This window comes from Pseudarthrobacter cellobiosi (assembly GCF_023913755.1).
GTDB lineage: Bacteria > Actinomycetota > Actinomycetes > Actinomycetales > Micrococcaceae > Arthrobacter > Arthrobacter cellobiosi.
On the sequence record NZ_JAMXBJ010000041.1, the window covers coordinates 56,346 to 111,662 of the forward strand.

The following is a 55,317-nucleotide window of genomic DNA, read 5'->3' on the forward strand; positions in this document are numbered from 1 at the left end:
GCAAAGTGGTCCAGAACGCCCTGGCGGACGCCGGCTATCCGGCGAAGGTGCTGGTGGCCTGCAGCGGTGGCCCGGATTCGCTGGCCCTCGCGGCGGTGGCAGCCTATTTTGCCCGCCGCGGCCACGTTGACGGGCACCCCCTGACGGTCGGCGCCGTGGTGGTTGACCACCAGCTGCAGGAGGGCTCGGCCCAGGTGGCTGCCGCCACAGTCCAGGCACTGAGGGAACTGGGCCTTTCCCCGGTGGACCTACGGACCGTTACCGTCGCCAGTACCGGGATGGGCCCGGAGGCCGCCGCCCGGGATGCCCGCCACGCAGCGTTGGAGGCTGCAGCCCAGGAGCACGGAGCCGCGGCGATCCTGCTCGGCCACACCCTGGACGACCAGGCCGAACAGGTCCTGCTGGGCCTCGCCCGCGGCTCCGGCACGCGCTCGCTGGCCGGCATGCGGCCTTCCCGCGGCCTGTTGCTCCGGCCGTTTCTGGGCCTTCGCCGCGCGGATACCCTGGAGATCTGCGACGTTGAGGACCTCGAGCCCTGGCATGACCCCAGCAATTCCGACCCGTCGTTTGCCCGCTCCCGGACCCGGGTGGAAGTGCTGCCGCTGCTGGAGGAAAAACTCGGGCCCGGGGTGGCTGAATCGCTCGCCCGGACGGCCTCCATCCTGCAGCAGGACGCCGACTATCTGGAGGACGTGGCAGATCGCACATTTGCCGCCTTGGCCGAGCGGTCCGGACCGGAGATCAGCCTCCCAGAGGAGGCCTTGGGGGAACTTTCCCCGGCCATCAGGTTCCGCGTCATCGCCAAGGCAGCGGCCGACGTCGGGGGCCAACAGCCCAGCTACCAGCGCCTTCTGGCAGCGGAAGCGCTCCTGCGGCGGCAGGGTTCCGCCGGCCCCGTTGAGCTGCCTGGCGGGGTGAGCGTGTACCGGCTATCCCTCGCCGAGCTGGCCCAGCGGGACGCAGCGGAAACGCGGCCCGGGACCCCGGACGGGCCCGACGGCGGCGCCCCCGTTCCCCGCGAAGCGGCCCGCTGTGGGAAGCTAGTATTCCGGCCTCAAAAACCGCCCCAAGAATAGTCGCACCCCGCATCTACACAGGAGCCATTGGTGGATTCAAACGACGTCCAGGCAGACCTCAAGCACGTTCTCTACACCAAGGAACAGATCCAACAGCGGATCGCTGAGCTCGCTGCGCAGATCGACAAGGACTACGAAGGCCGCGAAATCCTTCTGGTCGGTGTACTCAAGGGCGCTGTGATGGTCATGGCCGACCTCGCCCGCGCGCTCCACAGCCACGTTTCGATGGACTGGATGGCAGTGTCCTCCTACGGCTCCGGCACCCAGTCCTCGGGTGTTGTCCGGATCCTCAAGGACCTGGACACGGACCTGATGGGCAAGGACGTCCTGATCGTCGAAGACATCATCGACTCCGGCCTGACCCTGTCCTGGCTCAAGACCAACCTGGAATCCCGCGGCACCGCTTCCGTGGAGATCTGCACCGCCTTCCGCAAGCCCACGGCCGCCAAGGTGGAGATCGACGTCAAGTACGTCGGCTACGACATCCCCAACGAGTTCGTGGTGGGCTACGGCCTGGACTACGCAGAGAAGTACCGCAACCTGGACTTCGTGGGCACGCTCGCCCCGCACGTTTACGAGTAGCCACACCCGCCGAGATGGCAGTTCACGGCAGTCGCACCAACGGACACTGCCGTGAAATGCCATCTCGCTGCATTTAAGCGAACGGGGGAGAGTGGATGAGCAACAAAAACATTGGCATCAAGGACGTCGCAGCCGCCGCCGGAGTGTCCGTTACCACCGTCTCGCACGTCCTGAATGATGTCTCGTACGCGCGGATCAGCAGCGAAACCCGGGCGAAGGTGAAGTCTGCAGCGGCGCAGCTCAGCTACGGCCCCAACCGCTTGGCCCAGGCGCTCCGTACCCGGCGCACGGGGTTGCTTGGACTGGTCAGTGAGGACATCGCCACCACGCCCCATGCAGGCCGGATCATTCTTGGCGCAGACGACGCGGCACGTGCCCGCGGCTACAACCTCATGATCGTCAACACTTCCATTTCGGCCAGCCCTGGGTCCCGGAACGCAGACGTTGAGGGGCTTCTGGAGCGCCAGGTGGACGGCATCCTGTACGCCACTATGTACCACCGTATTCTGGATGTTCCAGGGAACCTCGGCACAGTCCCTGCTGTCCTGGTGGGCGCGGTCAGCAGTGGGTCAACCATCGCCGCCGTTGTCCCCGATGAAGAAGGCGGGGCCAAAACGGCGGTCACAGCCCTGCTGGCCGCCGGGCACACACGCATCGGCTTCCTGAACAGCACGGATGACGTGCCTTCGAGCCACGGTCGCCTCCGCGGATTCACGGACACTTTATCGGCGGCAGGGCTCGACGGCGCTGCCGCCCCCGTTCAAACCGGACCATCCGAGGTGCAGGGCGGCTACGAGGCAGCACTCAGGATGCTGCAGCTCAGCAAACCTCCCACCGGCATCTTTTGCTATAACGACCGAATGGCCATGGGCGCCTACCGGGCCGCGGCCGAGCTGGGGCTTTCCGTCCCCGCTGACCTGTCCATTGTGGGCTTCGATGACCAGGAGCTCATCGCCGGCAACCTCCATCCGGGCCTCACCACGGTGGCCCTGCCGCACTACGAAATGGGTGCCTGGGCCACAGGCGCACTGATTGACGCCATCGAAGGCAAAGTCGATCTGGCCGGACTTGAGCTGCATCCCACGGTTCTGGACTGCCCCCTGCTGACCCGGGGATCTGTGGGACCGCCGCGGATCCCGCTACGCCCAGAGGGAACTTTTGCGCAGCACCGTGCGTGAATTACTCCGAACGGTGTATAGCTAGTAGCTGATGCAGCACCACACGCGCGTAGACTCACTCGCCGTGCAGCACTACCAGGAGGGACGGGGCCAGCCCCCGAACAGATGAAAGCTAAGAGTTTCTTCAAGGGCCCGGGCATCTGGATCGTTGTTGTGATCGCCATGCTTCTCGTGGCTTTTGCAACACTGGCTCCCGGTGGTGCGGCACGGATCGATACGGACAAGGGCCTTGAACTCCTTGCGGACAGTGGCAAGGTTGAGCAGGCAAAGATCTTCGACGGCGAAAACCGCGTTGACCTAACCCTTAAGGACAACCTGGATGTCAACGGCCAGGACAAGGGCAAGAGCGTCCAGTTCTTCTTTGTCGATGCCCGCGCCGCCGACGTCGTCAAGGCCGTCACTGCCGCCAAGCCCGCCAACGGCTACACGGACCAGCCGATCGAAAGCAACTGGTTCTCCGGCCTGCTTTCGCTGCTTATCCCTGTCATCCTGCTTGGTGCGCTGTTCTGGTTCCTGATGACCCGGATGCAGGGCGGCGGCTCGAAGATCATGCAGTTTGGCAAGTCCAAGGCCAAGATGGTCAACAAGGACATGCCGCAGGTGACCTTCGTTGACGTCGCCGGTGCGGATGAGGCCGTGGAGGAGCTCCAGGAAATCAAGGAGTTCCTGCAGGAACCGGCCAAGTTCCAGGCTGTGGGCGCCAAGATCCCCAAGGGCGTGCTGCTGTATGGTGCTCCGGGAACCGGCAAGACCCTCCTGGCCCGTGCCGTCGCCGGTGAGGCTGGCGTGCCGTTCTTCTCCATCTCCGGCTCGGACTTCGTGGAAATGTTTGTCGGCGTGGGCGCGTCTCGTGTCCGCGATCTTTTTGAGCAGGCCAAGGCCAACTCTCCGGCCATTATCTTTGTCGACGAGATCGACGCCGTCGGCCGGCACCGCGGTGCCGGCATCGGCGGCGGCAATGACGAACGCGAGCAGACCCTCAACCAGTTGCTGGTTGAAATGGACGGCTTCGACGTTAAAACCAACGTCATCCTTATCGCTGCCACCAACCGCCCCGACGTCCTGGACCCGGCACTGCTGCGTCCGGGCCGTTTTGACCGCCAGATCTCGGTGGACGCCCCGGACCTGATCGGCCGCGACCAGATCCTGCAGGTGCACGCCAAGGGCAAGCCGATGGCCCCGGGCGTTGACCTCAAGGCCGTGGCGAAGAAGACCCCGGGCTACACCGGTGCGGATCTCGCGAATGTCCTGAACGAGGCAGCCCTGCTGACCGCGCGCTCCAACGCCAACCTCATCGATGACCGCGCCCTGGACGAGGCGATCGACCGCGTTATGGCCGGCCCGCAGAAGCGCAGCCGCGTGATGAAGGAACATGAGCGCAAGATCACCGCGTACCACGAGGGCGGACACGCCCTGGTGGCAGCCGCGCTGCGGAACTCGGCGCCGGTCACCAAGATCACCATCCTGCCCCGCGGCCGGGCCCTGGGCTACACCATGGTGGTCCCGGAGAATGACAAGTACTCCATCACCCGCAACGAACTGCTGGACCAGATGGCGTACGCGATGGGCGGCCGCGTGGCGGAGGAGATCGTCTTCCACGATCCCTCCACGGGAGCCTCCAATGACATCGAAAAGGCCACCTCCACAGCCCGCAAGATGGTCACCGAGTTCGGTATGAGCGAGCGTGTCGGCGCAGTCCGCCTGGGCCAGGGCGGCGGCGAACCCTTCCTGGGCCGCGACGCCGGGCACGAGCGCAACTACTCGGACCAGATCGCCTACGTGGTGGATGAGGAAGTGCGCCGCCTGATCGACCAGGCGCATGATGAGGCCTACGCCATCCTCACCGAAAACCGGGATGTCCTGGACCAGTTGGCCCTGGAACTCCTGGAACGGGAGACTCTCAACCAGGCCGAGATCGCGCACATCTTCACGGACATCCGCAAGCGTGACTTCCGCGAGGTGTGGCTGTCCAAGGAGACCCGTCCGGTCCAGAAGGCCGGCCCTGTGGAATCCCGCCTGGAGAAGTCTGAGCGCGAAGCCCAGGAGGAAGCCAAGCACGCCCGCCTCGAGGAACCGCTGGACGCGCAGCCGCTGCATCCGCAGGGTGTCCCGGATGACGCCGCGTTCCAGGGTGGCATCCCCGACTCGGGGCCTGACGCCTCGCACGGCTAAGCTTTCTTCTGTGACTCACTTCGACGACGACGACGCTCCCGCCTCCGCCGGACACCCGGCGGAGGACGGATCCCACCACAAAAAGCACGAGAAGGTGGACCGGCCGCGGATCGAGGCGGCAGTCCGTGAAATCCTCCTGGCCATCGGCGAGGACCCGGACCGCGGTGGCCTCGTAGACACCCCCAGGCGGGTGGCCAAGGCCTACGCCGAGGTGTTCGCGGGACTGCACCACGATCCCGCGGACGTCCTTTCCACCACCTTCGACCTGGACCACGAAGAACTGGTCCTGGTCAAGGACATCCCGTTCTACTCAACGTGCGAGCACCACCTTGTGCCGTTCCACGGGGTTGCCCATGTCGGCTACATTCCCTCCCACGACGGGAAAGTGACCGGGCTCAGCAAGCTGGCACGCCTCGTGGATATCTACGCCCGGCGCCCCCAGGTGCAGGAGCGGCTCACCACCCAGATCGTCGAAGCAATGGTCAGCCACCTCAAACCGCGTGGCGCGATCGTCGTTGTTGAATGCGAACACATGTGCATGTCTATGCGCGGTGTCCGCAAGCCCGGAGCAAAGACCGTCACCAGCGCGGTCCGCGGGCAGCTTCATGACCCGGCCACCCGTGCCGAAGCCATGAGCCTCATCCTCGGAAGGTAAGTAACAGACCATGGACTCACTCGCTGCAGCCCCGGGAACCGGGCCCGCAACATCTCCGTTGCCCATCCTGCGCAAACCGCGCCCGGCCGCGAAATTCGCGGACCTGCCCACCGGCCGCACCCTGGTCATGGGCATTCTGAACGTCACCCCGGACTCCTTCAGCGACGGCGGAAAGCACCCGACGGCGGACACCGCCATCGCGGCGGGCCTGCGGATGTTCTACGCCGGAGCGGACATCATCGATGTCGGCGGCGAATCGACGCGCCCCGGCGCGGAGGACGTCAGCCCGGAGGAAGAACAGCGCCGGGTGATCCCCGTCATCGAAGCCCTGGTCAAGGCGGGCGCCCTGGTCAGCATCGACACTACGCACGCCGCCACGGCCGCTGCTGCCCTGAAGGCCGGCGCCGCCATCATCAACGACGTTTCCGGGCTGACCATCGAACCGGAGATGGCCGAGCTCGTAGCCGCGTCCAAAGTGCCGTATGTCCTCACGCACCGCCGCGGCGACGCCCGCACCATGGACTCCCTCGCCCAATACCAGGACGTCGCCGGCGAAGTGGTGGCTGAACTGGCCGGCGTCCGTGACAAGCTCTACGCAGCCGGTGTGAGCAAAGAGCAGATCATCGTGGACCCGGGCCTGGGCTTCGCCAAGAACGACGCCCAGAACTGGGAGCTCCTGCAGCACCTGGACCAGCTGGACAGCCTGGGGCACAAGGTCCTGGTGGCCGCCTCCCGCAAGCGCTTCCTGGGCACACTCCTCACGGTCGCCGGCAAGTCCGCCGTCCCGGAGGAACGCGACGACGCCACGGCCGCCATCACCGCGATCAGCGCGTCCCGGGGGGCCTGGGCCGTCCGTGTACACAACGTCGGTCCCAGCCTTGACGCCGTCAAGGTGGCCGCGCGGATGGCCGCCGCCCCTACCACCACCTAGGCCGGGCACTCATGGACAGGATCACGCTGAGCGGTGTCACCGCCGTCGGCCATCACGGAGTCTTCGATTTCGAGCGCCGTGAGGGCCAGCCGTTTGTGGTGGACGCCGTGCTGCATCTGGACTTCGCCAAAGCGGCAGAATCCGATGACGTCCGGGACACCGCCCACTACGGCGAGGTGGCTGAGCGGATCAAGGGCTGGATCACGGGGGAGCCGCTGAACCTGATCGAGGCCCTGGCCGTCCGGATCGCGGATGGCCTGCTCGCCGAATTCACCATCCAGGCCGTGGACATCACCGTGCACAAGCCCAAGGCACCCATCGAAGTGCCCTTCGGCGATGTGGCCGTCAGCGTGCACCGGGAGAGGCCATGAGCGGCGGGTACATCAAAGCCGTCCTCGCCCTCGGCAGCAACCTGGGCGAGCGGAACGACACCCTGTCCGAGGCCGTTGCTGACCTGGTGGACCCGCCGGAGGTTCGCCTGCAGGCCGTTTCCCCGGTGGTGCAGACCAAAGCTGTGGGCGGCCCGGCCGGCCAGCCCGACTTCCTGAACATGATCATCACCGTGGAAACCACGCTGTCCCCGACGGAGCTGCTGAAGCACTGCCAGGCCGTGGAAAACAAGCACCTCCGCGTTCGTGAAGTGCGCTGGGGACCCCGGACGCTCGACGTCGACATCATCACTTACGGCGACCTCACCAGTGACGACCCGGTCCTGACCCTGCCGCACCCGCGTGCCGCCGAACGCGCCTTTGTGCTGTATCCGTGGTCGCTGATCGAGCCGGCGGCCACCCTGGGCGGGGAACGCATCAGCGAGCTGGCTGCCCGGGCCCCCGACTTTGACGATCTCGCCCCGTTCGACGGTTTCGGCGATTACGACGGCGTCCCCACAGCCGGGGCGGTCGAGTAACCGGTGAAGCCCATCAACCCTGTCCGTCTGCTGCTGATCGGCCTGGTCCTGACCGTGGCCGGCTGGTCCGCCACCGTGGTGACCACACGCTACAGCATGTCAACGCCGGTTCTTCCGGCCACCGCGCTGGCCACCATGGGCGTGATTGTCGCCATCACCCTGGTGCTTGGCATCCGTGTGCTCCGGTGGCGCAACAGCACCAAACGCAAAAAGGCGTTGGACCCGATTCTTGCCGCCAGGACCCTGGTGCTGGCCCAGGCGTGTGCTTATGCAGGCACCGTCCTGCTGGGCTGGCATGTTGGAATCTTCCTGGACCAGCTGCGGATCTGGAACCTGCGCAGCGACCAGGCCATCACCTGGGTGGCGGTCGCGATCGCTGCTGGTGGACTGGTGATGATCGTTGTCGGCCTGCTGGTGGAGCGGTTCTGCAAGATCCCGCCCGAAGACAGCGACGCCGCGCCCGGTGACGGGAAACCCGGCCGCGCGGCCCGCGGCGAAGCCGCGGGGGAAGGCGAATATGCGTACCGGGGCGATTGATCCGCCGGGCATTACCTGGCAGCGGGTATCCCCGAAATACGTCACCGTGCGGCTGGTGCAGTGGGCCATCGGGAACCTGGTCACGGTGATTGTCCTGACCCTGCCCCTCATCTTTGTCCTGCTCGGCTGGTGGCGGTGGCCGCCGCTGTGGCTGGCCATCACCGTCCCGGCGGTGATTCTGGTTCTGGCCATCTGGCGGCTGGTGCTGATTCCGCGCCAGGTGCGTGCCATCGGTTACGCTGAGCGCGACGATGACCTGCTGATCCGGGGCGGCATTTTCTTCCAACGGACCATGACGGTTCCCTACGGCCGCATGCAGTACGTGGACATCGGCGTGGGCCCGGTGGAACGCGGCCTGGGACTCTGCACGCTCAAACTCCACACCGCCTCGCCCGGAACCAACGCCACCATCCCCGGCCTGCCCGCTGCGGAGGGGGCACGCCTGCGCGAGCAGCTCGCCGCCCGCGGTGAAGCGAGGCTGGCAGGGCTGTGACGGCAAACGTTCCGGAGGCCAGTGCACCGGGTGCGGTTCCGGTGGCTCCCGACGGCGAGTGGCTGCGGGTGCATCCGGCGTCCCCATTTGTGCGCGGTTGGGTGGCCCTGGCGGCCATTGGTTTCTTCTTCGGGCGGGACTTTTTCGAACGGTTGCTGCAGGGCCGTCCGCTGTTCGAGGAGGACTTCGCGGGCAGGGCACCCTGGCTGGTGGCCGGCGGCGGCATCGTCCTCGTGATGACCGTGCTGGGCTTCATCCTGACCTGGTACTTCACCAAGTACCAGGTCGCCGAAGGGTACGTCCGGGTCAACTCCGGCTTCCTCTTCCGCCAGCAGCGCCAGGCCCGGCTGGACCGCGTCCAGGCCATCGATATCGTCCAGCCCCTCCTGGCCAGGATCTTCGGCCTGGCCGAACTCAAGTTCGAGGTGGCCGACGCCGGTGAATCGGCCGTCAAACTGGCCTACCTGCGGATGGACGACGCCCGCCAGCTCCGGGCCACCATCCTGGCGCGGGCCGCGGGCGTGCTCCCGGACCCGGCCCGGCCGCAGGAGGCCGCGCCGGAGGCGCCCGAGTATCCGGTGCTGTCCGTGCCGCCGTCGCGCCTTATCGGTTCCCTGCTGCTCAGTGAGCAGAGCTTTTTTGTGGCGGTGGGCGGCATCGCCTCCGTGATCCTGTCCGCCGTGACGGACAACCGCGGCTTCTTCTTCTACCTGATCCCGGCGGTGCTGGGCCTTGCCGCCAGCTACTGGGGGTCCTTTAACAAGGGGTACAACTTCACCGCGGCCATTTCGCCGGACGGGATCCGGCTCCGCTACGGGCTCTTGGACACGCAGGCGCAGACGCTGCCCCCGGGGAGGGTCCAGGCGCTGAAAGTGGCCCAGTCGCCGCTGTGGCGGATCTTCGGCTGGTACCGGATCCAGGTGAACGTGGCCGGGTACGGCGCGGCCGGAAGCAACGGCGAGACGGCGTCCCGGACCACACTGCTGCCCGTGGGTAAGCTGCCCGACGTGATGTCCATGCTCGCACTCGTGCTGCCGGATCCCGGAACGCCGGAGCCCGGACGCATCTTCGCTGCCGGGCTCTCGGGGTTGGACTCCGACGGCGGTTTTGTCACCACGCCGCACCGCGGCAGGTTCCTCGCGCCGCTGGGCTGGCGCCGCAACGGCTTCGCTACCACTGACACTGCCCTGCTGCTCCGCTCCGGCCGGTGGTGGCGGGAACTGGTGGTGGTCCCGCACCAGCGCACCCAGTCAATGGCGCTGCACCAGGGTCCGCTGGCACGGCGGTTCGGTGTGGCGGACCTTGTCCTGCACACCACGGCCGGGCCGGTCTCGCCGCGGCTCACCCAGGCCGGGCTTGACGAGGCCCGGGCCCTTTTTGATGCTCAGTCCGCCCGCGCCCGGCTCGCCCGCAAGCGGCAGACCAGCGAACAATGGCTGGCAACGGTGGCGCCCGCTCCGGTCGTTGAGCCAGCTCCGGTGGTTGAGCCTGGGGCCACGACCGCAGGGTTCCCTGACCGAGCTCGCGAGGTTAGGGAGCGGTTGGGGAGCGAAACCCCGGTGGCTGAGCCTGTCGAAACCAGTCCCCAACAGGAAGGCCCGCAACGTGGCTAAGCCCGGGCGCCTTGGCGTCGGAATCATCGGTGCCGGGAAAGTGGGCGCCGTCCTTGGTGCGGCGTTGCGCTCAGCCGAGCACGCCGTCGTCGGGGTTTCCGCGGTGTCCGAGGCCAGCCGTGAGCGGGCGGAGACGCTGCTGCCCGGCGTGCCCATCCTGGAGATCCAGGAGATTGTGGAACGGTCTGAACTGGTGCTCCTGGCCGTGCCCGACGACGCCTTGGCCGGACTGGTGGACGGACTCGCCAAACTTGGGGCGTGGCAGCCCGGACAGATCGTGGCGCATACCTCAGGCAGGTTCGGCGTGGGGGTGCTTCGCCCGGTGCGCGCCGCCGGAGCCATCCCCCTTGCACTGCACCCCGCCATGACATTCACTGGCATGAGCCTGGACCTGACACGCCTCCTGGACTGCACCTTCGGCGTCACGGCCGATGCCGCGATGCTGCCCATCGCCCAGGCGCTGGTAGTGGAGATGGGTGCCGAACCCGTGGCCATCGCCGAAGGGGACCGGACCCTGTACCACACGGCCCTCGCCCATGGCTCGAACCATATGGTCACCCTGGTGGCCCAGGCTTCCCAACTGCTCCGCGACGTTGGCGTCGACGCGCCGGAGCGGATGCTGGGGCCTTTGCTGCGGGCCACGCTGGAGAACGCGCTCGCCTCCGGCGAATCGGCGCTGACCGGTCCGGTGGCCCGCGGTGACGTGGGGACAGTGGCGGCCCACGCCGAGGCGTTAAGGGAGTACGACGCCGGTGCGAACGGCGATGTGCTGGAGGCTTACCTCGCCATGGCCCGCGCCACCGCGCGGCGGGCAAGCAGCCGGGGGCTGCTCAAAGAGGATCAAGTGGGGGCCCTCCGCGCGGCCCTGGAAGAGGGAAACTGACATGGGCACGCAACTGGTGACAACTGCCGCAGAGCTCAGGGAGGCGAGTGCCCGGCTGCTCGCGCAGAAGGCGGGCAGGTCCCAGGGCCTGGTGCCCACCATGGGCGCGCTGCACGAAGGCCACGCCCGGCTGGCGCGCACCGCCGTCGAACAGAACGACGTTGTGGTGGCGTCCATCTTTGTAAACCCGCTGCAGTTCGGTGATGCGGTGGATCTGGACCGGTACCCGCGCACGCTCGACGCCGATCTTGCCCTGCTGGAAGAGCAGGGCGTGGACCTCGTGTTTGCGCCCCCGGTCGAAGAGGTCTATCCCGGCGGCGAGCCGCTGGTCCGCGTGACCGCCGGCTCCCTGGGCGAGAAGTGGGAAGGCGCCTCACGGCCCGGCCATTTCGACGGCGCCCTCACAGTGGTTGCCAAGCTGCTGCACTATGGCATCCCGGGCTCAGGGCTGCCCGCCACCGGGGCCTTCGTCTCAGGCGGCGGGGGACTGCCGGCTTACCGGGCTTACTTCGGGCAAAAGGACGCCCAGCAGCTGGCGCTGGTGCGCCGCATGGTGGCGGACCTGAACTTCCCCGTCGAAATTGTTGCCGTGCCCACCGTCCGGTCCGAGGACGGGCTTGCCCTGTCCAGCCGCAACCGGTTCCTGTCCGCAGAGGAGCGCGAGGCCGCCTTGGTGTTGTCACGGGCGCTGCGGCTCCTCGCAGAGCGGGCGAACGCCCACCAGCCGCTTGATCTGGAATCGGCCCGGGCCATGGTTGAATCCCAGCCCTTGGTGGGACTGGACTACTTCGACGTGGTGGATCCGCTCACCCTTGAGCCGCTGGCCGAGAACTGCCGGAAAGTCCCGTTCCGCGGCGAAGGAGTGGCCCTCATCGCGGCCAAGGTGGGGCCGGTTCGGCTGATCGATAACGTGCCGCTGAGCAGCTGAGATGCAGCGTCCGGCTCCGGGCGCGCAAGGCTTCGGATCCCTGTTCGTCCTTACTGCGCATGGGCTATGCTGAAATTGTTGCCCCAGACCCTGGCATCGCCTTATTCGGCGTACTCCAGGAGGACCAATTCCACGCAGGGCACCCAATACTTTCCCTGCCGTCCCCTCCAGGCTTTTGTGCTGTCCGGCTACTGTCTTCCGAAGCAGCCACATGCACGGCAAGCGGGACGCTGGCCTGCCTTCCCTATCCCCTGTGGCCGATCGGCCACGCAAAATCAGGAGCGAATTCAATGATCCGCACAATAGATGACGGGCTGTCCTATCTCGTCAAAGTGAATGACGCATCTGTCCTGGACGACTATTTGAATTCGGCCGTTGACCTGGCCCGCCAGTTTGCCTCCAGCACTGCCCTGTGCGGGATTCTGGTAACCCGCCACGCGCACGACACCTATACTGTGGCGGTCAGTGAGGCCGTACCGTTTGGAGAGACCCATGAGCGCCACGATCCCTAGCGGGAGGCCGTGATGTCGTACCGTATCGGTGCTGAGGAAATCACGCCACTAGGGTGGCAGGCCTACGAAATCATCACCTCCATCCTTGAGGACCCGTCGCCGGATCTGGCTGACGTCAAATGGCGCCTTCGCAGGTGTGTGGCCGCCCACCCCGGCGCCCCGGAACGGGCGTTACAGGCCCATCTGATGGCCACCTCAGAAGTGGTCAATGCCTAAGGCCAGGAAAGGCTGGCCTGAGGCCGGCCGGCGACGACGGGCGGGTTCGCCGCAATATGTATCCTTGAAGTGACAACTCCGCCGTTCCGGTTCAGCCTGCAGCCGGATCCTTCACCGCGGGATGATTCAGGGATCAGAGGCTCACCATGGACATTGCTCCCGACATGGCTGCGGGTCAAGAAGACGTGTGTGCCCCGTACCTGGCGAAGCTGCCCATAACGGGCGCTGCGGTGTCCCTCTTCGGCGGAGCCGCCGCGGAGACCCTGGTCTCTGCCAGCGACGAACTCGCCGCCCGCTTGGACGAACTGCAGTTCAACCTCGGCGAAGGCCCGCGGTGGCGGGCCCACAAGACCCGCCTGCCCGTGCTGATCCCCGACGCCCAGTCCACCGCCGACGACGAATGGCCCGTGTTCCAGCAGGCGATCGCCGGGACGGACGCAGCCGCGCTGTTCGTTTTTCCACTCACAGTAGGCGCGATGGACCTCGGTGTCGTTGAGCTGTATCACGTCGTTCGTGGAAACCTGAACCGGTCGGACCAGTCGATGGCGGCCGTACTTGCCGGGCAGACTTCCTGGTACCTCCTGCGAAAGATCCTGAGCCTCAGCTCACTGGATACGGATCCAGCCCTGGAGCCGTCGCTTATGTCGCGCCGCGAGATCCACCAGGCCACGGGGATGGTCTTGGCGCAGTCTGGTGCTACGGCAGCGGAATCCTTGCTTTTGTTGCGCCTACGCTTTTGCCAATGACCTCACGTTGGGGGAGACAGCCGCCGCTGTGCTCGAGCGAACGCTCAGCTTCGATTCCGACAAAGGTGGGGCCGGCGGACCTGCCCTGCAGTAAAATGGGGCCATGGTAACCAGTACCCGCGCCGAGCGCGCCAGTGCGGCGTTCGTGAAGCTCACTGACACGCTGGTGGCCGACTACGACGTCGTGGACCTCCTCCAAATTCTGGTGGAGGAGTCCGTGGGTCTCCTTGACGTCGCAGCCGCGGGTCTGTTGCTTGCCGATCCCAGCGGAGAACTGCAGGTTGTCGCATCCACCAGCGAGCAGAGCCAGCTCGTCGAGGTCCTCCAGCTTCAAGCCGGAGCCGGTCCCTGCGTTGAGTGCTACCTGACCGGGGCGGCAGTTGCAGTGGACGACATTGCCGGGCTTACCAAGTGGCTGGACTTCCGCGAAGCCGCGCTCTCACAGGGCTTCCGCTCCGTGCATGCGGTGCCCATGCGCGTTCACGGCAGGATTATCGGGGCCATGGGTCTGTTCGGCGCCCGGGAGGGTTTCCTGACGGCAGAGGATACCGCGATCGGCCAGGCGCTTGCTGACGTCGCCACCATCAGCCTTATGCAGGAACGCACCATCCGGGAAGCGGTACTGGTCAACGAGCAGCTGCAGCTCGCACTGAACACCCGGGTGCTGATTGAGCAGGCCAAGGGCGTCATTGCGCACACTGCCGGAGTGGATATGGAAGCAGCATTCAACCTGCTGCGGAACCATGCACGCGCCAACAGCCAGAGCTTGCATATGACCGCCGGGCGCATTGTGGACCGCAGCCTCACGTTGTAAGGCCGGCCGTTGTGAGCCTCACGTTGAATGGCGGGAGGGCATTCCGGGCGCAGGAACGTGTTGCTCTACTGCGTTGATTCACCCTGCGGGTCGCGGTTGATCATCAGTTGCTGCAGGAGTGCACGCTCGGGCCTGCCAGGGTTCTGGGCCACGCAGCGGCGCAACCGGGCCCGGGCAAGTTCCTCACCGGGAGCCGTTCCGCGGAGCACTTCATCAATGATTTCCTGTGCCTGCCACCGCAGGGATTCCCGGGCGAAGTGCCGGACCTCGGCGGACGCAGCGGTATTTTCTATCCACGGGTCCGTATCGTCACACGGGATAAAATCGTACGTTCGCTCTGCTGACATCGGGGCCTCCTTGCACCAAGCCGACGGGGCCTTTCGGGGGTCCCCTCGGCGTCATAGCACTGCGTCTGGGAAAGACATTACAGCGAGTAAGACCGGTCTGTCTGCACCTGGGAGTAAACTATTCCTACGATGATTTCCGATGCAGACCACACTGCAGAACCCGCGCTGTCTCCTGCGGATTTACCCGCCGAGGCGGCAGTTCTTCCTGCCGATTCCCGGGGCCGGATCCTGGCTGCGGCTTACGAACTGTTTTCCCGCCGTGGTGTGCGGGACGTAGGCGTTAATGAACTCATCGACCGCTCCGGCGTGGCCAAGGCAACGTTTTACCGGCATTTCCCGTCCAAGGATGCACTGGTCCTGGCGTTCCTGGAGCAGCGGGACCAGTTATGGACGGTCGATTCCATCGTGGGCCAGGCCAAACTGCGCGGCACCACCCCCACTGAACAACTCCTGGCCATCTTCGACGTCTTCGGCGACTGGTTCCTGCGCGACGACTTCGAGGCCTGCTCCTTCATCAACATCCTGCTGGAAATGGGCCCGGCCCATCCCCTGGGCCAGGCCAGCATCGACTACCTGGCCAGGATCAGGGGCCATGTGCAGGCCCTCGCTGAGCAGGCAGGGTTGGACCGCCCGGAGGATTTCGCCCGGTCGTGGCACATCCTTATGAAGGGGTCCATCGTCTCAGCCACGGAAGGCGACACCCAGGCGGCGAAGCGGGCCCAGCAGATGGCCGGCTGGCTGATCGAGCACCACCGCAGCTGACCTCCCGGCGCGAACGGTCACTTAAGCCCCCGGCGCGAACGGTCACTTAACCCCCTGCCCACGAATGCTCCGTACGCTTGATGCCCAGGGCCGGATTGCAAGGCGTCAGGAGGAGCTCGGTTAACCCGCCGGAAAGAGCGTCCCGACGACTGCCCGCGTCAGATCGTGGATCATTTCGGTGCGTTCGGCCTCGTCGGTGCTATCGGCACCTTCCGTGAAGATCACCAGCGCGTACGTTGTCCAGCCATGTTCCAAAAGGGCTGCGTCATGGAGGTTTCCTCCAAGCTGGCCGTATTTGTGATAGACGGTAATGCCTGGCCCCGAGGCGGCGGGGATTAGTTCCTCGTTGTTGGTTTCCTGCATGTACCCCAGCAACTGCGCGGTGTTGTTGGGGTTAAGCAGCTGTCCGGCGTAAAGCTTCGTCAGGACCTGGGCCACTTCCCCGGGAGTCAGCCGGTTGTCTTCGGGATCGTAGGCTATGTCAATCGAGGCTGCATACCGGATCAGCCGCTGGTAGCCGATCCTGTCCATCAACAGGAGCCAGGAATCATTGTTCTGCTGTTGATCATGGACTTGAGCTGGAAAGCGGCAGTGTAGTTCCCCAGCGTCTCATCGAGTCGCGCTTCACCGGCCTCCACAAGCTTGAGATAGGCCGCTGCGGTGATGAGCTTGGCAGTGCTGGCCGCAGCATAGGCCGCCGTGTCGCCAAAAGCGCGGACCGGTCCGCCCGCTGTATCCGCGACGGCCACGCCAACGCGGAAGCCGGGCGACCGCTCAGGAACAGCCTTTGCCGAAGAAAAATCCTGTGCGCCGGAATTACTCCGGACGGTAGAGTGTTGGAATCTGCAGCGACGATGCTCGCGCGACACTTCATTCTTACTCCCTGGGGGAACACCCATGTCTACAGAAGTCTCTTCGAACGCCTCCGGGCAGCCCGGGCCGGTAGCGGCGCCGAAGTCCGCCGCACCGGAGAAGATGTCCCGCGAATCGGTGACCATTATCGCCACCTTGCTCGTGGCGACTTTTGTGGTGATCCTGAACGAGACCATCATGAACGTTGCCCTGCAGCGGCTGATGGTTGACCTGCGCGTGGATGCGCCCACCGTCCAGTGGCTCTCCACCGGATTTATGCTCACCATGGCAGTGGTCATTCCCACCACCGGGTTCATCCTCCAAAGCCTGTCCACGCGGGCCGTCTTTATGCTGGCCATGGGACTGTTCGCCGGCGGCACCGCCCTGGCTGCGGTGGCTCCCGGTTTTGAGATCCTGCTCCTGGCCCGCATCGTCCAGGCCGGCGGTACGGCCATCATGCTTCCGCTGCTGATGACCACCATCCTCACCCTTGTGCCGCTGGCCAAGCGCGGCGCCGTCATGGGCAACGTCAGTATCGCCATCTCCGTGGCACCGGCCATGGGTCCCACCGTCTCCGGGCTGATCCTGGAGCACTTCACCTGGCGCTTTATGTTCGTCTTTGTCCTGCCGGTCGCGCTGGCTGCCCTGGCCATCGGCGCCAAATACCTGACGAACGTGGGCGAAACCGAGAAGACCAAGCTCGACTTCCTGTCCGTACTTCTGACGGTTCCTGCCTTCGGCGGCCTGGTGTACGGTCTCAGCCAGATCGGCGGTGGGCGCGGCGGCCAAAGCGGCCCGAGCACCGTGGCCATCGCGGCGCTGGTCATCGGCGTGGCCAGCCTGACGGTCTTTGTGCTCCGCCAGCTCCGGCTGCAGAAGGCCGAAGCCCCCCTGCTGGACCTCCGCGCCTTCAACTTCAGGATGTTCACGGTCTCCGTGCTGCTGATGGTGGTGGCCATGATGGCGCTCTTCGGCGGCGTGATCCTGCTGCCGCTCTACCTGCAGGAAATCCGCGGCCTGGGTTCGCTGGAGACCGGCCTCGCGCTGCTTCCGGGCGGGCTGGCGATGGGCCTGCTGGGCCCGTTCATCGGCCGGCTATTCGACAAAGTGGGGCCGCTGCCGCTCACCGTTACCGGTTCCGTGCTTATGGTGCTGGCCCTGTGGCAGTTCTCAATGCTCGACGCCGGCACTCCGGTCTGGTGGATCGTCACCCTCCACGTGGGGCTGAGTTTCGGCCTGGCGCTGCTTTTCACGCCGGCATTTACCACCGGCCTGAACCCGCTGCCGCCGCATCTCTACTCGCACGGCTCGGCGATCATGAGCACCGCCCAGCAGGTGGCCGGTGCAGCCGGCACTGCGCTGCTGGTGTCCATCTTCGCCGTGGTCTCGGCTGCGTCAGGGCTCGTTGCAGGCATGAGCGCAGCGTTCCTGACGGCGACCGTCATAGCCCTCGCCGCCGTCGTACTTTCCGCGATGATGCGCAAAACAGAAGGCGCCGCCCCGGGCCACGGCGCCGGCCACTAAGGGACACCTCCGCAGCCCATAAAGCGCGAACGGACACTTGAGGCCCTGTTTTCCAAGGAAACCAGGGCCTCAAGTGTCCGTTCGCGCGGGAGTTGCGGGGCTTATGTGTCCGTTCGCGCTGGGGAGGCGACGACGTCAGCCGGCGAAGAAGTCGCTGAGTTCGGTGATGAGCTTGTCCGGGGCGCGGAGGACGCCGTCGTGGCCGGCGCCGTGCAGGATGGTGTAGCTGGAGCCGGAGAGGACATCGTGGATCTGGCCGCACGCCACACCGAAGTATGCCGGGCTCTTCTCGCCCACCACAATCAGGGTTTCCAGGGGCAGTTCCAGGAACGGCTCGGCCGGCATGTCCGCGGCGATGATCGCTTTGATTTCCCGGACGCCGGTGCGCATCAGTTCGCGCATCTGCTTGCCCACGTGGGTGCCGGCGGTGAGCTTGTTGGCGATGGTGAGCATGGACAGCGGCATCCGGGAGAAGGCGCCGGTTTCCAGGCCTTTCGTGAGGACGGCCAGGGCGCGGTCGTCGTCACCGGCGGCCGTGGCGCGTTCGTATTCAGCGGTCCAGTCGGCCTTTACGCTGTGGTTCACGGAAACAGCGGGGTCATACACAGCCAGTCGCTCCACCGGAAGGGTCCGGGCCGCGTGCAGGGCCACCGCGCCGCCGAAGCTGTGGCCAAAGACGTCCGTGCTGGACGTGTGTTTCATAACGGCGTCCAAGTCCCGGATGTCCGCGTCCAGCGTGTAATCCTCGGCCTGCGGCGACGACGAACCCCGGCCCCTGCGGTTGAAGGTGTGGACCGGGCGGCCCAAGGCGGCGCTGAGCTTCTGGGCGAACTTTGTGTAGTCGGCGGCGGTCACCATGGAGGCCGGCACCACAACCACGCCGGAGCCGGCGGACGCCAGTTCAGCACCCGTGGAGAAGAGCTCCAGAGTGCCGCCGTCGGGGGTCTTGATGTTCTCGCTCGTCATGATCCGAGCCTAGCCGAGCAACCTGCGGAATGCCTTAGCCCTTGAAGTATTCGGCGATGTCCGTGACAAGTTCCTTCACCGCGGCGGGAATGGAGCCGTGGAAGCCCTTGGGTGAGAGCTCGAACGTGCTCCCCGGGACGGCCGCATGAAGGCGCTGGGCCGTGACCTTGTAGTAGCTCGGGCTCTTGCCGCCCACCATAAAGTGTGTGTTGGCGGGCAGGACGGCGAAGTTCCTGGCATGCTCGGCTTCGTCGTACGCGGCCCGCAGTTCGCCCACGCCGGTGGGCATCAGCTCCCGGAGCATCTTGTTCACCTTGGTGCGGGACACCACGGCCATCAGCCCCGCAAGGACCGGCTCGGGGATCTTTGAAAGCGCAGTGCCCGGCTGCATGCCTTTTTTCATCCGGGCCATGGCATGCCCCACCTTGCCGGCGTTGACCGCTGCTTCAAAGTCGTCCAGCCAGGACATATCGATGCTGCCGTCGATGTTGACCGCAGCGTCGTAGACCGCCAGCTTGTCCGGTTCGTAGGAGGTGCCCGCGAACTCCTGGACGGCGTTCAGCGCCACCGATCCGCCCAGGCTGTGGCCCAGGATGTTGCGGGCGCCCGTGGCATCCATGACCGTGCGGACATCGGCGATTTCCGTGGCCATGGAATAGTCGGCCGGCTGCTCGGTGGAGTTGCCCCTGCCGCGCCGGTCATAGACATCCACTGCCCATCCGTCGCCCAGCCCGTCGGCCAACGCCATCGAGAACGGCCGGTAGATCAGTGCGGTAAGGAAGGCCCCGCCGATGACCACCACCCGGCGCTCTCCCGGCGCATCCTCGGTTCCATAGCTGTACAAAGCCAGCCGGCCGCCGTCGTGCGTGGGGACTTCCTGTTCTTTCACGCTCCCCATCCTAGGCGCGTGGCAAGGCTCCCCACCGGCAAAGCGACCTACCGGCGCCGGCCCAGCTTCCGCGGGTGGCCGTCGCTGCCGTTGATGAACCGGGCAATCCGCACGGCCAGACCCTTCCCGGGACGGATGGGACCCTCGTGCAGCTGACCGGGGACCACCTGGAAGTTGATGGATGGCACGGCGGCGGCCAGTTGCCGCCCCGTCTCGGCAAAATACGCTGGACTCCAGCCGCCGCTGAGCATCAGGATGGGGGTGGTAAGGGCAGTGAAATGGTCCAGTTCGGCTTCGGCGTCGAGTACGGCACGCATTTCGGTGACTGCGGTGGGCAGCAGCTGGCGCATCTCCGCGCCCAGGTTGGTCCTGGCCGAGAGGATGCTCAGCATCCGCAGCGCGCCGAGAGGGAGGTAGGACAGCGGACCCGCCGTGGCCAGGCCCTGGACCAAGTGCGCCCAGGCGTGGTTGAGCTGGCCCGCAGTGACGGCATCCTCAAGCTCCGGCCGCCAGCGGTGGCTCAGGTTTCCGGACAGCGACACCGCGGCGTCATAGGTCACCAGCCGGCCCACGGGCAGGGTCAGGGCCGCCTGCAGGGCCACGAAGCCGCCGTAGCTGTGGGCCACCACATCCGCCGAGCCGGTCTTGCGCATGACCGCCGCAAGGTCGCTGACCTCCGTCTTCACCGAATAATCCTCCGGCTGCGGGGCTGACCCCGCCCTGCCGCGCCGGTTGTAGCAGTGCACCGGCCGGCCCAGCAGGACGCTGAGCTTCCGGGCGAAAGGCCGGTAGAGGGCGTCGGTGACCAAAGTTCCGTGGATGAGTACGACGCCGGGAGGTCCCGCCGTCGTCGGGTCCAGCCCCGCGGGGGTGCGGAAGGAGTGCACGTCGAGGCGCCCGCCGTCCTCCGCTTCAACTTTCCACGTCTCCACAGCCCGAGTCTATGCCTGGGCGTCCGCCGGGAGCCGGCGGCGCGAACTCCCGGTAAACTTGGGGATTGTGACTTCCCAAAACACCCCCACCCCAAAAAATGCCCCAGAGCCGCTCGACGCCAGCGAGCAGATGCGCATCCGCATGGACAAGCGTGCAAAGCTGATCGAGCGGGGCACCGAGGCATATCCGGTGGGTGTGGAACGCACGCATTCCCTCACGGAGATCCGCGAAAAGTACGCGCACCTTGAGGCTGACGACACCACGGGCGACGTCGTAGGCGTCACCGGCCGCGTGGTTTTTGTGCGCAATACCGGCAAGCTCTGCTTCGCCACGCTCCAGGAAGGCGGCGTTGACGGCAAGGGCGCCCGGCTCCAGGCGATGCTCAGCCTGGCCAACGTGGGCGAGGAAGCGCTCGCGGACTGGAAGGCGCTGGTGGACCTCGGCGACCACGTGTTCATCAAGGGCGAAGTGATTTCCTCCCGCCGCGGCGAGCTGTCCGTGATGGCCGAGTCCTGGTCCATGGCCTCCAAAGCACTCCGTCCGTTGCCGGTGCTGCACGCGGAACTGAACGAGGAAACCCGCGTCCGCCAGCGCTACGTGGACCTGATGGTGCGCGACGAAGCCCGGGAAATGGTCTACACCCGCGCCGCGATTACCCGTTCCATCCGCGAGAGCCTGCACCGCCACAGCTACGTCGAAGTGGAAACCCCCATCCTGCAGCTGGTCCACGGGGGCGCCTTGGCCCGCCCGTTCGAGACGCACATGAACGCGTTCGACCAGAAAATGACCCTCCGCATTGCCACCGAGCTTTACCTCAAGCGTGCTGTCGTGGGCGGGATCGACCGCGTCTACGACATGGGCCGCGTCTTCCGCAACGAGGGCGTGGACTCCACCCACAGCCCCGAATTCACCACCCTTGAGTGCTATGAAGCCTGGGCGGACCAGTTCGTCATGGCCGAGCGCATCAAGGAGATCATCCTAGACGCCGCTGACGCAGTTGGTGTGGGCCGCACCCTCCAGACCGAAGCCGGGGAAATCAACCTCGACGGCGACTGGGCCTGGGTTTCGGTCTACCCGGGACTGTCCGACGCCGTTGGCCAGGAAGTCACGCCTGACACGTCGCTTGAGGTGCTGCGCGAAATCGCCTTAAAGCACGAGGTCAAGGTGGACCCGAAGTGGGACGCCGAGAAGCTGGCCGTGGAACTGTTCGGTGAAATTGTGGAGCCCAGGCTCCTGAACCCCACGTTTGTGTACGACTACCCGCCGTCTGCCCAGCCGCTGGCCCGCCCGCACCGGGAGGACGGCCGGCTGATCGAAGCCTGGGACCTCATCATCGGCGGCATGGAACGCGGCACGGCCTTCTCCGAGCTGATCGACCCCGTCATCCAGCGCGAGCGGCTGACCGAACAGTCACGGCACGCTGCCGCGGGCGATGTCGAGGCCATGCAGCTGGACGAGGACTTCCTGCGGGCCCTCGAATACGGCGCACCGCCCATGGGCGGCATCGGCTTGGGTATTGACAGGCTGGTGATGTTGTTCACCGGCGCCGGTATCCGCGAAACCATCCTTTTCCCGCTTCTGAAGCCCGAAGGCCACTAATCATGGAATATGTAGCCGTACTCCTGCCCTCGCTGGTGGTTGGCCTGCTTTTTTGGTTTGCCATGAAATCCATCTTCAATGCCGACAAGTCCGAGCGTAAGGCCGAAGCGCGGGCCCAGGCCGAGGCGGAATCGCGTTCCGCAGCGCCATTGAAGGAACAGAACCCGGAAACGGACAAATAGCTCGAAAGAGCTTTCTGCAAGTTCCTGTGGATTTCCACAGGAACCATCCGACGCTTTGACGCGTTGCCATTAAGAGGTTCATACTTTTAATAGGAACATCCTCATTTTCTGACAACCGAACCTTTCCAAGAGGAAGACATATTTAATGGCACAGAAAGTAAACATCATCCTCGTCGATGATCTGGATGGCGGATCTGCAGACGAGAACGTCCGTTTTGGCCTCGATGGGGTCAGCTACGAAATCGATCTGTCCTCGGCCAACGCGGCCGAGTTCCGTTCTGCATTGGAGCGCTTTGTTGCCGCTGGGCGCAAGACCTCCGCCGGCAGAGCCACCCGCACCAAAGCGGTTGCAGGCCCCCGCGCCAACGACTCCGCGCAGATCCGCCAATGGGCGCGGGATAACGGCTACACGGTTAACAGCCGGGGCCGAATTCAGGCTGAAATCCAGGAAGCCTACCAAAAGGCAAATTCCTGACCTACCGCCTCTCCGGCTTGGTATTAGGCCCTGTCTTCACCTTCGGGTGGGGGCAGGGTTTTTTGATGCCAATTGTGAATTCTCAAGACGGGCTAGCGTAAGCCCAAATCCCTTGCTGACTAACAGCCCCGGGCGTACCGTCGGGCTAATCGTCGGGCAATTTCCTTGGGATGAGCCGGCGATTCGGTTTGAGCCTTCGGGCTGGGACGCCCGCTCGAATTCGCCCACTCGAATCTTTGCGTTTCGGGAGCCTGGAATGTCTGTAATTAGCGGGTCTCGGCGATTTACGGCAGTCCTGGCGGCACTGGTCCTGCTGCTGGCTGCGCCCCTCGGCGCTCCGGCCTACGCGGACCCGGGCGCGTGGCAGTCAGCGTCCTCCTGGACTCGCCGGAAATCATGGTCCTAATCAACGACAGTTCGGCCTCTGTCACGCCACCGGACATTGTGTATGAAGTGTTTGATGAGACCGGTGACGGCCAAGAGCCGGTGGATACCCAGACGGCTCCCTGGGGCTTCGGCGAAGACGTTTCGTTCGATCTTGATGACGGACACTACAAGATCAGGGCCACCGCTGGCGGTTACCAGGAGAGCTGGTACACCGCATCATCGGGCCGCTACTCAGATTCCTTCCGGGAATTGCTCGGCTATCAGGAGCGGTGCTGCACCCCTCGGAGTCATCGATCTCCGGTGCAGTGGGCAACGACGTTTCGGCTCAGCAAGGATCCTTATTGGCGGATTGATCCGGGACATGGCGCTGACAAATGTGTGGTCATCGGTGGCGCGCAGCCCCGGCATCATCGAGCAGGCGTAGGAGTAGTAGAGCCCTCCGATCCCGGCGAGGGCTACGGTCGCGGCGGTCATGAGCAGGGTGATAACTTCCATGACGTTACTCCTTGCTTGAGGTTCTTGCATTGATCCAAGCGGTGCAGGGTGACGGGAGGTTGAACACGTCATGTTTCCCCTGTGGCGAACACGCTCCCCAAGACTGGGTCTGCCACGTAGCATCAAAGTACGTCGTAGCTAGGAGTGTGGCGAAATGTTTGAGCGATTTACGGACCGTGCCCGTCGCGTAGTTGTGCTTGCCCAAGAAGAGGCACGCATGCTGAACCACAATTACATTGGTACCGAACACATCCTCTTGGGTCTGATCCATGAAGGTGAAGGCGTTGCCGCCAAAGCTCTTGAGTCCTTGAGCATTTCGCTCGACGGCGTGCGCGAGCAGGTACAGGAGATCATCGGCCAGGGCCAGCAAGCCCCGTCCGGCCACATCCCCTTCACCCCGCGCGCCAAGAAGGTGCTGGAACTCTCGCTGCGCGAAGCCCTGCAGCTGGGCCACAACTACATCGGCACGGAGCACATCCTGCTGGGCCTCATCCGCGAGGGTGAAGGTGTTGCCGCCCAGGTGCTGGTCAAGCTGGGGGCAGACCTCAACCGCGTCCGCCAGCAGGTCATCCAGCTCCTCTCCGGCTACCAGGGCAAGGAAACCACCGGCGCCGGCGTCGGTCCGGGCCAGCCCGAAGGCACTCCCGCCGGTTCCGTGGTCCTGGACCAGTTCGGCCGGAACCTCACCCAGGCTGCGCGCGAGAACAAGCTGGACCCGGTGATCGGACGCGAGTCCGAGATGGAACGCGTTATGCAGGTCCTCTCGCGCCGCACCAAGAATAACCCTGTCCTGATCGGTGAGCCCGGCGTCGGCAAGACCGCCGTCGTCGAAGGCCTCGCCCAGGCGATTGTCCGCGGCGACGTCCCGGAAACCATCAAGGACAAGCAGCTGTACACCCTGGACCTCGGTTCGCTGGTGGCCGGCTCCCGGTACCGCGGTGATTTCGAAGAGCGCCTGAAGAAGGTCCTCAAGGAAATCCGCACCCGCGGCGACATCATCCTCTTCATCGACGAAATCCACACGCTTGTGGGTGCCGGTGCTGCTGAAGGTGCTATCGATGCTGCGTCCATCCTGAAGCCCATGCTGGCCCGCGGTGAACTGCAGACCATCGGTGCCACCACCCTGGATGAGTACCGCAAGCACATCGAGAAGGATGCCGCACTCGAGCGCCGCTTCCAGCCGATCCAGGTCAAGGAGCCCTCCGTCGCGCACGCGATCGAGATCCTCAAGGGCCTGCGTGACCGCTACGAGGCGCACCACCGCGTCACCATCACCGACGGCGCTCTCGCGTCGGCCGCGAACCTCGCCGAGCGCTACATCTCGGACCGCTTTCTTCCGGACAAGGCGATCGACCTGATCGATGAGGCCGGTGCCCGGCTGCGCATCCGCCGGATGACCGCCCCGCCGGAACTGAAGGCCATGGATGAGCGGATCGCCAAGCTGAAGATGGAGAAGGAATCCGCCATCGACGCGCAGGACTTCGAAGGCGCCGCTTCGCTCCGGGACAAGGAACAGAAGCTCATCACTGAGCGCTCCGAGAAGGAACGCCACTGGAAGTCCGGCGGCATGGATGACATTTCCGAGGTGGATGAGGATCTCATCGCCGAGGTATTGGCCAACTCCACCGGCATCCCGGTATTCAAGCTGACCGAGGAAGAGTCCACGCGCCTGCTGAAGATGGAAGACGAACTGCACAAGCGTGTGGTGGGCCAGAACGAGGCCATCAGGTCACTGTCCCAGGCAATCCGCCGTACCCGTGCAGGCCTGAAGGACCCCAAGCGTCCGGGCGGCTCGTTCATCTTTGCCGGCCCCACCGGCGTCGGCAAGACCGAGCTCGCCAAGGCCCTGGCCGAATTCCTGTTCGGTGACGAGGACGCCCTCATCACGCTGGACATGTCCGAGTACTCGGAGAAGCACACTGTTTCGCGGCTCTTCGGTGCCCCTCCTGGCTACGTCGGCTACGAAGAGGGCGGGCAGCTCACCGAGAAGGTCCGCCGTCGTCCGTTCTCCGTGGTCCTGTTCGACGAAGTGGAGAAGGCACACGCTGACCTCTTCAACTCGCTCCTGCAGATCCTGGAAGACGGCCGCCTGACCGACTCCCAGGGCCGCGTGGTGGACTTCAAGAACACCGTGATCATCATGACCACCAACCTGGGCACCCGGGACATCTCCAAGAGCGTTGCCACCGGCTTCCAGTCCGGCACGGACACGCAGACCGGCTACAACCGGATGCGTGCCCGTGTGACGGAAGAGCTCAAGCAGCACTTCCGTCCGGAGTTCCTGAACCGTGTGGATGACGTTGTGGTGTTCCCGCAGCTCACCCAGGACGAGATCATCGAGATCGTGGACATGTTCGTTGGCCGCCTGGAGAAGCGCCTCAAGGACAAGGACATGGGCATCGAGCTCACCACCGCGGCCAAGGTGCTCTTGGCGACCCGCGGCTACGATCCCGCCATGGGTGCCCGGCCGCTGCGCCGCACCATCCAGCGCGAAATCGAGGACCAGCTCTCCGAGAAGATCCTGTTCGGCGAACTCCACGCCGGCGACATCGTTGTAGTGGACGTGGATGGCGAAGGCGACGACGCCAAGTTCACGTTCGCCGGCAACGCCAAGCCGCGCATCCCGGAGATCGCACCCAGCGTCTAGGTTCGTTTCACCAGCAAAGGCCCCGCCTGCTCCCCAAAGGAGCAGGCGGGGCCTTTGCGTTGTCCGGGTTCTCGTTCCATGCCATGACCCAGTTGCGGATGTCGTACTCGCGCGGGTTCGGGTGGACCCACCACGTCGTAGACCTTCTCCACGAAGAGCGGATCCTTGGAGAGCTTGAAACCGTCTGCGCAAGACACCACGCCCTCAGCTATCCACCGTCGCCATGTTCTCGGCCTGGTCCTGGAGGGCTGATTGTCGATATGTGCTTGGCGTGAATCCTAGGAACTTTTGGAAGTCGTTCGTCAGATGGGCATGGTCGGTGTAGCCGAGTTCGGCAGCTATCGCCGCGAGGTCTGTCGCCGGGTCGGTCCGTGACCGGTCAGCGGCCTCTTGCAGGCGGCGCCTTCGGATAAGCGCGGACGGGCTCAGGCCGATGTACTTCCGCGCTGCGCGTTGAAGGGTTCTCGGCGAAACAAATAGACGCGCGGCAACGTCTTCAATGCGGGTCACGTCGGCGCATGTTCCGATCATGTCCATCATCGCGTTGGCAAGGATGCCTTCGTCGGACACCCCTGGACTCTGCGCAACTAGCCAGCCGGTGAAAGCCTCCACCGCGCGTTGCCGACGTTCCCCTGGATCGGTTCCCCTCATCGCCTCCGACACTGAGGCATGCAGATCCGCGAGCGGTAGTGGCAGCTGGGAATCCCGCAGGCTCCCCGGATCATCCGTGAAACGTGGAACCAACGCGGGACGCAGGAGGGCCCCAACCGCCCAGCCCCGGCCCGTGAGATCGCGATGCGATCGACGGGTTGTTGGGCCTGCGAACTCAACGAGATCCGTTTGGACCACAAGGTTGGACGTCGGGAATGCGATCAGGTGCTGGCGGGACGTGTGCCCTGGCTCAATGTCCCACTCGGGGATCCAAAACCACTGCACCAGGTTCGTGACGGACTCAGGCGCGGGCAGACGGTGAAATGTGGGGAGCCGGGCCGGGTAGAGGATTCCCTTGAACGAACCCACCATGGGGGACACTCCTTATCCAGGCTGTCGCAATTCTCCAAGCCGCTGAGCCGATCTGTGCGTACCGCGAGGTCTATGACCGATACTACAAGCCCCGAACTGACCAACGCCGCCGATGGCAAGCACACGAAATCCGGTATCCCGCACGGCTTCACGAGCCTCACGCCGTTCCTTGCGATCCTTTCTGCCAAGGAGGCGATCACCTTCTACCAGGACGTCTTCGGCGCGCACAGTAAATGTCACCGAGATCGGCGGAATCGTCGTCCATGCCGAACTTGACTTCGATCAGGGGCGACTCCAAATTGGAGAGCCCAACCCGGACTACCACCTCGTTCCGGCGCCGAACGGCGACGATGATTGCTACTCGATCGGCTCCTACTGCGCCGACGCGGACGCTCTTATTGCGCGGGCCGAGCGGATGGGGGCTACCGATCGGGAGCCGCTGTCCACATTTGTCTCAGGAGACAGATTCGCCGGCATCCGGGACCCTTACAGTGTGCGCTGGTCCATCATGACTCGCGTGGAGGACCTCTCCGAAGAGGAAAGCACGCAGCGCGTCGCCGCCTGGGCCGCCAAGCAAGGCTGACTGCGTCGTACGGGAGCGCCCAAGCCAGCCAGGCTGCCATCGTAGGATGGACCCTGTGACTGACTCCTTCCATATCCGTTCTGCACGTACCAGTGACGTGGCCGCCATCAAGCGCCTTGTGGCGCCGTTGGCTGTGCAGCGGATTCTCATGGCGAAAGAGACCGTAGCCTATTACGAAAGCCTCCAGGAGTTCCGGATCGCAGAAGCCGACGACGGCGAAGTCATCGGCTGCGGCGCCCTGCACGTTATGTGGGAGGATCTCGCCGAAGTTCGCACGCTGGCCGCATCGGACGCGTGGCGCGGCAAGGGTGTAGGGCACGTGCTAGTGGAAAGCCTGCTGGCCGAGGCCCGTGAACTGGGCGTGGCCCGGGTCTTCTGCCTTACCTTCGAGGTGGATTTTTTCAAGCGCCACGGCTTCGAGGTCATGGCCGACCAGACGGCCGTGGACCCGGTGGTCTACTCCGAGCTGCTGCGCTCCCATGACGAAGGCGTTGCCGAGTTCCTGGACCTGGCGCGGGTCAAGCCCAACACCCTGGGCAACACCCGCATGATCAAGACCCTCTAGGCAACCCCATTCACCCTGCCGCGGGCAACCGCGGGAAGAAGTCACCCTGTGACATAAATAGCTTTATGTCGAATTGATGGATAAACTGACGAGGTTGCAGTGTGGGGCCTGCCGTAGGGGACAGTCATTGGGGGCTGTCCCTTACCGCTTCCGCCGCATCGTCGCAGGCTACCGGACTTCAGGCGGCGGTAGTAGGGTCAAAGTGCATCCTCCAGGACGCACCCACACCCCAGGAGTTCTGCCATGAAAAAGCTCATCAATGATCCCCGTTCCGTGGTTGACGAATCCGTCGAGGGATTCGGTCTGGCCCACGCGGGACTTGTCACCGTCACCGCCGATCCGAAGTACGTCACGCGCAAAGACGCGCCCGTGGCAGGGAAGGTCGGACTCGTTTCCGGAGGGGGAAGCGGCCACGAGCCGCTCCACGCCGGGTTTGTCGGGCTGGGAATGCTCGACGCCGCCGTGCCGGGGGCGGTGTTCACCTCGCCGACGCCGGACCAGATCCTTCCGGCGACGCTCGCCGTTAACTCGGGTGCCGGCGTCGTCCATATCGTGAAGAACTACACCGGCGACGTCCTGAACTTTGAGACCGCAGCGGAACTGGCGCAGGCCGAAGGCGTGGACATCCGCACGGTCCTGGTCAATGACGACGTCGCGGTGGAGGACTCCCTGTATACCGCAGGCCGCCGCGGAGTGGGCGGCACCGTTCTGGTCGAGAAAATCGCCGGCGCCGCCGCTGAGCGGGGCGACAACCTCGATGCCGTGGCCGCGATCGGCGACCGCGTCAACAGCAACGTCCGCACCATGGGGGTTGCGCTGTCAGCGTGCACAGTACCGCATGCGGGAACGCCCAGTTTCGACCTGGCGGATGATGAAATCGAGATCGGCATCGGCATCCACGGCGAGCCCGGCCGGCACAAAATCCCGATGGAGAACGCTGACGGCATCACGGACCGCCTGCTGGACCCGGTCCTCAGCGACCTGGGCATCACCGGCGGCGAGAAAGTACTGCTGTTCGTCAACGGCATGGGCGGCACCCCCCTGAGCGAGCTGTACATCGTCTACCGCCGCGCTGCCCAGGTGATCGCAGAACGTGGAGCCGCCGTCGAACGCTCGCTGGTAGGGAACTACATCACGTCACTGGAAATGCAGGGCTGCTCCATCTCGGTGCTCCGGCTCGACGATGAACTGACGCAGCTGTGGGACGCTCCGGTGCACACCGCAGCCCTGCGTTGGGGCGTGTAACTGTGGTGCTGGACGTGAAATGGGCCGTCAGATGGCTGACTCTCTGCGCCCAGGCCATGGCGGAAAACCGGGTGTGGCTCATCGAACTCGATCGTGCGATCGGGGACTCGGACCACGGCGAGAACATGGACCGCGGCTTCCAGGCGGTGCTGGAGAAACTGGCTGAAGCGCAGCCTGAGACGCCCGGCGCGGCCCTGAAGCTGACTGCCATGACCCTGATGTCCAAGGTGGGCGGCGCCGCAGGTCCCTTGTACGGAACCGCGTTCCTGCGCGCCTCCACCGCTTTGGGCGATGCCGCCGAGATTGATCCGGGGCGCCTCGCCGACGCGCTCGTGGCTGCCCGCGACGGGATCGTGGCGCGGGGCAAGGCCGAGTCCGGCGACAAGACCATGGTGGATGCCTGGACCCCCGCTGCGGAGGCAGCGCAGGCCGCCGCGGCGGACGGCGCAGGCACCGTCCTTGGCGTGCTGGTCGCGGCCGCTGAGGCGGCTGAGGCCGGCGCCGTGGCCACCGAGCCCCTGGTCGCCCGCAAGGGCCGCGCCAGTTATCTGGGGGAGCGGAGCGCAGGCCACCGCGATCCGGGCGCCGCCTCCAGTGCCCTCATTCTGCGGGCCGCCGTTGGGGCCGCAGCGTGACGGTGCGCCTGGTGGTGGTGTCCCATAGCGAGAAAATAGCCGACGGCGCCGTGGAGCTTGCCGCCCAGATGGCGCCCGACGTCGTAATCCTCGCCGCCGGGGGCACCGCCGACGGCAGGATCGGAACGAGCCTGGAGAAAGTCATGTCTGCCCTGGACAAGGCGGCCGGCGGCGATGGCGTGGTGGTCCTGACGGACCTGGGATCTGCAGTGATGACGGCGGAATCGGCCCTGGAACTCGTGGAGGAGCCGGCCGGCGTGCTCCTGGCGGACGCGCCCCTGGTGGAAGGCCTCGTGGCTGCTGCCGTGGCCGCACAGGGCGGCGCCGACGTGAAGGCAGTCAAACGTGCCGCCGAAGCGGTCTACGGATTGGGACCGGAGGTGGCGGCTGCTTCGCGGGTGCTCGCCGAAAGCACCGTGGCTGAAGGGTCCGTCACCGGTTCAGGGCCGGACTTCACCGGCGACTTCGAACTGGTGAATGAGGCCGGCATGCACGCCCGTCCGGCCGCCAAGATCGCGGGCGGTCTGGCGTCCCTCAACGCCGAGGTCACGGTCAACGGCGTGGATGGCGCGTCAATGACATCCCTGATGACCCTGGCGGCAGGCAAGGGATCCTTGCTCCATATCGAGGCTTGGGGGCCCGACGCCGAGCGTGCCCTGAACTACGTCGGCGGCCTGGTGCAGGCAGGCTTCGGCGAGCCGTAGGCCGTGGCCTGAGTTGCCTATTTGACCTGGCTGCTGCGGCCCAGACTGAAGGACCGCTTGTCCACGAGCAGGTACGTGCCGGCTCCCATCAGCAGGAAGCCGCCGACGCCGACCACGATGATCTGCGTGCTGACCCCGACAATAAGCAACACCAGCCCGATCAGGCATGCGATGGCACCGAGGTAGATACGGCGCCCAAACCTGAGGCCCACGGAGCCGGTCGAGAGTTCCTCAGCGAGCCTCGGATCGTCTGCGGCCAAGCCCGATTCCAGCTCCTCGAGCTGTTTCCGCTCCCTATCTGAAAGTGGCATCCTTACCCCTTCCCGGCGGGGAACCTGTTCTAAATCCAACGTTGCCGATGCTGGTAATACAGACCGTAGAAGTGTCCTGAGTGGAAGTCAAGGGCGGGGTTTGGCGGGGCTTATTTGTTGCCAGCGAGGGCCGTCACATGGCCTGTCGAAGGCCACTGGCGTCCAGGATCACGGACGCCGTGACGAACCTCCCGCACTGCTCCCCGTAGGGATAGGCGCCGCGGGGCCGGAAATCCAGGGTGCGCACAGGGAGGGCGGATCCGCCAGCAGAAGTACCCGTGGCGGTCAGCGCCATCGGGGCCTCCGTGAGGGACTCCAGCATCAGCATCCCGATCATGGTCCCGTCCGGGGAAGCCGTGGCAGAGCAGACCCCGTCCGGTGCGCAGCCTTGGTCAATCGAGGCAGTGCCGGGAAAAAGCTCGACGGCGGCTTCCTTACAGACACCGTCCTGGCAGGCCTTCAGGCGCAACGACTCCACCTGCGCCACGTACTCCCGCGCCACTGTCACCGAGACGGCAGTGGCCTGGGCGATGGCAGGGCACGGCGGCGGGACGGGGTAGTAGTAGTAGCTAGCGGAGGTGAGAACCGCCGTCGTCATCAATGCCAGAAGTACCCCGGGCTTGCCCATACTTCAGCGTAAATCCGGAGCCGGCAGCCCGCATTGCTACCAGGAAAGTGATGCAAACATTGTTATGGCTGTGGCCCCAAAGATCACCATAATGAGACCTGTGGCCAGCCGGCCTTTGGCAACAGCGAAGACCGGCAGCGTGGATTCGGCGGGATTGGCCGGGTTGTAGACCACGGGTATGCGGGTGCCGATGATCGCCTGGTCCTGGCTGTAGATATCGGACTGCCCCAGCCAGCGTTTGCCCCCGGCGTCCGCGAATTCATACGACGGCGCAAACCGGTTCCGGCCGTTGCTACCGGGGCCGTCCGTGCCATGCAGGTTTCCCGTGACGGTGGCCGAAGCCTCCTGCCACCCCGCCATGGAACGTTTCCGGCGGAAGGACGCGGCCAGGGACAGCCCCATCAGGATCAGGCCCGCGGCAAGGAAAAGCCCGGGCAGGACGATGAACAGCAGTTTCAGGGAGTCCACGGTTCAGCCCAGCGGAAAGGCGCCGGCGACCCAGAACAGCAGCAGGGCGAAGAATACGAAGACCGGCATGAGGCACCCGATCACCATTTTCGATTCGGAAGCCACCTGGAACGACTGGTTCGGATTCGCCGGGTTGTAGGCCACCTCCAGGAGCGATCCCGGTACCTGCTGGTTGGCGTAAGAGACCTCGGATTCGCCGGCATACAGAGTCCCGTTGGGGTCGGCGAACTGGTACGTGGGGTAGAAGCGCCGGCTCCGCGTTGAGCCGCCTCCGCCATGTGTCCAGCCCGCCACGTTGCCGGTGACGGTCGCCTGGACCTTTGGCCAGCCGGCGATCAGTTTTTCCTGCCGCTTGGTTTTCCGCAGTGAACGGACCAGCGCAAAAATGACGCCCGCAACAAACAGCGCCCAGATGACGTACAACACGATTCTCATGAATTCCCCCGGTTCGAGTCACCAGAAAGTATGCCATCCAGGCACGGGCCACCCTAAAGGCGCCTCAGGCTGGCAGCCGGTAACCGCCCTGGTGCAGCTCGGCCAGCCCGTCGCCAAGGAGGCCGGCAATGGCACGTTCGAGTTGTTCCGGCGCAGAGTTCAGGCGGTGCAGTGCGGCCAGGGGTACGCCGATTCCGTCCGCCGCGAAGCCCAGGTCAGCAGGCTCCCGCTGGAACATTTCCGCCGGCACCGGGGCGTCCGCAAGCCGGAGCACAGCCATCACGGCACCCCGGACCTGCCGGTCAGTGCCGTGCCACGCCTGACCTTTGGGAACGTACGACGGCGGCGGCTCGCCGGCTGCCAGCCACGCACAGGAGTCCCGCACCGGGCAGTCCGCGCACTTGGGCGCACGCGCCGTGCAGACCAGCGCCCCCAGTTCCATAACAGCAGCATTCCAGCGCACGGAGGTCCCGACGTCGTCCGGCAGCAGTTCCGCCGCGAGCCGCATCTCCGCAGCGTTCAGCGATGGTGAGGGGAGCGCGACGCCCGAAACCAGGCGCGCGTGCACACGCCGGATGTTGGTGTCCACCACAGTCTCCCGGCGTGCGAAGGCAAAGGCGGCAACGGCCGCGGCCGTGTAGCTGCCCACACCGGGCAGGGCCAGCAGCTCCGTGTAGTTGCCGGGGACCTTGCCGCCGTGATCGCGGACGATGGCAGCGGCGGCTGCATGCAGGCGGAGTGCCCGGCGGGGGTAGCCGAGCCTGCCCCAGGAGCGGACCGCTTCCCCTGCAGGCTCGCCGGCGAGCCCGGCGGGGGTGGGCCAGCGCTCGAGCCATTCCCGCCAGACAGGCAGCACCCGCACCACTGGGGTCTGCTGCAGCATGATCTCGCTGACCAGGACTCCCCACGGTGAGCAGTGGCGTTCGCGCCAGGGCAAGTCCCTCGCCGTCTCAGCGAACCAGCCGGTGATCCTGCGGTGCAGCGCGGCGAGCTGGTCGGGGCGGAGGTCATCCGTGCCGAACTGGGCCGTAACGGGGGCGCCGTCCGCGGGCATGGCTGGGGAAAGGGTTGTAGCGTCGATCCCAACACTGTAGTGGATTCCCGGGAGCCCGCGCGAAGATGCCGCGGACAAACTGTGACCTTAGCGTTGGTCGGGGGACCGGCGTGGTGGGACGGCAGAATCCGGTGCGTTCTCTAGCCTAGAAGGATGGGCAGGCAAGGCAATTCATCTCCACGCAAAACGGCATCCGCACCCGGTTCCCGGGGCGGTTCCGGCGCTACCCGGCAGCCGAGCGCAGCCGTTTACCGCCGCCGTCGGCTTTTTGTGGGAACAGCCCTGCTGATGGCCGTGGCGCTCACGTTCGGTGGCTTTGCCGTGGCAGGCGCCTTCAGCGGCACCGAGCAGGCATCCTCCACCGACGGCGCCAGCGAATCCGCCGCCGTCCCGGGAGCCTCACCGTCGGCAACTGCAGGCAGCGAACCCACCCCCACACCCACGCCTTCCTGCAACCAAAACCTGGTGACGGTGTCCGCGTCGACCGACAAAGCCGCCTACGGCCCCGACGAGAACCCGCTGCTCACCCTGAAGGTGACCAATGGCGGAACCATGCCGTGCGAGGTGAACATCGGAACGTCCCAGATGGAGTTCCTGGTGACCAGCGGCGCGGACAGGATCTTCTCGTCCAAGGACTGCCAGGCCAAAAGCGAAGACCTGGTGAAGACGATTGCCCCGGGCGCAAGCGAAACGGCGAACTTCCCGTGGGCCCGGAACCGCACGCTGGAAGGCTGCAGCCCCATCGAGGCAAGGCCAGGGGCCGGCGGGGCGTACTACATTTTCACGGCCAAGCTCGGCTCGAGGGCCAGCCCCAAGGCAGTGTTCCAGCTCAGCTGATCCGCCCTATCCTGGGCCCACTCCGGTGGGGATTAGAGGAAGCGGTCCAGCAGGCTGGCCTCGGCCATGCGGCTCAGGCCTTCGCGGACGGTGCGGGCGCGCTGGTCGCCGATGCCGTCAACGGTCATGAGGTCGTCGATGGTGGCCGCCATCAGGAACTGCAGGCCGCCGAAGTGGTCCACGAGGCGGTCGGCAACAGCCTTGGGGACTGCCTTGAGGCCGGATAGTAGCCGGTAACCGCGGGGCTGAACCACGGCGTCGAGGTTGGCCTCGCCGCCGGCAAAACCGACGATCCCGGAGATCTTGCCCAGGTCGATCAGCTCCGTGGGGCCGAGGTTCACCAACGCGCTGACGGCCCGTTCGATGTCCTCCGCGGACGCGTCCGGTCCGGCGTAGTCGCGGATGATGACGTCGCTGCCCGGGCCGCGGCCCACCGTGAGCTCATCGAGCTGGAGGGAAAGCAGGCGGCCGTCCTCGCCAAGTTCCAGGACATACTGCGAGATTTCCTCGGAGATCCGGCGGACCATTTCCTGGCGCTGTAGGGTGACCGCGACGTCGCGGACGGTCACCATGGCCTCGATCTCCAGGGCGGACAGGGAACTCGTCACCTGGTCCAGCCGCGAACGGTACCGTTCCAGCGTGGCAAGGGCCTGGTTGGCGCGGGCCAAGACCTTCTCGGATCCCTCCAGCACGTGCCGGAGCCCGTTCACGTACAACGCGATGATCTGCATGGACTGGCTGACGGAAATCACGGGAACGCCGGTCTGGATGGCCACGCGCTCCGCCGTGCGGTGCCGCGTGCCGGATTCCTGGGTTTCGATGCTTGAGTCCGGGACCAACTGGACCGCGGCGCGCAGAATGTTGCCGGCGTCCTTGTCGCAGATGATGGCGCCGTCCATCTTGGCCAGTTCACGAAGCCTTGTGGGGGAGAAATCGATGCCGATGTCGAACCCGCCGGAGCAGATGGAATCGATGGTCCGGTCCGAGCCCAGCACAATCAGCGCACCGGTCCGCCCCCGGAGGATGCGTTCCAGACCATCGCGCAGCGGCGTGCCTGGAGCCACTCTGCCCAGAGTCGCCTTGAGCGATTCTTCGGGGCTCCGAGCCATAGGTGTTCCCTTCAAAGGTGCGGACTGCCGCCCGCAGGTACGCCGGTTTTTTACACTCCGCCGGCAGGATCAAAAGTACTCAGTTTCCCGCAAGCTCAATGATAAAGGTAAGAAGCGGCAACAACCGCACGGACAAGCCCCAAAGTGCCTCGTTAGCGGGTGCCGCGAAGTGCCTCGGGAACGCGTACGACGGCGGCTGTCCGGGAGGCGTTTCGCGCACCGGACAGGTAGGCGCCAGTGATCCAGAGCGGCTGCTTCCCGCACTGCGATAAACTTGGAACTTGGCTGTCACAGAGCCATGCTTCCCCTTGAGGCCTGCCGAGCGCCTTGGGGTAACCCCACCGCAGCGAAAGTAGCACCGTGTCCCAAGATGTCCTTAGCCCCGCCCGGGTCAACGAGATTCACAAACAGGCGGCCCGGCGTCGGACCTTTGCTGTCATTTCGCACCCCGACGCCGGCAAGTCCACCCTCACCGAGGCGCTGGCACTGCACGCGAAGGTGATCGGCACCGCCGGGGCCTCCAGCGGCAAGGCCAACCGCAAGGAAACGGTCTCGGACTGGATGCAGATGGAGAAGGACCGCGGTATCTCCATCAGCTCCGCCGCCCTGCAGTTCTCCTATCGGGACACGGTCATCAACCTGCTGGACACCCCCGGCCACGCGGACTTCTCCGAGGACACCTACCGCGTCCTGGCCGCCGTCGACTGCGCAGTGATGCTCGTGGACGCCGCCAAGGGCCTGGAAACGCAGACCATGAAGCTGTTTGAGGTCTGCAAGCAGCGCAACCTGCCCATCATCACCGTGATCAACAAGTGGGACCGGCCCGGTCTGGACGCGCTGGCGCTGATGGACGAGCTCACCGAGCGCACCGGCCTGCAGCCCATGCCGCTGACCTGGGCCGTGGGCATCTCCGGTGACTTCCGCGGTGTCTGGGACCTCCGCCAGGACCGCTTCGCCCGCTTCCAGCGCAACAATTCCGGCGCCAACATCGCGCTGACCGAGTACTTCACTCCCGAAGAGGCCGCGGAGACGCAGGGCAGCAACTGGACCGACGCCGTGGACGAGGCCGGCCTGGTCATCGAGTCCAACCTCGAATTCGACGTCGAAGCCTTCCATGCGGGCACCGCCACCCCCATCCTGTTCAGCTCCGCCGCCCTGAACTTCGGCGTGAAGGAACTGCTGGACGCCCTGGTCGATTTCGCGCCGCACGCCGCACCCCGGCCCGACGTTGAGGGCAGCCCGCGCCCGGTTGAATCGTCCTTCTCCGGCTTTGTCTTCAAAGTCCAGGCCGGCATGAACAAGGCCCACCGCGACCACGTCGCCTTCATCCGCGTCTGCTCCGGAGTTTTTGAACGCGGCATGGTGGTCACGCAGACCCGCACCGGAAAGTCCTTCGCCACCAAGTACGCCCAGCAGGTGTTCGGCCGCGAACGCGAGGTCATCGACGAGGCCTACCCCGGTGACGTGGTGGGCCTGGTGAACGCCTCCACACTGCGCGTGGGCGACAGCCTCTTCCTCGAAGGCGCCGTGGAATACCCGGCCATCCCGCTGTTCGCCCCCGAACACTTCCAGGTGGCCCGGTCCAAGGACCCCAGCAAGTTCAAGCAGTTTCGCCGCGGCATCGAGCAGCTCGAGCACGAGGGCGTTATCCAGGTGCTCCGCTCTGACGTCCGCGGCGACCAGGCGCCGGTGCTTGCCGCCGTCGGCCCCATGCAGTTCGAAGTGGTGGAGGACCGCATGGCGCATGACTTCAGCGCCCCCATGCGGCTCGAACGCCTCCCGTACTCCATTGCCAGGATTTCGACGGCGGACGCCATGCCCGCGCTGGCCAACGTGCCCGGCGCCGAGGTGCTGTTGCGGTCCGACGGCGAATACCTCGCCTTGTTCAACGACGTCTGGGCCCTGCGCCGGATCGAGAAGAACCACCCCGATCTGACCCTCGTGCCCATCGGCACCCACAACCCCGCAAAGTAGCGTCCAATGCCTGCAGACCAACCCCGCGCGCTGATCACCGGCGCCGGCACCATCAACCCGCTCGGCTCCTCTGTGGCGGAAACCTGGACCGGCCTGCTGGCAGGACAGTCCGGCATCGCCTCACTGGACGAGGACTGGGCGGAACAACTGCCCGTGCGCATCGCCGGACAGGTCACCGCCGATCTCTCGGAGCACCTCACCACGCGCGAGCTGAAGCGCATGGACCGCTGCGGGCAGCTGGCGCTGGTGGCTGCCCGCGAAGCCTGGCAGCAGGCCGGGGCGCCCGACGTCGACCCCGAACGGTTCGCCGTGGTGATCGGCTCCGCCTACGGCGGCCTCGGTTCCACCCTCGAACAGGACCGTGCGCTCGCCAGCGGCGGCCCGCGCCGCGTCTCGCCGCACACCCTCACCCGGCTTATGGTCAACGGCCCCGCGGCCTGGGTCTCCATTGACCTCGGCGCCCGCGGCGGAGCCCGGACGCCTGTCAGCGCCTGTGCGTCGGGCGCTGAAGCAATTGTCCAGGGCGCCGAAATGATCCGCTCCGGCGCGGCCGACGTCGTGATCGCTGGCGGCGTGGACGCTTCAGTCAACGACCTGGTGATCACCGGTTTCTCCCAGATCCGGGCACTCTCCACGCGCAACGGCGAACCCCAGCTCGCCTCGCGCCCGTTCGACGGCGGCCGCGACGGCTTTGTCCTCGCGGAAGGCGCCGGCGTTGTGGTGCTTGAGAGTGAAGCCCACGCCCGGGCGCGCGGCGCCGCCATCCTCGGCGCAGTGGCCGGCGGGGCGGTAACCTCCGACGCCAACGACATCGTGGCCGCGGACCCTGCCATGCAGCGGCGGGTCATGCAGAAGGCCCTGGCCTCGGCCGGAATGCAGGCTTCGGAGATCGGCTTCGTTCACGCCCACGCCACCTCCACTCCGGTAGGGGACCGGCTGGAAGCCCAGGCCATCAACGCTGTTTTCGGTGCCGACGTGCCAGTGACCTCCACCAAGGGCCACACCGGCCACCTGCTGGGCGGCGCCGGTGCGCTCGCTGCCGTTGTGGTGGTCCAGGCCCTGCGGACAGGTCAGCTCCCCGGAACGGCGAACGTCGAGGCGCTGGACCCCGAAGTGAACCTGAACATCGTCACTGACAAGGCCCACACGCTGGCGCCCGGCTCCGCCCCTGCCGGTCTGGTGAACGCTTTTGGCTTCGGCGGACACAGTGTTGCCTTGGTGATCACCGCCAGCTGACACCGCCCCGGCCGGCAACGGGCCCTACCCGATCAGCAGGCTCAAGGCTTCCGTAAGGTGTTCCACTTCGCGCACTGAGAAACCTGGCGGCACGGGGCCGGGGCCGTTGTGGCTGGCAGGGACCACGGCGTGGGTGAAGCCCAGCCGGTGTGCTTCCTGGATGCGCTGGTTGATGCCTGGCACGGGCCGGACCTCGCCCGCCAGGCCTACCTCGCCGAACGCGATCAGCCGGATGGGCAGGGGTTTGCGGGCCTTCGCGGACGCGACGGCCAGGGCAACGGCGAGGTCAGTGGCCGGTTCGCTGAGCTTCACGCCGCCCACCGTGGCTACGTAGGAATCGTCCTTGTGCAGCAGGTAGCCGGCACGCTGCTGCAGTACCGCCAGGAGCATGGACACCCGTGAACTGTCCAGGCCGCTCGTGGCCCGGCGGGGCTGCGAGTTGGCGCTCTCGGCAAGGAGCGACTGCACCTCGGCCAGCAGCGGCCGCCGCCCTTCCATGGTCACCGTGATGCAGGTGCCGGAGACGGGTTCCTTGGTGCGGCTGACGAACAGCCCGCTGGGGTCCGTGAGCCCTTCGATACCGTTCTCATTCAGGTCAAAACAGCCGACGTCGTCCGTGGGCCCGTACCGGTTCTTCACCGCGCGCAGCATCCGGAGCCGGGAGTGACGCTCGCCTTCGAACTGGCACACCACATCCACCAGGTGTTCGAGCAGCCTTGGGCCTGCGATGGACCCGTCCTTCGTCACGTGCCCCACCAGCAAAGTGGTCATGTTCCGGCGCTTGGCCGCCGCGATGATGGACGCCGCAACCTCACGCACCTGCGAGACGCCGCCGGCGCTGCCGTCCACGTCTGCGCTGCTGAGAGTCTGGACCGAGTCCACAATCAGCAGCCGCGGCTCAATCTTCTCCACCTGCCCCAGTGCCTGCCCCAGGTCCGTTTCGGCGGACAGGTACAGCGAATCGGCGACGGCGTCGATCCGTTCGGCGCGCAGCTTTACCTGCGCGGCGGATTCCTCGCCCGTGACATACAGAACATCCTGGGCGGTGCGGGCGAACTTGGCCGCGACGTCCAGCAGCAACGTTGACTTGCCCACGCCAGGTTCACCGGCCAGCAGGATGACCGCGCCCGGGACCAGGCCGCCGCCCAGAACCCGGTCCAGCTCGTCCACGCCGGTGGGCAGGAAAGCCGCCGTGGTGGCATCCACCTCGGCAATCCGGCGGGCCGGCTCCAGAACTGTTGTTGCCGCCGTCGTACGCGCTACAGCGGCGCCGGTTTCCTCAACCGTGCCCCACGCTTGGCACTCGCCGCAGCGCCCCACCCACTTGACCGTGGTCCAGCCGCATTCGGCGCACTTATAAGCGGGCGCTTTGGTCGTCCGGGAAGTCTTTGTTGCCATGGGTTCCACCCTACTGGCGGGCACCGACAATTCCCGCCCGCCCCTAACCTCGCAAGCTCAGCCACTGGGCTGTAACCACCGGGGCCTCAACCACCGGTGCCGGTGCTACAGGCCGGGCAGCACGTCCCGGGCCTCGCGCGGATCCATGCCGGTGGCCTCCAGGAGGTCCACCATGAGTGGCCGGAACAGCATCACCACAGTCTCACCCTCAAGCCGCTCGACCTCCAGCAATTTGGGGTGCAGCCGCAGCGCGATCTCGCTGAAGTCCTGCCGGGCCGTCCGAAGATGGGCGCGGCGCACGCCGTCGTGCGTTTCCGCCAGGCCGAGCGACAGTTCATCAATCGCGGCCGCGGTTTCCTGGAGCACATCGGCAATGTTCGCGGTGGCGTTGTCTGAAAGCGCGGCGTGGTTGATGGCGCTGGTGAGCCTGCGCGCGAAGACGCGGCTGTTCCTGAGCGCAAGGTCGATGAAGTCAAGGGAATTCTCAAGCCGGTCCAGCTCGTCGCGGTGCCGGCGGTGGGCCGGCGCGAGCGTGGCCACCTCGCCGGAAGCGCGCAGGGAATGGCGCATCGCGTCCACGAGGGGCTGGCAGTTCCGGCCGCGGATCAGCGCGTGCCAGGCCTGCGTGGAGTCGCTCTCGGTCAGGGCGTTGGCGCATTCCCGCAGCACTTCGGCCAGTTCGTGGAGCAGCTTCCGGACATCCTTGCGGGGTTCCCGGCGCGGATCCTTCGGAATCAGGATGGTCACCAGGAGGGCGAAGAGGCCACCCACCACGGCGTCCAGACTGCGGGTGAACGGCCCGCCATCCGGCGCCGGCAGCAGCACCACCAGCAAGGATTGCAGCCCCAGTTGCGTGGTGAAGATGTTGCCGCTGTCCAGGAAGCGGGCCAGCAGGATGGAGAACAGAAGCACGACGGCGGCCTGCCAGATTCCGCTGCCCAGCCAGTGCAGCAGCAGATCACCCACGGCGATCCCGATGGTGCAGCCGAGGCCCACCTCCATTACCCGGCGCAGCCGCGGGTCACGCGAGAAGCCCAGGGCGATCAGTGACGATGTGGCCGCGAAGAGGGGACCGGAGTGCCCCAGGACGTACTCGGCGAAGGCGTACGCCCCCACCGCGCACGCGGTCATCTGGACGGCGGGGACCAGGGAGTTCCGGCTCCGGACCAGGCCGGTGCGGATGCGTCCGCGCAGGAATCGCCTGCTTGCTGAGAGTCCTGCTGCTGCGGCCATGCCTTCCAGTCTATTTGCCGCCCGGGCACCTAAGGCCGAAAGTGTGACGTGCGCAATGGTGACGCTGCAGTTGTAAGCCAATATGCCGCCGTCGTTAATCTTCTGTTCACCTGTGGCCGCCCATCCCGTTACCTGCGGCCCATAGATTCGTTGAAGGTACAGAACGTACGCATCGCGCTGCAGGGCGTCTCCGGTCCTGCCGCCGCTGAATATCCCTGGAAGGGGTACATCTAGTGAAGGCACTTCGTTTCGGCCGCCACGCGGCTATCGCTGTAATCGCAGCCGGCGCACTCGCGCTCACCGCCTGCGGTTCAGATAACGCCACGGGCAACACGCCTGCAGGCAACCAGACTTCTGCCGGCCCCAAGGTCACCGGCACGCTGACCGGCATCGGAGCATCCTCCACCGGCGCAGCCATGGACGCCTGGAAGGCCGGCTTCGCCGCTGCCAACCCCGGCGCCACCGTGCAGTACTCCCCGGACGGTTCCGGCGCAGGCCGCAAGGCAATCATCGACGGCTCGGCCCAGTTCGCCGGCTCCGATGCGTACCTCAAGGATGAAGAGCTGGCCAGCTCCAAGGCCAAGTGCGGCCCGGAAGGCGCCATGAACATCCCCGTCTACATCTCCCCGATCGCTGTGGCCTTCAACGTCCCCGGCATCACCGAGCTGAAGCTTGACGCAACCACCGTGGCCAAAATCTTCCGCGGCGAGATCGCCAACTGGAAAGACCCCGCCATCGCCGCCCTGAACTCGGGCGTCAGCCTCCCGGACCTGAAGGTCACCCCGGTGAACCGCTCTGACGATTCCGGTACCACCACCAACTTCACCGAGTACCTTGCTGCTGCTGCTGCGGATGTTTGGACCGACAAGGCTGCCGGCATCTGGCCCGCAACCCTGCAGGGCGAAAACGCCAAGGGCACCTCCGGTGTTGTCAAGACCGTCACCGACACCCCGGGCGCCGTGACCTACGCGGATGACTCCGCTGTGGGCGGCAAGCTGGGCACCGCCTCCATCAAGGTGGGCGAGGAATTCGTCAAGATCTCCGCCGAAGCCGCTGCCAAGGCTGTTGAAGCCGGCAAGCCCGTCGAAGGCCGCTCCGCCACCGACGTTGCCATCAAGCTGGACCGCAAGACCACGGCATCAGGCGCCTACCCGATCGTCCTGGTTTCCTACCACGTTGTCTGCACCACCTACGACAAGCAGGAAACCGTTGACCTCGTCAAGGCCTTCGAAAGCTACGTAGTTTCCGACGCTGGCCAGAAGACGGCTGCTGATTCCGCGAAGTCCGCGCCGCTCTCCTCGGCCCTCGCCGAGAAGGCCGTCAAGGCCATCGAATCCATCAAGGTCAAGTCCTAGTACCTGTCCCTGAACCACGTTCCCCGCCACGCCGAAAGGCGGGGCGGGGAACTTTGGCTTGTAAGCTCGATTTAGGCACCGCCCACAACCGAAGGGTCTGGAATGACCGCCACCCCCCTGAGTAGTTCCCAGGGCGCAGGCCGCGCCGGGGATAAGATCTTTTCCGGCGCCGCCCTGACCGCCGGGTGCCTCATCCTCGCCGTCTTGTTCGGCGTGGCCCTCTTCCTCGTTGTCCAGGCCATTCCGGCGCTCACCGCCCCGGCCGCCGAGATCCAGGGCGGCGAAGGCTTCTTCGCCTACATCTGGCCGATCGTTATCGGCACCCTCGTCGCAGCCGTCATCGCACTGGTGATCGCAACTCCCATCGCCATTGGCGTGGCCCTGTTCATCTCCCACTTCGCCCCGCGCGGAATCGCGTCCGGCCTTGGCTACGTGGTGGACCTCCTGGCCGCCATCCCGTCGGTGGTTTACGGTGCCTGGGGCGCGGCGTTCCTCGCCAAGGAAATCTCCCCCGCCTACAACTGGCTGGCCGAGAACACGGGCTGGCTGCCCATCTTCCAAGGTCCCGCCTCTGCCACCGGCAAAACCATCCTGACCGCGGGCATTGTGCTCTCGGTGATGGTCCTGCCGATCATCACGTCCCTGAGCCGCGAAATCTTCCTGCAGACGCCCAAGCTCCATGAGGAAGCCGCCCTGGCCCTCGGCGCCACGCGCTGGGAAATGATCAAAATGTCGGTCCTGCCGTTCGCCCGTCCGGGCATCATCAGCGCCGTCATGCTGGGCCTGGGCCGTGCTCTGGGCGAGACCATGGCAGTTGCCCTGGTCCTCTCCTCCGGTGCCCTGACAGCCAGCCTGATCACGTCCGGCAATCAGACCATCGCCGCGGAGATCGCCCTGAACTTTCCCGAAGCGAGCGGCCTGAAGGTCAGCACGCTCATCGCCGCAGGCCTGGTCCTGTTTGTGATCACCCTAGGCGTGAACATGATCGCCCGCTGGATCATCACCCGGCACAAAGAATTCTCGGGAGCCAACTAAATGTCCTCCACTCTTACCCCCGTGCGCAGTAAGCGTTCAGCCCTCACCAAAGGCCAGCTACCCAAGTACGCGCCGTACGTTGTCCTGGGACTCGCGCTCATCGTGGGCGCCGCAATCCTGGCACTGATCGGATTCAATGCCTTTGGCTGGGGCCTCGTCTCGGCCATCCTCTTCACTGCCGGCCTGGTGGGCTGGAGCGCCGCGGTGGAAGGCTCCCGCAAGGCCAAGGACAAGCTGGCCACCTGCCTGGTGGTGGGCTCGTTCCTGGTCGCGCTGCTCCCACTGATCTCCGTGATCTGGACGGTGCTGGTCAACGGAGTCCCCGGCCTCATCGCCCCGGGCTTCCTCACCAGCTCCATGAACGGCGTCACGGGCGTCTACGACAATAAGGCTGTTGAAGAGGGCGCCCCCGTTATCGGTGGCATCTACCACGCCCTGTTGGGTACCATCCAGATCACGCTGGTAGCCACCGTGATCTCCGTGCCCGTCGGACTGCTGACCGCCATTTACCTGGTGGAGTACGGCCACGACGGCCGTTTGGCCCGTGCCATCACGTTCTTTGTGGACGTTATGACCGGCATCCCGTCCATCGTGGCCGGCCTGTTCGCCGCAGCGTTCTTCTTCGCCGTGGTGGGGCCCGGCACCAAAACCGGTGCCGTCGCCGCCGTCGCGCTTTCGGTCCTGATGATTCCTGTCGTGGTGCGTTCCAGCGAGGAAATGCTCAAGATCGTCCCCAACGAACTGCGCGAAGCGGCCTACGCGTTGGGTGTGCGTAAGTGGCGCACCATCCTCAAGGTGGTTATCCCGACGGCGATCTCCGGCATCGCGTCCGGCGTCACCTTGGCGATCGCCCGCGTTATCGGTGAGACTGCGCCCATCCTGGTCACCGCCGGGTTTGCCACCAGCATCAACAACAACGTGTTCGGCGGCTGGATGGCCTCGCTACCCACGTTCATCTACACGCAGATCCTGAACCCCACCTCACCGGCCAACCCGGACCCGTCCTCGCAGCGGGCCTGGGGCGCCGCCCTGGTGCTGATCATCCTGGTGATGGTGCTGAACCTTGGCGCCCGGCTGATCGCCAGGACCTTTGCCCCCAAGACCGGCCGGTGAAATTTTTTCAGCAGGCCATTCCGGTCCTCGCGGCCAAACCCTAGACTTCAATCCATACCCAGCAAGTGAAGGAACACCATGTCTAAGCGCATCGACGTCAAAGACCTGAACGTGTACTACGGCGATTTTCTGGCCGTGGAGGATGTCAGCATCAACATCGAGGCCAAGTCCGTAACGGCCTTCATCGGTCCCTCAGGCTGTGGCAAGTCCACGTTCCTGCGCACCCTGAACCGCATGCACGAGGTTTTGCCAGGCGCCCGCGTCGAAGGCGAAGTCCTGATGGACGGCGACAACCTCTACGGCCCCGGCGTGGACCCCGTGACGGTGCGTTCGCAGATCGGCATGGTCTTCCAGCGGCCCAACCCGTTCCCCACGATGTCCATCCGCGACAACGTGCTGGCCGGCGTGAAGCTGAACAACAAGAAGATCTCCAAGGGCGAGGCCGACGTCCTCGTGGAGAGGTCCCTGCAGAGCGCCAACCTTTGGAACGAGGTCAAGGACCGCTTGGAGAAGCCCGGATCCGGCCTGTCAGGCGGCCAGCAGCAGCGCCTCTGCATCGCCCGTGCCATTGCGGTGGAACCGCAGGTGATCCTCATGGACGAGCCGTGCTCCGCGCTGGACCCGATCTCCACGCTGGCCATCGAGGACCTTATCAACGATCTCAAGGACCAGTACACCGTGGTGATCGTGACCCACAACATGCAGCAGGCCGCCCGCGTTTCGGAAAAGACGGCGTTCTTCAACATCGCCGGTACCGGCAAGCCGGGCAAGCTGATCGAATACGGGAACACCCAGACCATTTTCAACAACCCCACAGTGAAGGCCACCGAGGACTACGTCTCCGGCCGCTTCGGATAAGCCCCAGCCGCTCCCCAGCCACAAATACGCATCGATTGCTCCGGCAGCGCCCTTTTGACAGCTCAGAAGGGCGCTTTTGGAGCAGTCGATGCGGCGTTAAAGCTTGCGCTCAGCCCGCCAAAGGTGACATCGCCAGGGCCAGCACGAACGCCCCGGAGGCGGTTGCCACGGGGGTCAGGACCCACAGCCCCAGAATCCGGATAACCAGCTTCCTGTTTGTCACGGAGAAGTTCTGGTTCTCGCCGGCGCCCAGCACGGCGGACGTCACGGTGTGGGTGGTGGACACAGGCCAGTGCAGTCCGATGGCGCCCACGAACAGGATCAACGCGCTGAAGATCTGGGCCACGGAGCCCCGCAGCGGGTCAACCCGGGTGATTTTGTAGCCGATGGTTTGGGAGATCCGCCAGCCGCCGAAAAGCGTTCCCACCGTGATCATCACCGCTGAGAGCAGCGCCACCCACATGGGCATAGTGCCGTCGTCGGAATATCCAGCCGCCAGCAGCGCCAGCAGCAGTACGGCACTGATCCGCTGGCCGTCCTGCAGGCCGTGACCGAATGCTACGGCGCCGGCGGCGATGGACTGGCTGCGGCGGAAGCGCTGGTTGATCACGCTGGGCTGAGTGTAGCGCGCCGCCCACGTGACCGGCAGAACCAGCAGGAACGCGCCGCTGTACGCAACCAGCGGCGACAGAAGCAATGGCAATACCACCTGGAACAGAAGTGACTGGTCTACCCCGCCAACTCCGGGGCCACCCACGGCAAGGCTGGCCAGACCAGCGCCGCCCAGCCCCCCCACCAGGGCATGGGTGGAGGACGCCGGGATACCGCGCCACCACAGCAGGACGCCCCAGACGCAGGCGCTCGCGAGCCCTGCAACCAGGATGCTAAGGCCGCTGGTGCCCTCTGGAAGGCTGATCCAGGTCTGGCTGATGGTGACCGCCAGGCTGGCGCTGAGCAGGGCGCCCAGGAAGTTGAAGAAGGCCGCGAGCAGCACGGCCACGCTTGGCGTGAGCGCCCGGGTGCGGACCGCCAGGGCAGCGGACGTGGAGGCGTCCCTGAAACCGTTCAGGAAGGCAAATCCCGCGGCCAGCAGAACCACGGTGGCGAAGATGGCTGCGGTCACCTCAGGATTCCTTGACGATGATGCTGCCCACCTGGGTGGCAATGCGCCGCATGTCCTTGGTGACTTCCACCAGCTGGTTGGCGACGTCGCGGTTACGGGAATACTGCGCCCACTTCATGTCCCGGATCATGTCCGCCACCCAGACCCGGTGGGTCCGTTCCGCGCGTTTTGCGAGCCTGAGGATCTCGATCCAGTAGTCCTCGAGGTCGTCGAGGTTGTTCAGCCGGCGCATGGCGTCCACCGTGAGTTCGGCCTGCCGGCTGATGACATCCACCTGGTCGGCGGCCCGCCGCGGCAGGCGGTCCAGCTGGTACAGGAAAACAAGTTCCGCGGCGCCGTCCAGCTTCTCGAGGGCCTCGTTGAGGTAGCGGGACAGCGCGTACATGTCTTCGCGGGGGAGCGGGTTCACAAAGCTGGTGCGCATGTGCGTGAGCAGGGCAAAGTGCAGCTCGGCCGATTTGGCTTCGTGGTTGTGCATGTCGTCCACGAGCTTGGCGTGCTCGGATGCGGGGACGCCAAGGATCTCTGCCATGGTGGCGCTGGCATGAACAATTTGCTGGGCCATCTGGGACAGCAGGGTCAGCCCTGCGGGCTCCTGGGGAAAAAGGCGCAGCTTCACGTTGGGATACCGGTCTCCGGGGATGTACAGGGGTCGGGGGCCGCCCACTTGTAACTTGACGCAGGCCAGCAGCTGTGTTGATTCTACCGGCCCGTGTCTTCAGCCTGTAAACAGGCAGAAAAATGGTGCCGAACCGGATACGCCTCTCGGCGGTAGGCCGCTCTAGGCGGCTAATTGTTGAAGCCCGGGGGTTTCGCGGCTCGACACCAGTTTCAGTGTTCTACGTTGCTTGGCCCAAGTCAACATTGACAGATCGGCGCCGGTGGTTCAGTCGAGCTCGCCCAGGCGCCAGGCATTTGCCGCGTGTTCAAGGTCCTCGGCCGTCTTCACGAGCTGGTGCGAGTTGCGTGTGAGCTTGCTCGCGTGGGCCTCGTTGCCGAGCTCGGCGCCGTCGGCAATCGTCGCCTGGCCCAGCGCCACCACGCGGCAGAACGCGGCGGAACGCTCCAGCGCGACGTCGAACTCGCCGTCGAACGCCCCGGAGAGAATGGCGTCAGCCATGGCCCGCATTTCCTCGGCTCCCGGCGGTTCAGCGGCGCCGGCCACCACGTTGGAAACCTGCGCCGTGTCCTTGCCCGCGCGGAAATAGACCGAGATCCGTTCCGGGTCCTGGACAGTGGCGGCGCGCAGGGCGTACAGCCGCCAGAGGGCGCCGGGAAGCGAACGCGCCGGGCTTTCGGCCCACATCTCCGCGATGGCCTCCAGTCCCTGTTCGTCCGTCAGCTTGACCAGGCGTTCGGTGATGACGGGATCGTCGCTGACGCGTCCGTGGCGCACCAGTGCCTGGGCGGCGAGGTGGGCGGCCTCGGAGACGCGCGCAGGATCGGGGCCGCCTGCGAACGGCTCAAAGTCGATGGGGGCGAACGGCTTGGGCTTGTGATGCCGGTTGGCTCCGCCGTAGTGACTGGGTCCTGCTTGTTCGCTCATGCCCCCCACGCTACTCCTGTGCCGCGCGGGAAATCGAGTACTGTTCGCAGCCAGGATGGACCTTACCAGCGCCGGTGACGCTGCGCGGAATTCGGAACATACGACGGCGGCGGACAACCTGCGTGCCAAAGCCGCCCCGTGTGTGGGGTAAAGTATTTTACGTCCAGAAATGGACTGGGCTGATCGGTCGTGTGACCGTCGGCTGGGGCCTTTAGCTCAGTTGGTAGAGCATCGGACTTTTAATCCGTGGGTCGTGGGTTCGATCCCCACAGGGCCCACCCGCGCGGAAGACCAGAGACAATTCGTCTCTGGTCTTCTTTCGTTAAGCGCCCGCCCGAGGTGTTCGTCACTTTGCGAGGGAGCAAACGTGGTTATCGCAGCTGTCGATCCCAGTTCCACCGATATAACGCCCCTGATCCACCACCCGATCCTTTGGGCGGCTGCCGCGGGCGTCTTCGCAGTAGTCATCCTGCAGTCGGTCATCTACTTCAAGGCCATCCGGAAAGCGGCGCCAGCCGTCGGTCTGACACCCGCCCAAGTCAACAGCTCGGTTCGCTCCGGAGCTGTGGCGGCCATCGGGCCGTCGCTGGCCGTGGCGCTGATTGCCATTTCCCTCCTTCCGCTGTTCGGTACACCGGCGGTACTCGCCCGCATTGGCCTGGTCGGATCGGCAGCGTTCGATGTCGCCGCTGCCGGCATCTCAGCCGGCACGCAGGGTGCCCAACTGGGCGGACCCACTTACACCCAGAAAATCTTCGCCCTCGCCTTCGCCGCCATGACCATCGGCGGCCTCGCCTGGATGCTCTCCGCGCTGATCCTCACGCCCATCTTGAGCAAGGGCGATGCGAAACTCCGCAAAGTTAATCCGGCGGTGATGGCCATCGTCCCGACGGCGGCGCTGCTGGGTGCCTTCTTTACACTCGCGTTCGCGGAGGTGGTCAAGTCTCCGGCCCACCTGGTCACCATGGTCGCCTCAGCGGCGGCGATGGGCGTCTGCCTCCTGCTGTCCCACAGGCTTCGGCGCCCGTGGCTGCGTGAATGGGGACTGGGATTCTCCATCGTCGTGGCCCTCGCGGCCGCCTACTTCATGACCGCAGCCTGAAAACCCCGAAAGGAGCCATTCTGATGTCCACAACGACTTCCGCTGACACATCCGCAGGACTTGCCGCATTTGATCGCACTACTTCCATCTGGGGGCCCATCACGCTGGCGCTGGGGCTGCTCATCTCCCTGGCTGCTGCCCTGTACGCCGCTTTCGGCTCGGGCATGGGCATCACAGCGGTGGAGCTCGTCACCGCCGTGGCCGCCGTGCTGGCCACCTTCGGCGTCATCGCCATCATTGAGCCCATCTCCTACTTCCCGATCCTGGGCCGCTCGGCCATGTACCAGGCGTTCCTGATCGGCAACATCGCCAACAAACTCCTCCCCGCCGCCGTCGTCGCCCAGGCCAACCTCGGCGAGAGGCCGGGAACCCGCCGGGCCGAACTCATCGCCGGCAGCGCCATCATCGGCGCGGTGCTCATCCACATCACCACCCTGATCCTCTTTGTCGGCGTCCTGGGCACCTGGCTGGTGGGCATGCTCCCGGCGCCACTCATTGCCACCGCCCGCGGATACATCCTGCCGGCCGTTTTCGGCGCCGTGGTCCTGCAGAGCGTGATGGCTATGAGGAGCCGCCGCACCACCACCGTGGCCGTCATTGTCGCCGCGGTCATCGTGTTCGTTGTGGTTCCGCTGGCACCGGCGCTGACCTACTTCGCCACGGCCCTCGCCGTCATCATCACCATCGCTGTGTCCTGGTTCGCGCGTTCGTCCGGTCCGGCCGCCGTCTCTCATGAAGCGGCGCCCGGCGAAACAGCCCAGGCCGCCCAGATCTCCGAACCCACCCGCTGAAAGGGAAACAAAGATGACCACCACCACTACTGCCACCACTGGCGTCCGGCTGACCGCCGCCGTCGACGTTCCTGAATCCTTTGTGGACGAGTACGTTGACGTCTACAAGTACCTGCATGCCCACCCCGAGCTCTCGGCACAGGAATTCGAGACCGCAGCGTACATCGAAGCCCGGCTGGCGACGCTGGGGATCGAATCCTTCCGCTGCGGCACCACCGGCGTAGTAGCCGTCCTGAAAAACAGCGAGGGACCCGTCGTCGGCTTCCGGGCCGACACCGACGGATTGCCCATCGCCGAGCAGACCGGCCTGGACTACTCCAGCGAGGCAACGGGAACACTGCCCGACGGCGGCACCGCCCCCGTGATGCACGGCTGCGGACACGACACCCACATCACCGCGGCACTGGCACTCGCCGCGCTCCTCACGGAACGCAAGGACCTGTGGCAGGGGACCCTGGTCCTGATCTTCCAGCCAGGGGAGGAGACGGCTTACGGTGCCAGGGCAATGATCAACGACGGCCTGTGGGACCGTGCCCCCAAGCCAGAAGTGGTCCTGGCACAGCACGTGATGCCGGTGGGACAGGGCAAACTTATTGTCCGAGACGGCCACATGACCAGCCTGGCCGACTCCTGGAAGATTACGGTCCACGGCCAGCAGGCGCACGGCTCCCAGCCGGAGAAGTCCATCGACCCGATCGTTGCCGCGGCAGCCATGGTCCTCCGGCTCCAGACCATCGTGTCCCGCGAACTGTCGCCGTCCACCCCGGCTGTTGTTACGGTGGGCACCTTCCATGCGGGCCTTAAAGAAAACATCATTCCGGGCTCCGCGGAGTTCACGGTAAACGTCCGGACGCCCGATGAAGGCGTCCGCGCCACGGTGCTTGCCGCCATCCGGCGGATCGTCGCAGCCGAAGCCGCTGCGTCGGCTGCGCCGGAACCCACTATCGAGGAACTGAACAACTTCCCCCGCTGCTTCAACGATCCGGCGTCGACGCGCCGTGTCATCGAAGCATTCACCGCGGATTTCGGTGCGGAGGCACTGTCCGAGGCGCCGCTGGGGATGGGCTCTGAAGATGCCGGCTGGCTCAGCGACGCTATTGGCGTTCCGGGCGTCTTCTGGGCTTTTGGCGCCTTTGATCCGGACCTGTTCGACGACGGCGCATCGCCGGCCGGGAACCACTCGCCGTTCTTCGCGCCGGACGCACGCGCCGCCGTCGTCTGCGGGACAGGGGCGGCACTTTCCGGAGTGCTAGCCTATCTGGGCCGGAACTGATCTTCGCCGGGACGGCAGGTCAATGCCGCCCCGGTGTTCGGATCGCCGCCACCCGGCGTCGGATGTGGGCAGCAGCACTGAAAGGAACCGGACATGGAGCAGCTTGATGCGCTCGATCGGCAGATCGTGGCCGCGCTGGTGCGCGATGGCCGAGCCCAGTGGCGGCTAATCGCTGACGTGCTGGGCCAGCAGGAACGGACCGTGGCGCGCCGCGGCAACAAACTGCTCGAATCCGGTGCCATCCGCATCAACGCCTTCATTAACCCGGCGGCAGTCAGTTCGCGCTCGGCCTTCCTGCTGCGTGTGAAGGCTGTGCCGCGGGACCTCCGCGCTGTGTGTTCGTGGCTCGCGGACCAGGAAGAGTCCTCGTGGGTCAGTGCGCTGGCAGGGTCGAACGAGGGCGTCGCGGAAATATTCATCACCACTGAGGACCTCGCCGAGTTGCTCTACCGGCGCCTCGCCGAGGTGGACGGCGTGCAGTCCTTCACCATGGTGCCGCTGCTCGAATATTTCAGGACGCCCTCCGGCTGGACGCCGGACGTTCTGGACAAGAAGCAGTACGCCGCCCTGCATCCCGATGAGGACGGCCGCCTGGGCGGGACACCCAGTGGCGTGGCGCCGCTCGATGAAACGAACACTGCCCTCGCCGGGTTGCTGCACCGCAACGGCCGGGCAACGGTGGATGAACTTGCTTCCGAGGTCTCCATTTCCAAGGCAACGGTCAGCCGCAGGCTGGAGGCCATGGTGGGCTCAGGTGTCTTGTTCATCCGGGCGGTGGTGGACGTGGCCTCGCTGGGGTTCCCGGTGGAATCGCTGATCAGCATCACCCGCGCCGGCGAGTCCGCATCTCCCGACGGCGGTGCTGACGGTGTGGGGGAGTACCTCGCCGGTTTGTCGGTGACGCGCTGGGCTGCAGCGTCCGGCGAACAGGTGCTCGCCCAGGTGGCGGTGGCCAACCTGGATGACCTGAGGATCTTGCAGGACAATCTCCGACGACGGGTTGACGTGTCTGCCGTGCAATCCTCAATCTATGCCGAGGTCTTCAAACGAAGCACGGTGAGGTACCGCAACGGGATTCCGGAGGTGCCGGCGCTAGCCTGAGCCGCGGCAGCCTAATGCTCGAAATGAGTGTCCGGCGCACCGCCTGGCAGGTTCGCCAGGATGCCCTCAGCCACCCTGCGGAGCTTGATGTTTCGGTGGCTGGATGCCTTGGCGATGATGGCAATCGCGTCGTTGTAGGAGCACCTGTTCTGCGCCATGATGACGCCGCAGGCAATGTCGATGGACGTCCGGCTTTCCAAGGCTGACTGCAGGTCGGACGCCCTGGTGCTGGCCGACTCCAGCTCAAGGGCCAGCCTGAGGCCGCGGGATGCGAGGTCAGTGAAACTGCGGGCCTCGGCGATCACGTGCAGCGGGAACGCCTGGGGGCTGGCTGCGAAGAAGGCGAGGGCGGCCTCGGTGCCCTCATCCAGGGAAAGCCGCAGGCCCAGGACGCTGTCGAACCCGGCGTCCTGTAGGTGCGGCCTGTAGCGTCCCCAGCGGAAGTCGGAAGCCACGTGGTTCATGGCCGCGGTACCTGTGCCGGTGAGGGCTTCGGTCAGGGGGCCTTCGCCGACCTCCTTTTCCAGCCGGGCCAACGTCGCGGTCCGCGTGCCGGTTCCGGCGGTGGCTCTGGAGCGTTTGGCCCGGCTCAGGAACAGGGCGCATTCGATGGGGACGCCCGCGAGCCGGCTCAGCGCCGCCGCCGCGAGGTGGGCCAGGATCTCCAGGGAGTCAGACAGGTCCTTCGAGCCGGTGACCAAATCGGGGATAAGCCCGTCGGCGCCGACCATCCCGATGGTGACCGCTTTCGCTGCCGGTTCCGCGCCAGGACGATCGCCCGGTGCCTGGTTGGGCCTGCGGTCCGGGATTGCCGCCGGCCCCGGATGCGGGGCTGCATGCTGGGTGGTGTGTTGGGCCGGATGAGCGGGCGCTGGCCTCCTGCCCGCCGACGCGTGTGCCTGGGAAGCCTCGGTTCGGGAATACTTCACGTCCGCCTCCCGCGGGGACGCCGGGAACTGACTGGAAGCGTTGGACGAATGGGAACTGTGGAGGACGGAGGGCCGGCGACGGCTGGGGGAGAGGCCTTGGTCTCGAAGACCTCCTCGTCGCCGGCCCCGCTTACTTCCCGGACCCCTTGGAGCGGGAAAGCGCGGCTGCCGAGTCGTGTATTCATCCTTCTCACAACCCCCTAGTGAGACATCCAAACCAGTGCGATTTGCGAGTCTTAACTCATTAGTCGACCGTAGTTCTGGCGGGGTCCCGGGCGACCGCGTAATCGGTACTTGTTTTTCAAATTAGGTAGTACTTGGTTTTTCGGAAAAACCACTAAACTCCGCGCTGATGAATTCTCCTCCGCCGGCAAGATCACCATCGAGCCGGCGTTCAGCGTCGAACACCTGGGGCGCTGCGTCTACACCGGAATCTTCGAGGTCATGACGCAGGCCGCGGGAGGTGGAAAGATGAGGGCCATGGAACTGCATATCACCGGTGACCCGGCCGCCGATCAACTGCTCGCCGATGACGCGTTTGCGCTGCTGACAGGCATGCTGCTGGACCAGCAGGTAACCATGGAATCCGCCTTTGCCGGGCCGGAGAAGATCCGGGCCCGGATCGGGTCCATCGCCCCGGCCGCGGTTGCCGCGTATGAACCCCAGGCGTTCGTTGAGGTGTTCAAGGAGCGGCCCGCGGTGCACCGGTTCCCGGGTTCCATGGCGGGTCGCGTCCAGGCGCTCGCCGAAACGGTGCAGCATGACTGGGACGGCGACGCGACGCTGATCTGGACCAAGGGCGACCCCGACGGCCCGGAGGTGCTGCGCCGCCTGCAGGCACTGCCAGGATTCGGGGAGCAGAAGGCAAAGATTTTCCTTGCGCTCCTGGGAAAGCAGCGCGGGCTGAGCGCGACCGGCTGGCGCGAGGCCGCCGGCCACTACGGCCAGGAAGATTCCTTCCTTTCGGTTGCCGACATCGTGAGTCCTGAATCGCTCGCCAAGGTGCGGGCCAGCAAGCAGGCAGCAAAGGCGGCGGCCAAGGCTGCCAAAGGCTGACCGCTCATGGCAGTGACCATGAACGATGTGGCGCGCGTCGCCGGGGTGTCGCTGAAGACCGTGTCGAACGTGCTCAACGACTACGAGTTCATCCGGCCGGCCACCAGGCAACGGGTCCAGGACGCCATTGCCGAACTGGGCGACGAGGCGAACCTGGCGGCCCGCAGCCTGCGCTCGGGTAAGACCCACCTGCTGGCCCGAGGCCGCCGTCGTATTGCCGTGCTCGGCGCCCGCCCTGGCGAGTCAACGGGCTCTGCTGGCCTGCGGCTCAATGGTTACCGGAGCGCATTGGAGGA

At 65.6% G+C, this 55,317-nt stretch carries 61 protein-coding genes, 1 tRNA gene and 2 pseudogenes (1 of these 64 cut by a window edge); 43 read left to right on the forward strand and 21 right to left on the reverse strand.

From position 1 onward, the window contains the following. Positions 1-5 precede the first annotated feature (5 nt). The 17 genes from tilS to NG696_RS08390 all read left to right on the forward strand — a co-directional run bounded on the left by tilS (position 6) and on the right by NG696_RS08390 (position 14,243). A complete protein-coding gene (tilS, locus tag NG696_RS08310) occupies positions 6-1,076 on the forward strand; it encodes a tRNA lysidine(34) synthetase TilS (protein WP_252575125.1) in 1,071 nt (356 codons plus the stop codon). Between the two features lie 30 nt (positions 1,077-1,106). After that, a complete protein-coding gene (gene hpt / locus NG696_RS08315; RefSeq protein WP_056347981.1) occupies positions 1,107-1,658 on the forward strand; it encodes a hypoxanthine phosphoribosyltransferase in 552 nt (183 codons plus the stop codon). Between the two features lie 95 nt (positions 1,659-1,753). Then, entirely contained in the window at positions 1,754-2,836 is a 1,083-nt protein-coding gene (locus NG696_RS08320) for a LacI family DNA-binding transcriptional regulator (RefSeq protein ID WP_252567986.1), read from the forward strand. A 105-nt stretch (positions 2,837-2,941) separates the two neighbouring features. After that, positions 2,942-5,008 carry an ATP-dependent zinc metalloprotease FtsH gene (gene ftsH, locus NG696_RS08325; RefSeq protein WP_252567988.1) on the forward strand — a complete coding sequence of 689 codons (2,067 nt, stop codon included), beginning with the start codon at positions 2,942-2,944 and terminating at the stop codon, positions 5,006-5,008. A 10-nt stretch (positions 5,009-5,018) separates the two neighbouring features. Then, positions 5,019-5,663 carry a GTP cyclohydrolase I FolE gene (gene folE, locus NG696_RS08330; RefSeq protein WP_111907501.1) on the forward strand — a complete coding sequence of 215 codons (645 nt, stop codon included), beginning with the start codon at positions 5,019-5,021 and terminating at the stop codon, positions 5,661-5,663. A gap of 10 nt (positions 5,664-5,673) precedes the next feature. After that, entirely contained in the window at positions 5,674-6,594 is a 921-nt protein-coding gene (folP, locus tag NG696_RS08335; RefSeq protein WP_252575127.1) for a dihydropteroate synthase, read from the forward strand. Between the two features lie 11 nt (positions 6,595-6,605). Then, positions 6,606-6,965, forward strand: a complete 360-nt coding sequence (gene folB / locus NG696_RS08340) for a dihydroneopterin aldolase (protein WP_252567992.1) — start codon at positions 6,606-6,608, stop codon at positions 6,963-6,965. After that, complete coding sequence (folK, locus tag NG696_RS08345; RefSeq protein ID WP_252567994.1) at positions 6,962-7,501, forward strand: 2-amino-4-hydroxy-6-hydroxymethyldihydropteridine diphosphokinase; 540 nt, start codon at positions 6,962-6,964, stop codon at positions 7,499-7,501. Before folB ends, folK begins: the two co-directional genes overlap by 4 nt. Positions 7,502-7,504: 3 nt before the next feature. After that, the gene (locus NG696_RS08350; protein WP_252567995.1) at positions 7,505-8,038 is read left to right on the forward strand and encodes a DUF3180 domain-containing protein; all 534 of its coding nucleotides are present in this window, start codon (positions 7,505-7,507) and stop codon (positions 8,036-8,038) included. Continuing rightward, on the forward strand, positions 8,019-8,531 hold the full coding sequence (locus NG696_RS08355; protein ID WP_252567997.1) for a PH domain-containing protein: 513 nt from the start codon (positions 8,019-8,021) through the stop codon (positions 8,529-8,531). The genes NG696_RS08350 and NG696_RS08355 overlap by 20 nt, the downstream gene beginning before the upstream one ends. Next, a complete protein-coding gene (locus NG696_RS08360; RefSeq protein ID WP_252575129.1) occupies positions 8,528-10,144 on the forward strand; it encodes a PH domain-containing protein in 1,617 nt (538 codons plus the stop codon). The genes NG696_RS08355 and NG696_RS08360 overlap by 4 nt, the downstream gene beginning before the upstream one ends. Next, a complete protein-coding gene (locus NG696_RS08365; RefSeq protein WP_252567999.1) occupies positions 10,137-11,027 on the forward strand; it encodes a Rossmann-like and DUF2520 domain-containing protein in 891 nt (296 codons plus the stop codon). The genes NG696_RS08360 and NG696_RS08365 overlap by 8 nt, the downstream gene beginning before the upstream one ends. A 1-nt stretch (position 11,028) precedes the next feature. Beyond that, the gene (locus NG696_RS08370) at positions 11,029-11,955 is read left to right on the forward strand and encodes a 4-phosphopantoate--beta-alanine ligase (RefSeq protein ID WP_252568001.1); all 927 of its coding nucleotides are present in this window, start codon (positions 11,029-11,031) and stop codon (positions 11,953-11,955) included. 290 nt (positions 11,956-12,245) lie between these two features. Then, a complete protein-coding gene (locus NG696_RS08375) occupies positions 12,246-12,467 on the forward strand; it encodes a hypothetical protein (RefSeq protein WP_252568003.1) in 222 nt (73 codons plus the stop codon). A gap of 12 nt (positions 12,468-12,479) precedes the next feature. Next, on the forward strand, positions 12,480-12,683 hold the full coding sequence (locus NG696_RS08380) for a hypothetical protein (protein WP_252568004.1): 204 nt from the start codon (positions 12,480-12,482) through the stop codon (positions 12,681-12,683). Positions 12,684-12,829: 146 nt separating this feature from the next. Further along, on the forward strand, positions 12,830-13,429 hold the full coding sequence (locus NG696_RS08385; protein WP_252575131.1) for a GAF domain-containing protein: 600 nt from the start codon (positions 12,830-12,832) through the stop codon (positions 13,427-13,429). 103 nt (positions 13,430-13,532) lie between these two features. Further along, positions 13,533-14,243, forward strand: coding sequence for a GAF and ANTAR domain-containing protein (locus tag NG696_RS08390; RefSeq protein ID WP_252568009.1), 711 nt, complete (start codon positions 13,533-13,535; stop codon positions 14,241-14,243). Between the two features lie 65 nt (positions 14,244-14,308). On the opposite strand, the gene NG696_RS08395 is transcribed toward NG696_RS08390, so the two are convergent. Then, positions 14,309-14,590, reverse strand: a complete 282-nt coding sequence (locus NG696_RS08395; protein ID WP_252568011.1) for a hypothetical protein — start codon at positions 14,588-14,590, stop codon at positions 14,309-14,311. A gap of 129 nt (positions 14,591-14,719) precedes the next feature. On the opposite strand from NG696_RS08395, the gene NG696_RS08400 reads away from it, so the two are divergent. After that, positions 14,720-15,352, forward strand: a complete 633-nt coding sequence (locus NG696_RS08400) for a TetR/AcrR family transcriptional regulator (RefSeq protein ID WP_252568013.1) — start codon at positions 14,720-14,722, stop codon at positions 15,350-15,352. 120 nt (positions 15,353-15,472) lie between these two features. Here NG696_RS08400 and NG696_RS08405 read toward each other — a convergent pair whose 3' ends face one another. Further along, on the reverse strand, positions 15,473-15,883 hold the full coding sequence (locus tag NG696_RS08405; protein ID WP_252568015.1) for a serine hydrolase: 411 nt from the start codon (positions 15,881-15,883) through the stop codon (positions 15,473-15,475). Further along, positions 15,883-16,251, reverse strand: coding sequence for a serine hydrolase (locus tag NG696_RS08410; protein WP_252575132.1), 369 nt, complete (start codon positions 16,249-16,251; stop codon positions 15,883-15,885). The genes NG696_RS08405 and NG696_RS08410 overlap by 1 nt, the downstream gene beginning before the upstream one ends. Between NG696_RS08410 and NG696_RS08415 the strand changes: the two genes are divergently transcribed. After that, positions 16,250-17,728, forward strand: coding sequence for a DHA2 family efflux MFS transporter permease subunit (locus NG696_RS08415; protein WP_252575133.1), 1,479 nt, complete (start codon positions 16,250-16,252; stop codon positions 17,726-17,728). The two genes, NG696_RS08410 and NG696_RS08415, sit on opposite strands and share 2 nt — an antisense overlap. Positions 17,729-17,863: 135 nt before the next feature. On the opposite strand, the gene NG696_RS08420 is transcribed toward NG696_RS08415, so the two are convergent. Genes NG696_RS08420 through NG696_RS08430 form a run of 3 tightly spaced genes read right to left on the reverse strand, consistent with a single transcriptional unit; the run spans position 17,864 to position 20,515 of the window. Continuing rightward, entirely contained in the window at positions 17,864-18,694 is an 831-nt protein-coding gene (locus NG696_RS08420; RefSeq protein WP_252568021.1) for an alpha/beta fold hydrolase, read from the reverse strand. Positions 18,695-18,728: 34 nt separating this feature from the next. Then, positions 18,729-19,592, reverse strand: a complete 864-nt coding sequence (locus NG696_RS08425; RefSeq protein ID WP_256472039.1) for an alpha/beta fold hydrolase — start codon at positions 19,590-19,592, stop codon at positions 18,729-18,731. Between the two features lie 38 nt (positions 19,593-19,630). Then, positions 19,631-20,515, reverse strand: a complete 885-nt coding sequence (locus tag NG696_RS08430; protein ID WP_252575134.1) for an alpha/beta fold hydrolase — start codon at positions 20,513-20,515, stop codon at positions 19,631-19,633. Between the two features lie 67 nt (positions 20,516-20,582). On the opposite strand from NG696_RS08430, the gene lysS reads away from it, so the two are divergent. The 4 genes from lysS (at position 20,583) to NG696_RS08450 (ending at position 23,178) form a co-directional block, all read left to right on the forward strand. Next, the gene (lysS, locus tag NG696_RS08435) at positions 20,583-22,115 is read left to right on the forward strand and encodes a lysine--tRNA ligase (protein WP_252575136.1); all 1,533 of its coding nucleotides are present in this window, start codon (positions 20,583-20,585) and stop codon (positions 22,113-22,115) included. 2 nt (positions 22,116-22,117) lie between these two features. Further along, positions 22,118-22,297 carry a hypothetical protein gene (locus NG696_RS08440; RefSeq protein ID WP_252575139.1) on the forward strand — a complete coding sequence of 60 codons (180 nt, stop codon included), beginning with the start codon at positions 22,118-22,120 and terminating at the stop codon, positions 22,295-22,297. A 145-nt stretch (positions 22,298-22,442) separates the two neighbouring features. Next, a complete protein-coding gene (locus NG696_RS08445; RefSeq protein WP_252568030.1) occupies positions 22,443-22,772 on the forward strand; it encodes a histone-like nucleoid-structuring protein Lsr2 in 330 nt (109 codons plus the stop codon). Positions 22,773-23,028: 256 nt separating this feature from the next. After that, positions 23,029-23,178, forward strand: coding sequence for a hypothetical protein (locus tag NG696_RS08450; RefSeq protein WP_252568032.1), 150 nt, complete (start codon positions 23,029-23,031; stop codon positions 23,176-23,178). Between the two features lie 212 nt (positions 23,179-23,390). Here the strand turns inward: NG696_RS08450 and NG696_RS08455 are convergent, their stop codons facing one another. Continuing rightward, positions 23,391-23,654 carry an anthrone oxygenase family protein gene (locus NG696_RS08455; RefSeq protein WP_252568034.1) on the reverse strand — a complete coding sequence of 88 codons (264 nt, stop codon included), beginning with the start codon at positions 23,652-23,654 and terminating at the stop codon, positions 23,391-23,393. Between the two features lie 154 nt (positions 23,655-23,808). Here NG696_RS08455 and NG696_RS08460 point away from each other — a divergent pair, with 154 nt between their 5' ends. Further along, on the forward strand, positions 23,809-26,301 hold the full coding sequence (locus tag NG696_RS08460; protein ID WP_058930382.1) for an ATP-dependent Clp protease ATP-binding subunit: 2,493 nt from the start codon (positions 23,809-23,811) through the stop codon (positions 26,299-26,301). A 204-nt stretch (positions 26,302-26,505) separates the two neighbouring features. Here NG696_RS08460 and NG696_RS20945 read toward each other — a convergent pair whose 3' ends face one another. Together NG696_RS20945 and NG696_RS20950 are read right to left on the reverse strand one after the other, a co-directional pair. Next, the gene (locus NG696_RS20945) at positions 26,506-26,871 is read right to left on the reverse strand and encodes a helix-turn-helix transcriptional regulator (RefSeq protein WP_308291956.1); all 366 of its coding nucleotides are present in this window, start codon (positions 26,869-26,871) and stop codon (positions 26,506-26,508) included. Between the two features lie 156 nt (positions 26,872-27,027). After that, positions 27,028-27,324, reverse strand: a pseudogene (locus NG696_RS20950) (DUF6597 domain-containing transcriptional factor); the annotation flags it as partial. Between the two features lie 72 nt (positions 27,325-27,396). Between NG696_RS20950 and NG696_RS08470 the strand changes: the two are divergent. The 5 genes and pseudogenes from NG696_RS08470 (at position 27,397) to dhaM (ending at position 31,056) form a co-directional block, all read left to right on the forward strand. Then, positions 27,397-27,907 (forward strand): annotated as a pseudogene (locus NG696_RS08470) (VOC family protein). A 55-nt stretch (positions 27,908-27,962) separates the two neighbouring features. Then, positions 27,963-28,472, forward strand: a complete 510-nt coding sequence (locus NG696_RS08475) for an amino-acid N-acetyltransferase (protein WP_252568037.1) — start codon at positions 27,963-27,965, stop codon at positions 28,470-28,472. A gap of 243 nt (positions 28,473-28,715) precedes the next feature. Further along, complete coding sequence (dhaK, locus tag NG696_RS08480) at positions 28,716-29,717, forward strand: dihydroxyacetone kinase subunit DhaK (protein ID WP_252568039.1); 1,002 nt, start codon at positions 28,716-28,718, stop codon at positions 29,715-29,717. Between the two features lie 2 nt (positions 29,718-29,719). Further along, a complete protein-coding gene (gene dhaL / locus NG696_RS08485) occupies positions 29,720-30,352 on the forward strand; it encodes a dihydroxyacetone kinase subunit DhaL (protein WP_058930378.1) in 633 nt (210 codons plus the stop codon). Continuing rightward, positions 30,349-31,056 (forward strand): dihydroxyacetone kinase phosphoryl donor subunit DhaM, encoded by a 708-nt coding sequence (dhaM, locus tag NG696_RS08490; protein ID WP_056347785.1) that lies wholly within the window; start codon positions 30,349-30,351, stop codon positions 31,054-31,056. The genes dhaL and dhaM overlap by 4 nt, the downstream gene beginning before the upstream one ends. Positions 31,057-31,073: 17 nt before the next feature. Here the strand turns inward: dhaM and NG696_RS08495 are convergent, their stop codons facing one another. The 5 genes from NG696_RS08495 to NG696_RS08515 form a co-directional block, all read right to left on the reverse strand. Beyond that, positions 31,074-31,367 carry a DUF3040 domain-containing protein gene (locus NG696_RS08495; protein ID WP_252575143.1) on the reverse strand — a complete coding sequence of 98 codons (294 nt, stop codon included), beginning with the start codon at positions 31,365-31,367 and terminating at the stop codon, positions 31,074-31,076. Positions 31,368-31,500: 133 nt separating this feature from the next. Then, positions 31,501-31,995: a hypothetical protein gene (locus NG696_RS21190; protein ID WP_252575145.1), complete on the reverse strand. Its 495-nt coding sequence runs from the start codon at positions 31,993-31,995 to the stop codon at positions 31,501-31,503. Positions 31,996-32,031: 36 nt separating this feature from the next. Next, the gene (locus NG696_RS08505; protein WP_252575147.1) at positions 32,032-32,463 is read right to left on the reverse strand and encodes a DUF3592 domain-containing protein; all 432 of its coding nucleotides are present in this window, start codon (positions 32,461-32,463) and stop codon (positions 32,032-32,034) included. 3 nt (positions 32,464-32,466) lie between these two features. Next, positions 32,467-32,898, reverse strand: a complete 432-nt coding sequence (locus NG696_RS08510; protein WP_252568047.1) for a DUF3592 domain-containing protein — start codon at positions 32,896-32,898, stop codon at positions 32,467-32,469. Positions 32,899-32,962: 64 nt separating this feature from the next. Then, positions 32,963-33,952 carry an iron-sulfur binding domain-containing protein gene (locus NG696_RS08515; RefSeq protein ID WP_252568049.1) on the reverse strand — a complete coding sequence of 330 codons (990 nt, stop codon included), beginning with the start codon at positions 33,950-33,952 and terminating at the stop codon, positions 32,963-32,965. 153 nt (positions 33,953-34,105) lie between these two features. Between NG696_RS08515 and NG696_RS08520 the strand changes: the two genes are divergently transcribed. Beyond that, complete coding sequence (locus NG696_RS08520) at positions 34,106-34,789, forward strand: hypothetical protein (protein WP_252575149.1); 684 nt, start codon at positions 34,106-34,108, stop codon at positions 34,787-34,789. Positions 34,790-34,821: 32 nt separating this feature from the next. Here the strand turns inward: NG696_RS08520 and disA are convergent, their stop codons facing one another. Beyond that, on the reverse strand, positions 34,822-35,898 hold the full coding sequence (gene disA / locus NG696_RS08525; protein WP_104060140.1) for a DNA integrity scanning diadenylate cyclase DisA: 1,077 nt from the start codon (positions 35,896-35,898) through the stop codon (positions 34,822-34,824). 360 nt (positions 35,899-36,258) lie between these two features. On the opposite strand from disA, the gene NG696_RS08530 reads away from it, so the two are divergent. Both NG696_RS08530 and NG696_RS08535 read left to right on the forward strand, forming a co-directional pair. Next, positions 36,259-37,872 (forward strand): peptide chain release factor 3, encoded by a 1,614-nt coding sequence (locus tag NG696_RS08530; RefSeq protein ID WP_252568053.1) that lies wholly within the window; start codon positions 36,259-36,261, stop codon positions 37,870-37,872. A 6-nt stretch (positions 37,873-37,878) separates the two neighbouring features. Beyond that, complete coding sequence (locus tag NG696_RS08535) at positions 37,879-39,108, forward strand: beta-ketoacyl-[acyl-carrier-protein] synthase family protein (RefSeq protein ID WP_252568055.1); 1,230 nt, start codon at positions 37,879-37,881, stop codon at positions 39,106-39,108. A 24-nt stretch (positions 39,109-39,132) separates the two neighbouring features. Here NG696_RS08535 and radA read toward each other — a convergent pair whose 3' ends face one another. Beyond that, on the reverse strand, positions 39,133-40,506 hold the full coding sequence (gene radA, locus NG696_RS08540; protein ID WP_252575151.1) for a DNA repair protein RadA: 1,374 nt from the start codon (positions 40,504-40,506) through the stop codon (positions 39,133-39,135). A 105-nt stretch (positions 40,507-40,611) separates the two neighbouring features. Then, positions 40,612-41,739, reverse strand: a complete 1,128-nt coding sequence (locus NG696_RS08545) for an FUSC family protein (protein ID WP_252568059.1) — start codon at positions 41,737-41,739, stop codon at positions 40,612-40,614. 233 nt (positions 41,740-41,972) lie between these two features. Between NG696_RS08545 and pstS the strand changes: the two genes are divergently transcribed. The 4 genes from pstS to pstB all read left to right on the forward strand — a co-directional run bounded on the left by pstS (position 41,973) and on the right by pstB (position 46,100). Further along, positions 41,973-43,094, forward strand: coding sequence for a phosphate ABC transporter substrate-binding protein PstS (gene pstS / locus NG696_RS08550; protein ID WP_252575153.1), 1,122 nt, complete (start codon positions 41,973-41,975; stop codon positions 43,092-43,094). Between the two features lie 102 nt (positions 43,095-43,196). Beyond that, entirely contained in the window at positions 43,197-44,129 is a 933-nt protein-coding gene (pstC, locus tag NG696_RS08555) for a phosphate ABC transporter permease subunit PstC (RefSeq protein ID WP_252575155.1), read from the forward strand. Continuing rightward, positions 44,130-45,242, forward strand: a complete 1,113-nt coding sequence (gene pstA / locus NG696_RS08560) for a phosphate ABC transporter permease PstA (RefSeq protein WP_252568064.1) — start codon at positions 44,130-44,132, stop codon at positions 45,240-45,242. A 78-nt stretch (positions 45,243-45,320) separates the two neighbouring features. After that, a complete protein-coding gene (gene pstB, locus NG696_RS08565; protein ID WP_056347854.1) occupies positions 45,321-46,100 on the forward strand; it encodes a phosphate ABC transporter ATP-binding protein PstB in 780 nt (259 codons plus the stop codon). Positions 46,101-46,209: 109 nt separating this feature from the next. Here pstB and NG696_RS08570 read toward each other — a convergent pair whose 3' ends face one another. The 3 genes from NG696_RS08570 to NG696_RS08580 all read right to left on the reverse strand — a co-directional run bounded on the left by NG696_RS08570 (position 46,210) and on the right by NG696_RS08580 (position 48,769). Next, positions 46,210-47,223 carry an inorganic phosphate transporter gene (locus NG696_RS08570; RefSeq protein ID WP_252568066.1) on the reverse strand — a complete coding sequence of 338 codons (1,014 nt, stop codon included), beginning with the start codon at positions 47,221-47,223 and terminating at the stop codon, positions 46,210-46,212. 1 nt (position 47,224) lies between these two features. Beyond that, on the reverse strand, positions 47,225-47,842 hold the full coding sequence (locus tag NG696_RS08575) for a DUF47 domain-containing protein (protein WP_252568068.1): 618 nt from the start codon (positions 47,840-47,842) through the stop codon (positions 47,225-47,227). A gap of 267 nt (positions 47,843-48,109) precedes the next feature. Then, positions 48,110-48,769, reverse strand: a complete 660-nt coding sequence (locus NG696_RS08580) for a hypothetical protein (RefSeq protein WP_252568070.1) — start codon at positions 48,767-48,769, stop codon at positions 48,110-48,112. A 205-nt stretch (positions 48,770-48,974) separates the two neighbouring features. On the opposite strand from NG696_RS08580, the gene NG696_RS08585 reads away from it, so the two are divergent. The 5 genes from NG696_RS08585 to NG696_RS08605 all read left to right on the forward strand — a co-directional run bounded on the left by NG696_RS08585 (position 48,975) and on the right by NG696_RS08605 (position 53,036). Continuing rightward, positions 48,975-49,047: transfer RNA gene (locus NG696_RS08585), tRNA-Lys, on the forward strand. Positions 49,048-49,136: 89 nt separating this feature from the next. Next, complete coding sequence (locus NG696_RS08590; RefSeq protein WP_252575157.1) at positions 49,137-49,871, forward strand: DUF5058 family protein; 735 nt, start codon at positions 49,137-49,139, stop codon at positions 49,869-49,871. Positions 49,872-49,894: 23 nt separating this feature from the next. After that, positions 49,895-50,662 (forward strand): hypothetical protein, encoded by a 768-nt coding sequence (locus NG696_RS08595; RefSeq protein WP_252568074.1) that lies wholly within the window; start codon positions 49,895-49,897, stop codon positions 50,660-50,662. 13 nt (positions 50,663-50,675) lie between these two features. Continuing rightward, a complete protein-coding gene (locus NG696_RS08600; protein ID WP_252575159.1) occupies positions 50,676-51,935 on the forward strand; it encodes an amidohydrolase in 1,260 nt (419 codons plus the stop codon). Between the two features lie 93 nt (positions 51,936-52,028). Continuing rightward, complete coding sequence (locus NG696_RS08605) at positions 52,029-53,036, forward strand: Lrp/AsnC family transcriptional regulator (RefSeq protein ID WP_252568078.1); 1,008 nt, start codon at positions 52,029-52,031, stop codon at positions 53,034-53,036. An 11-nt stretch (positions 53,037-53,047) separates the two neighbouring features. On the opposite strand, the gene NG696_RS08610 is transcribed toward NG696_RS08605, so the two are convergent. Continuing rightward, positions 53,048-53,965: an ANTAR domain-containing protein gene (locus NG696_RS08610; RefSeq protein WP_252568080.1), complete on the reverse strand. Its 918-nt coding sequence runs from the start codon at positions 53,963-53,965 to the stop codon at positions 53,048-53,050. Positions 53,966-54,436: 471 nt separating this feature from the next. Here NG696_RS08610 and NG696_RS08615 point away from each other — a divergent pair, with 471 nt between their 5' ends. Further along, on the forward strand, positions 54,437-55,021 hold the full coding sequence (locus tag NG696_RS08615; protein WP_252568358.1) for an HhH-GPD-type base excision DNA repair protein: 585 nt from the start codon (positions 54,437-54,439) through the stop codon (positions 55,019-55,021). Between the two features lie 6 nt (positions 55,022-55,027). Continuing rightward, positions 55,028-55,317: the beginning of a LacI family DNA-binding transcriptional regulator gene (locus NG696_RS08620; protein ID WP_252575161.1), read on the forward strand. It continues 388 nt past the right edge of the window; only the first 290 of its 678 coding nucleotides appear in the window; it begins with the start codon at positions 55,028-55,030; its stop codon lies off the right edge, out of view.

Bases quoted from the DNA above. Each gene is read 5' to 3' on its own strand.
- NG696_RS08320 (WP_252567986.1), top strand. From the start codon at position 1,754: ATGAGCAACAAAAACATTGGCATCAAGGACGTCGCAGCCGCCGCCGGA.
- ftsH (WP_252567988.1), top strand. From the start codon at position 2,942: ATGAAAGCTAAGAGTTTCTTCAAGGGCCCGGGCATCTGGATCGTTGTT.
- folP (WP_252575127.1), top strand. From the start codon at position 5,674: ATGGACTCACTCGCTGCAGCCCCGGGAACCGGGCCCGCAACATCTCCG.
- folB (WP_252567992.1), top strand. From the start codon at position 6,606: ATGGACAGGATCACGCTGAGCGGTGTCACCGCCGTCGGCCATCACGGA.
- folK (WP_252567994.1), top strand. From the start codon at position 6,962: ATGAGCGGCGGGTACATCAAAGCCGTCCTCGCCCTCGGCAGCAACCTG.
- NG696_RS08355 (WP_252567997.1), top strand. From the start codon at position 8,019: ATGCGTACCGGGGCGATTGATCCGCCGGGCATTACCTGGCAGCGGGTA.
- NG696_RS08370 (WP_252568001.1), top strand. From the start codon at position 11,029: ATGGGCACGCAACTGGTGACAACTGCCGCAGAGCTCAGGGAGGCGAGT.
- NG696_RS08375 (WP_252568003.1), top strand. From the start codon at position 12,246: ATGATCCGCACAATAGATGACGGGCTGTCCTATCTCGTCAAAGTGAAT.
- NG696_RS08380 (WP_252568004.1), top strand. From the start codon at position 12,480: ATGTCGTACCGTATCGGTGCTGAGGAAATCACGCCACTAGGGTGGCAG.
- NG696_RS08385 (WP_252575131.1), top strand. From the start codon at position 12,830: ATGGACATTGCTCCCGACATGGCTGCGGGTCAAGAAGACGTGTGTGCC.
- NG696_RS08390 (WP_252568009.1), top strand. From the start codon at position 13,533: ATGGTAACCAGTACCCGCGCCGAGCGCGCCAGTGCGGCGTTCGTGAAG.
- NG696_RS08395 (WP_252568011.1), bottom strand. From the start codon at position 14,590: ATGTCAGCAGAGCGAACGTACGATTTTATCCCGTGTGACGATACGGAC.
- NG696_RS08400 (WP_252568013.1), top strand. From the start codon at position 14,720: ATGATTTCCGATGCAGACCACACTGCAGAACCCGCGCTGTCTCCTGCG.
- NG696_RS08405 (WP_252568015.1), bottom strand. From the start codon at position 15,883: ATGGACAGGATCGGCTACCAGCGGCTGATCCGGTATGCAGCCTCGATT.
- NG696_RS08415 (WP_252575133.1), top strand. From the start codon at position 16,250: ATGTCTACAGAAGTCTCTTCGAACGCCTCCGGGCAGCCCGGGCCGGTA.
- NG696_RS08410 (WP_252575132.1), bottom strand. From the start codon at position 16,251: ATGGGTGTTCCCCCAGGGAGTAAGAATGAAGTGTCGCGCGAGCATCGT.
- NG696_RS08420 (WP_252568021.1), bottom strand. From the start codon at position 18,694: ATGACGAGCGAGAACATCAAGACCCCCGACGGCGGCACTCTGGAGCTC.
- NG696_RS08425 (WP_256472039.1), bottom strand. From the start codon at position 19,592: ATGGGGAGCGTGAAAGAACAGGAAGTCCCCACGCACGACGGCGGCCGG.
- NG696_RS08440 (WP_252575139.1), top strand. From the start codon at position 22,118: ATGGAATATGTAGCCGTACTCCTGCCCTCGCTGGTGGTTGGCCTGCTT.
- NG696_RS08445 (WP_252568030.1), top strand. From the start codon at position 22,443: ATGGCACAGAAAGTAAACATCATCCTCGTCGATGATCTGGATGGCGGA.
- NG696_RS08450 (WP_252568032.1), top strand. From the start codon at position 23,029: ATGTCTGTAATTAGCGGGTCTCGGCGATTTACGGCAGTCCTGGCGGCA.
- NG696_RS08455 (WP_252568034.1), bottom strand. From the start codon at position 23,654: ATGGAAGTTATCACCCTGCTCATGACCGCCGCGACCGTAGCCCTCGCC.
- NG696_RS08460 (WP_058930382.1), top strand. From the start codon at position 23,809: ATGTTTGAGCGATTTACGGACCGTGCCCGTCGCGTAGTTGTGCTTGCC.
- dhaK (WP_252568039.1), top strand. From the start codon at position 28,716: ATGAAAAAGCTCATCAATGATCCCCGTTCCGTGGTTGACGAATCCGTC.
- NG696_RS08495 (WP_252575143.1), bottom strand. From the start codon at position 31,367: ATGCCACTTTCAGATAGGGAGCGGAAACAGCTCGAGGAGCTGGAATCG.
- NG696_RS21190 (WP_252575145.1), bottom strand. From the start codon at position 31,995: ATGGGCAAGCCCGGGGTACTTCTGGCATTGATGACGACGGCGGTTCTC.
- NG696_RS08510 (WP_252568047.1), bottom strand. From the start codon at position 32,898: ATGAGAATCGTGTTGTACGTCATCTGGGCGCTGTTTGTTGCGGGCGTC.
- NG696_RS08515 (WP_252568049.1), bottom strand. From the start codon at position 33,952: ATGCCCGCGGACGGCGCCCCCGTTACGGCCCAGTTCGGCACGGATGAC.
- NG696_RS08520 (WP_252575149.1), top strand. From the start codon at position 34,106: ATGGGCAGGCAAGGCAATTCATCTCCACGCAAAACGGCATCCGCACCC.
- disA (WP_104060140.1), bottom strand. From the start codon at position 35,898: ATGGCTCGGAGCCCCGAAGAATCGCTCAAGGCGACTCTGGGCAGAGTG.
- NG696_RS08535 (WP_252568055.1), top strand. From the start codon at position 37,879: ATGCCTGCAGACCAACCCCGCGCGCTGATCACCGGCGCCGGCACCATC.
- radA (WP_252575151.1), bottom strand. From the start codon at position 40,506: ATGGCAACAAAGACTTCCCGGACGACCAAAGCGCCCGCTTATAAGTGC.
- NG696_RS08545 (WP_252568059.1), bottom strand. From the start codon at position 41,739: ATGGCCGCAGCAGCAGGACTCTCAGCAAGCAGGCGATTCCTGCGCGGA.
- pstC (WP_252575155.1), top strand. From the start codon at position 43,197: ATGACCGCCACCCCCCTGAGTAGTTCCCAGGGCGCAGGCCGCGCCGGG.
- pstA (WP_252568064.1), top strand. From the start codon at position 44,130: ATGTCCTCCACTCTTACCCCCGTGCGCAGTAAGCGTTCAGCCCTCACC.
- pstB (WP_056347854.1), top strand. From the start codon at position 45,321: ATGTCTAAGCGCATCGACGTCAAAGACCTGAACGTGTACTACGGCGAT.
- NG696_RS08580 (WP_252568070.1), bottom strand. From the start codon at position 48,769: ATGAGCGAACAAGCAGGACCCAGTCACTACGGCGGAGCCAACCGGCAT.
- NG696_RS08595 (WP_252568074.1), top strand. From the start codon at position 49,895: ATGTCCACAACGACTTCCGCTGACACATCCGCAGGACTTGCCGCATTT.
- NG696_RS08600 (WP_252575159.1), top strand. From the start codon at position 50,676: ATGACCACCACCACTACTGCCACCACTGGCGTCCGGCTGACCGCCGCC.
- NG696_RS08605 (WP_252568078.1), top strand. From the start codon at position 52,029: ATGGAGCAGCTTGATGCGCTCGATCGGCAGATCGTGGCCGCGCTGGTG.
- NG696_RS08615 (WP_252568358.1), top strand. From the start codon at position 54,437: ATGAGGGCCATGGAACTGCATATCACCGGTGACCCGGCCGCCGATCAA.